Origin of the sequence: Blautia sp. MSJ-9, from assembly GCF_018919065.1 — a bacterium.
Classification (GTDB): domain Bacteria; phylum Bacillota; class Clostridia; order Lachnospirales; family Lachnospiraceae; genus Blautia_A.
In genome coordinates, this window is the sequence record NZ_JAHLQG010000055.1 from 1 (window position 1) to 57,671 (window position 57,671).

Here is a 57,671-nt window from a genome sequence, read left to right on the forward strand (position 1 = left end):
ACGGATGCAATGATCCAAATAGAGCTACGTCAGACCAATTACTCCCCTATATTATAATAAAATAAGTGCAGCTGTCAGAGTTAATTACTCTCCAACAACTACACTTTTATGGTACTAAAAAGAGAATACAAAATTTTTTGTTATTTTGTATTCTCTACATTAGAGTGTGTTTGAAAAAGCTTTCTGCAAAATATACTGCAAAGTGGGGCGTGCAGATTGCGGAAATGTTTTTCAAAACACGTTACATAGTGCAACAGAAATAAATATTCTCATGTAAACTGCATTTTGGATTAAATCCTGCATGGCAGTAAGGGCAGCTGCCTTTTTTGTATTCCTGAAGTGTAAGTTTCCTGCCGCAGTTTCCGCATAAAACAGGATAAACTTCTTCCGGTGTTGTTGCAACAAATGAATGGTCTTCCAGTTCATCGTGGCCGGAATAGCATGCGTAATATTTCCTGCATTGTTGATTCCTTTTCTGATGGGAATTGCGATCAGGACTGCAAGAACTGTGATCACAATATCCTTTGGAATAAATGCTGTTAAGGAGCATACTGCGATTGCCGGGATTTAAATACACACCCATTTCACACACCTGCTTTCCTGACAGATATTTTAATTTACCGTAACTATAAAAGTTCCGGTGCAGTAAAATCTTTTATGTTCTACAGCACATAATAATGCGGAATAATATCTTCATAATGTCCATCCGGCATTCTGAATCCCTGGGGAATTACGCCAAGTCTGTTAAAACCGATTCTTTCATATAAATGTAATGCATGGGTGTTATTTGCAACCACTGCATTGAACTGCATAACACGAAAGCCTTTTTCCTTCGCCTGTGCAAGGCAGTCAAGAACCAGTTTCTCGCCAATGTGTTCACCACGGACTTCTCTTCTTACTGCATAGCTGGCATTACAGATATGGCCGCATCTTCCTACATTGTTCGGGTGTAGAATGTAGAGACCGACAATTTCTTTGTTGTCAGTGTTTACTGCGATTCCTGTATAGGTCTGTTCTTTGAAAAAAGCATCTCCTGTTTCTTCTGTCAGGTTCTCTTCCTGCGGAAATGCTACACCATCCTCTACTACCTGATTCCATATTGTAATGGCTGCTGTTACGTCTTCTGTCTGATATTCTCTGATTACAATATCCATTCTTTCCTCCATTTTCCATATCATACCATGAACGATCCGTTTTCTTTTTCTTTACACACATCCACCCATCCGTTTGCCTCTGATACCTGTTCCGGTTCCGGGATTGTGAGCTTTACTGCACTGTGATCATTGCCGAAGACATTTTTTCATTTCCTCCTGAGTTATATCTTATCTGTGTCCCAGCTCCCAGAATGCCACTGCACTTGCTGCTGCCACATTCAATGAATCTACTCCGTGGGACATTGGTATCTTTACTGTATAATCGCAATCTGCAATGGTCTGTGATGCAAGGCCGTCACCTTCCGTTCCGAGAATGACTGCCAGTTTTTCTTCTGACCGGAGTGCTTTGTCATCAATTCCTACAGAATCGTCACGCAGAGCCATTGCCGCTGTTTTGAATCCCAGATTTTGCAGAATCTTCATTCCATCCTGTGGCCATACAGTTTTTTTATCAAAATATGTCCAGGGAATCTGGAATACGGTTCCCATGCTGACTCTGGCTGCACGTCGGTAAAGCGGATCACTGCATCCGCCGGTCAGAAGTACTGCATCCATATGGAGAGCTGCCGCTGAGCGAAAAATAGCTCCGATATTTGTAGGATTTACAACATTTTCAAGAACTGCTATGCGGTTGACGTTTCTGCAGATTTCCTCTACAGATGGCAGTGGATTTCTGCGCATTGCGCAGAGCATTCCTCGAGTAAGAGCAAATCCGGTCAGTTTGACCAGAATTTCATATTCCGCAGTATAAACCGGCACATCCGGATATTGTTTCAGAATTTCCCTTGCTTCTCCTTCCAGATCTTTATACTCCACCAGAAAAGAAATTGGCTGATATCCTGCATTCAGGGCACGTTCAATCACCTTCGGACTCTCCGCAATGAAAATTCCCGGTTCCGGTTCATAGTATCGTAAAAGCTGCACTTCAGATGTTCTGGCATATACATCCAGTTCCGGCGCAGCGAAATCTTTTATTTCATTCCACATAATAAAACCTCCAAACCGAATATCCTTCACCACTGAATAGCTTCTATACAATTCAGTATTTTTTCTTTATTTTTAGAATGTAAATATGTTTTATTTATAGCAGATTTTCTATACTGCAAATAAGAATTTTTTGTTTTTTCTATAAGTAAGTTTGTAAAAAATCTTTCCCAGCTGAAATATTTTTTGCTATCAATAAATAACTCTGGAGTTTCTAATATCTTACGAATTTCTCTGTCATCAATCAAACCTGATTTTAATACAATCCATTCAAATGATTCCGGTAAATATAAATGAATATTTTTCTTCTTATGTGAAATTTCATATAAACCATTCATCTCAGGTCCGATTGCTGCTCCATCGGCAATCACACATACTTCCCTGTTTTTCACATTTTTTATCTTTGAAAAAATATTCGACTTCCCACCTGCACTTTCACACTCAAGATTCTTTTCATCCGAAATAGCTTTGAAAAACTCATATCCGGAATTGGAATCTTCTACAATAAACAACTCAGGTTTTATGGGAAATTCCTGGATATCTGAATATATCCTATACATTTGTTGATATATTTTCTTTGTATTCTGATATCTCCCAGATGCATATAGTCCATATATTTCCTCGACACTATATGGAAGATTATAAAGATTTTCTCTGGTAATCAATACAAAATAATTGTCTGAGCCACGTACTTCCGATGCAAATTCTTCCGTATTAATAAATGCATTTTCTTCGTCTATAAAAAATATTGTCCCCGCTGTGTTCTGCAAGATTAATTTCCAGCTGACACCCTCCAGAATTCTGCATGGAACATTTGACAGCACATCCACTCCACTGGATTCACCAAGATTTTCTGCCTGTCGTAACATATTGATCAATGTTGTTTTGCCTGTCGCACTGTCCCCTTGAATAATTGTAATGTTACGTTTTATTTCGAATTCATAATGAAGCTTATTGTTACGTACAATTACTTTATATTTTCCTTTCATTACTTTCACCTATACATATTCAACAGCAATATCAATAAATTCTTCCATATTATGAACGATCTGATCTTTGTTTAAAATTTTAATCTCGAATTCGTTATCTCCAAAATCCATGATATGACGCAGATTGACTATCAGTTCTTTTTGTTTTCCAATTTCCAGAATCCATTTTGCACAGTTATTTCCACAAGCAGATGCATTAAATATCCGGCCACTGTCATCAAACGCCATCAAGATTAAAGTTTTTACTCCTCCTGATATTTCTTTTACAGAAATAGGCCCTAATACAGGACTTTGAATCAGCCGTTCACTGACCACATCTGACTTGTCTACATCTTTTATCATTTTTACAGACAAGGGATCTGTGATCCATTCATCTTCGTATCTATTATCAAAGTAAGTTGGCGGATGGTAAATTGCTTCTTTCATTTCTCCCAGATAAATGTTAAGCATTAGTTTTCCCCCTGATTTGGTTTATTTATGGTTTTTATAATACCTTATTCTACCTCTTTTCACAACCCATCAAGACCACATCCCGGCAAATTAATTGTTACTGAATTATAGCAATTCCATAAAAGGCTATAGCAATCCTCGTAAATAATGCATTTAAGACAGTGTGAAAGACAATGAAGATATCTGCAGGCGTGCTGACGCACGGCAAAGATATCTGACGCAGGATTTCACGCTCTCTGCTTTACTTGTTATAAGTTCAGACAACTGCCATTCTTTTTCTTCTGTCTTTATATGCCAGAAACAGAATTGTCAGAAACGTAACTGTCTCCGCTGCAAGAAGAGAGATCCAGATTCCATTTAATCCAAATAATTTCGCAAGTATAACTGCGCAGATAACAATGGCAACAATTCCTCTCAGGAATGAACCGACAATCGCGATTTTCGGTTCATCTACTGCCGAGAAATATGCCACCAATACAACATTGATTCCTGCCACTATAAATCCAAGGAAATACAGACGCAGTCCTGTATGTGCATAATTCAGCAGCTGAACATTGTTTTCACTGTTGAAAATGCCAATCAGCGAGTCAGTTGCTGTCCAGATAATCAATTGGATCAATGCTTCTACTGCAAGACATACAAGCAGGCTCCATTTCAGAAGTTTTTTTACCTGAGTGGGCTGACCTTTTCCGTAGCTTTCACTGATCAGAGGCTGTGCTCCCTGGGCCAGACCGTTGAAAATTGCAAATGCCACGATAGAAAGATTTGCCACAACTCCATATGCTGCTACACCTACATTTCCTGCAATTCCCAGGATCAGGAAGTTAAATACAATGGCGATCACACCGGAAGACAGTTCACCGACAAATGCGGAAACTCCTAGCTGACAGCAGGAAATCAGGTGTCTGAATGACGGTTTTTTCCAATGGAATTCTACATGGTTTCTGCTGCTCCTGTAGTGTGTGGCACAGACGCTCATTGTTACGATCGGACAGATTGCAGTAGCAAGTCCTGCTCCGGAAAATCCCAGACCGACAGGAAACATGAATATATAATCAAATATAATGTTAAAGATACTTCCACTGATGGAACCGATCATTGCAATAGAAGGCGCTCCATCGTTTCTTGCAAATGCAGTAAATGTATAATTTGACATGAAGAATGGTGTTGCAATCAGAATAATTCTCATGTAGTTTCGTCCAAGTCCGATCAGTCCGGCATCTGCACCCAGCAAAGCCAATGCTTTGTCCGGAATGAAGATTCCAATCAGTATAAATGGAACTGCAGCCAGTATACTCCAGGTTACTGACTGTACAAAATAATGATCTGTATTTTCTCCTTTTGCCCTGCTTATGGCATACCTGGTAGCAGAACCAATCCCAATCATAGCCCCAATCGCATAGATCAGTCCATAAACCGGCAGAATCAGGTTCAGAATTGCCAGTCCGTCAGCACCGGAATATACAGATATAAAGAAAGTATCTGCCAGAACATAAACGGAAATCCCGATCATTCCGGCAACACTCTGGGCTACATACCTGGTGAATCTTTTCAGCATAATACTTCGCTCCTTCGTTATATTGTCAGCATTGTCTTTCTTTCATCTGCAGACTTATCTCACCATTATACCCATATAAAACAAAAATGCAACCACAAAACTCCAGACATAAAAATCTCCTTAAGCAGATTTTTTAATGCTGCTCAAGGAGACTCTGTTGATATTCGCAATTCACTTCACGACACTCTTTATTTTATCCTGTTTTTTTTCAGGTCTTCTACGATTTCATTGTAACGTTTTTTGTTCAGACGGTAGAAAAACAGTACAATTGCTGTCACTATCCATAAAATTCCCGGAATTGTAGTAAAGGAATGTCTCATAATACTGAGGACAGCCGGATTCTGTACCTGATTTGCCACATATCCATATTTTCCAAGAAGTGCTGCAAGAAGCGCAGTTCCTATTGCCATGCCAATTTTATTTCCCAGTGACACAAATGCATATTGAAAACCATCATTTCTTAATCCCGTTTTCCACTCTCCGTATTCTACGCAATCGGGAATGATCGCATAGATTGCAGTGTTAAATCCAGAGAAAAAGAACTGTGTAATTCCTGCAAGTGTATAGAACGCTGCCGGTGTTTCTTTTACATTGAAGAAGAACATACAGAGCATGGAAATTCCGGTAAAAAGGGCAAAAATAGATGCAGTTCTTCCTTTATTGTTCAGTTTGCGGAATACAGGCTGGAAACATGCAGCACCGATAATGGATGGAATGATGATGCACATGGAATATGTAGTATAGTAGGATGCATTTCCCTCTACATAAGTGAAATAGTATAAAACATCTGCATTTCTTCCATAAAGTGTAAATCCGAATAACACCTGTCCGATTAATGCCAGAATATATGGGCGGTTCTGCATCACCGCTCTTAACTGCACTTTTATGGATATTTTTTCTTTTTCCGGCATAATCACCTGCTCTTTTGTTTTTGCAAAACAGAAGAAATGACAGGCTGCAAAAATACATCCGTATATGATTGCTACCAGTAGGTATCCGGTTTTAGCACTTTGACTGCCAAGTTTTCCAATCAGTGGAACTGTAATGATATTGATAATTCCAATTGCAACCATTGCAGATACTGAACGTGATGTATTAATCTTTGCACGTTCATCGATATCCTGTGTCATTGCTCCACAAAGGGTGCCATACGGGATATTTACACAGGTATATCCAAGTACCAGCAGACAGTATGTAATTACCATATAAATAACCTTTGATCTGTCCGACCAGTCCGGATGTGCCCAGAATGTCATAATCAGAAGCACGGCCGTGATCGGAGCTGCAATGAGAAGCCATGGACGATAACGTCCCCATTTTGTTTTGGTTTTATCTGTCAGTCCACCCACGATCGGATCATTGATCGCATCCCAAAATCTCGAAAACAGCATCAGGGCAGAGACTGCTGCCATACTGATTCCGAATACGTCTGTGTAAAAAATCATGAGAAAATTACTGACGAACATCCAGCTGAAATTACATCCTACATCGCCAAATCCATATGCGATTTTACTGATCAACGGAACTTTTACATTTTCGTTTTTACTCTCCATAATTCCTCCTGCCTGCTGCCATCCTCCGTCTTTCCGTTTACTCATATCTTCTTTACAGCAGTCTTTTTTATTATATCTTTGTCTTACATAATGCTTATGATCAGCAGGATATTTTATTTTTCCTGCACATTGATAATCACTTTCATTGTAGTCTCACGGTTATCGTCAATGTACTGGTATGCTTTCAGATAATCTTTAAATGCAAATGTCTTAGAGATCAGCGGTCTTAAATGCACTTTTCCTTCATTCACCAGTCTGATTCCATCTACATAATCATCATGTCTGTACATCATTGTGCTCTTGATATCAAGCTCATGATCATTTGCAACTGCCAGATCGATCTCAGCCATTCCTGCAAAAACTGCAACCAGCACAATCACGCTTCCTTTTCTTGCATATTTGATCGCCTGTCCCATTGTAATGTTATTTCCTGCACAGTCATAGATAACATCTGCCTTATCCGGTCCAAAGGCTTCTACCATTGCTTCCCCGAAATTTTTATTCCTTGTGTTGACACATACGTCAATTCCACACTCTTTTGCTTTTTCCAGACGGAGATCACTGACATCTGTGATCATAACTTTAGCTGCTCCCATCCCTTTTGCAGACTGCGCTACCAGATTTCCGATCGGACCGGCTCCTATCACCACAATATTCATTCCCGTTACATCGCCCATCTGTTTAACACCATGAACAGCTACTGCCAGAGGCTCGATCATTGCCCCCTCTTCATAAGACATATCTTCCGGTATCGGTGTTACTTTTGATGCATCAACTGCAAAATACTCGGATGCAGTTCCTGTTGTCTGGAATCCCATTACTTTCAGCTCTTCACAGAGATTATATTTTCCGTGACGGCATGGATAACAATGTCCACAATATACCTGTGGCTCAATTATTACTTTCTGTCCCACATGAAATTCTGTTACTGCATCACCTGTTTTTACCACTTCTCCTGATACTTCATGTCCCTGGGTTACCGGATATTTTGTAAAAGGATGTTTTCCGTGATATACATGGATATCAGAACCACAGATACCGATATTCATAATCTTAACCAAAACCTGGTCGTCTTTAATCTCTGGTACGGGAACCTCTCTGAAAATAATTTCTCCTGGATTTGTCATAACCTGCTGTAACATAATATTTTCCTCCTTATTTGTTGAATGTACTTTGAGCCTCTAGTTATTTATTAACTTTTATTAAATATTTTATTAAAGTAATTACATTATTATTCAAATCGCTAAATTTGTCAATAAACATTTAAAAATATTTCTCATTTCTACCAGTTGCACAAAGTAAAGATTTTATTTTTATGCAGATGTTACTATAACACTCCTCATAATTATCTGCTGAATTCCCGCACAATAACAAAATACCCTGATCACAACCTTTCTTTGTTGTAATCAGGGTATTTTTTATATTCAGATATTTGTTTAATATGGTATATCAGCAGATCATCAGTGATTCAAGAATGCTATCGGCTATATCTTTCCGATAAAATCCTGCAAGAAATGCTTTGCTGCACCTACAGCTGAGGCTTCTTTCTTATAAGAACAGTTTTTCAGATATCTCAGATCATGATCAAATCCATTATACTTCATTACTTTTTCCCCAAGAGGTATCATATAATCTGAGAGATATCCACCCATTTCACCTCCAAGAATGATATCCATATCATATGCCATGCGCAGATTTGAAATCAGAACTGCAAGATAATCAAGATACTCTTCCCATTTTTTCTCTGCCTTTTCATCATTGTTTTGAAGCAGCTGCATAAACTGTTCCACAGAATCCTTTGACTCACCAACAAGTGCGCCTGCAGCGCAATAAGCATCTGCACAACCTGATTTTCCACAATAACACTTGCGGCCCTGAGGTACAAGTATCATATGTCCAAATTCTCCGGCCTTCTGATTTTCTCCGGAAAACAAATTTCCCCCTATGCAAAATGCACCGCCAAGAGTCTGATTCAACGAAAGGTAAATTGCATTCTGATAGATGTTCATATCTTCTGCCATCATTGCCGCATTGGCATCATTTGAAAAATAAACCGGGACAGAAAATGCCTGTTCCAGGAAACTGAGACTATAGTTTTCAAGTTTCAGTGCGTGGGATTTTATCACCAGTTTCTGCTCCTGATTAATGATTCCCGGAATAGAGATTCCAACACCCAGAAGCTTTTCTTTCTGTTCTGCATCATTCATATGATCCAGAAATTTCGCCGCATAATCTGCCACCTGACTGCAATATGACATATCAGATACAAATTTCAGACGGATCCGCTCTGATTTCACAATCTCATACTTCAGATTTACCAGCACCATTCCCAGATGATTTGCAGTGATCACAATTCCCATTGCATAACGATAGGATGGATTGATTCCAATACTTTTAGCCTTTCTTCCTCCTGTGGATTCATATTCTCCAGTTTCTATTATGATACCTTTTTCCAATAAATCTTTTACATTAGACAGAACTGTTGGCATACTCAGATTCAGTTCTTTGGATATTTCCACTTTTGATGTGGATTCTCTATTTATAATATAATTTACGATTTTTGATTTCGTGGCAAATTTCTTTTCCTGTCCGCTCATTCTGTTTCTACTTTCTTTTATTAATGTATTTATAAAAGAATGATACCTGTTATTGTCATATTTGTAAATAGCCATTGTCTCTGCAGAGTATATTGCTTTTTGCAATTGAGGCAGGGGACTTAACTTATTCAGCTGATTCAGTTAATATATCTACAATAACAGAGTTACTGTTCACTCCGTTCTCAGTAACACGCTTCGCGATGCACAGAATTTATGCTAATCGCATAAATTCGCGCTGTATGTCTCGGGATTTTGGCATGTTCATGCCAAAACACCTCGCGGGATAGTGGCGTGTGAACAGTAACATAACAGATAAATTTATATCATTCTGATGAAATATTATATTTCATTTTTCACGTTAATGATATAAAATTATCGTAACTGTTCAGTACCTTCACAGTTACGAGCCAAAATGCATTAAAAATCACCTGCGGTGATGGCATTTTGGCTTGTATGTCTCGGGATTTTGGTACTTACGTGCCAAAACACCTCGCGGGATAGCAGACTACTGAATAGTTACAAATTATTAATGTAAATATCAGGGCATATTCGAATAATCATTTCTAAACTTTTTCAAATATGCTCAGGAAAGGAACTTTTATACTAATGAAAACCAAGATCCAGGATATGACCTCCGGTTCACCGGGACGGTTGATCATTCTTTTTGCAATTCCCCTGATGCTGGGGAATATCTGTCAGCAGCTTTATACAATGGTGGATACTATGGTCGTTGGCCAGATTGCAGGTGTGGAGGCTCTTGCCGCACTGGGTGCTGTTGACTTTCTGATGTGGGTTGTCACAGGAATATCCACAGGACTCACTCAGGGATTTTCTATTCAACTCTCCCAGTATTATGGGGCAAAGGATTTTGAAAATCTGCGTAAATCTTTGGCTCACAGTTACCGGCTGACCGCATTCATCGCAGCCGGAGTATTGATTCTCAGCCAGTCATTTGCTTCGTTGGTATTAACAGGGCTGCATACACCTTCCAATATTATCGGAATGTCTCTGTTATATCTGCGCATCATTTTCTGTGGAATCCCCGCCACAGCAGCCTATAATATGTTCGCCTCTGCTCTAAGGGCCATGGGAAACAGTAAAACACCGCTGACCGCAATGATCATCGCATCTGTGCTGAATGTCTCACTGGACATCCTTTTTGTGGCAGGCTTCAGATGGGGTGTGGCAGGAGCAGCAATCGCAACTGTGATCGCACAGAGCTTCTCCGCTGTTTACTGTTTCCTGATTTTACGCAGAATTGATATCGTTCATCTGACCAGAGCAGATTTTATGCCTGCCTCCGGCATGAATGCCCGCCTGATGAAACTTGGTATTCCTGTTGTATTCCAGAATATCATCATCGGTGTGGGCGGTCTGGTAGTCCAGTATGTGATCAATGGCTACGGTTTCCTTTTTGTGGCAGGATTTACAGCTACAAACAAGCTTTATGGTCTGTTGGAAATGGCAGCTATTTCCTATGGATATGCCATTGTTACCTATGTGGGTCAGAATCTGGGAGCTGGAAAGTTTGACAGGATCAAGAAAGGCGTCCGCAGCAGTATGCTGCTTTCCCTGCTTACCTCACTGATCATTTCTGCTGCCATGTTTTTATTTGGAAAAAATATTCTCTCACTTTTCATCTCAGGTGAACCGCAGCAGACGCAGGAGGTACTGGCAATTGCTTTTAAATACCTTTCTATTATGGCTGCCATGCTTTGGGTTTTGTACTTCCTGTACGTGTACAGATCTGCACTTCAGGGGCTGGGAGATACCTTAATGCCTATGGTAAGTGGTATGGCTGAATTTGTCATGCGTATCAGTGCTGCACTGATCCTTCCCCATTTCATCGGACAGGACGGTATTTTCTTTGCAGAGATTGCAGCATGGAGCGGAGCCACTGTGATCTTATGCATCAGTTATTATGCACGGATGCATAAATATCATTAAAACAAAACAGGCACATAGTCCCGGATATCCGGTATATGTGCCTGTGAAACGTGTAAAATTATGTAAGATTCTTAATCCATTTATATTTCTTATAATGTTTATAAACCACCGGCAGTTTAATAATCTCGTCCAGATTGAGTACAAAGTAGACAACCATAACCGGCAGTTTCAGGATAAATGCGCAGATGCATCCCAGAGGAACGGTGATGCACCACAAAGTTACGGAATCACACAACATTCCAAATTTGGAGTCTCCGCCTGCTGCGAAAATTCCGCCTATTGTCATACAGTTTACTGATTTTCCTGCAATATAATAGGAACAGATCAGCAGCATTTTTTGCAGATATCCGCGGGCTGTCGGGGTGAGATCTACCATTTTTGTGATAAATGGGGACAAGGCGATCAGGACAAGGCCTGATACAATTCCTGCAATAATCGCAGTTCTGGTAAGTGTTCCGCCTGCCTCCTTTGCTTCCTGCAGGCGGTCTGCACCAAGACGGTTTCCCACTATGATACTGCCTGCATTTCCAAGTCCGAGGCAGAAGCATACAACAAGATTTTTGGAAATATTCGCTATTCCATTGGCGGCAACGGCATCCGTTCCCAGATGTCCCATGATCACAGAATACATGGAAAACCCTATTCCCCATGCAAGATTATTGATCAGTAACGGAACGGCTTTCTGCCAGAAACGGCCAAATAACTTTTTTTCACAGCTTCTGAGACTGAATTTTACAGCTCTGATCCTGCACAATACATAACCAACACTCCACAGGAACTGCACAACTGTTGCAAGTACGGTTGCCAGTGCAGCACCTTTAATTCCCATTTTCGGGAAGCCGGACAGTCCAAAAATGAAAACAGCATTCAATACGATATTGAGAATTACCATAACCCCATTGATCAGGGTACTCATATTTACTGCACCACAGTTCTTCATGATTGCCAGAAAAGTCTGTGCAATTCCCGAAAACACATAGGAAATGCCAATCACCCTTAAATACTCACTTCCCAGAACGATCAGAGTTTCCTCATTTGTCAGGATTCTCATGAGCTGTTCCGGAAAGAAAAGGCTTCCTGCCAGAAATACCACTGCAATACATCCGCAAATCTTTGTCACAAGGCTGAACACCTGGGAAATACCTTTGTAATCCCCCTTTCCATAATATTGTGCCACAAACATATTCTCGCCTGCCATAAATGCAAACATAAACAGATTAAATACAAAAGTAACCTGTGTGGCCAGTGATACGGCTGACATGGCATCCTGACTTAACTTTCCCAGCATGATCGCATCACATGCTCCGACCAGGGCTGTCATGAACTGCTGAAGTGCGATCGGAAATGCCAGCCTGACTATTTCTTTTCTTAAACTTCGTTTACGCTCATCCATTATCTTTTTTGCTCCTGTATAAAATATTAGTGATACTCATCAGTCAATTTTCAGAATCATATTCAGGATTCTTCTTGCGCTGCGACAGATTTCTTCTTCAGTAATAAAACCTTTTTCGTAAGCTTCTTTTATGCGTTCCGGATATCCTGCTGCCATCTTGATATCGTTTCCTGCCTTTGTTTCACGGTAATGCTCTCCGAAAGTCCACCAGTCTGTTGTAACCAGTCCGTCGAATCCCCATTCATCCCGGAGAATACCTGTCAGGAGTTCTTTGTTCTCTGAAGCGTGGATGCCGTTGATCAGGTTATAGGAGGACATAATTGTATATGGATGAGCCTCTTTTACAATGATCTCAAACTGTTTCAGATAAATCTCACGGAGTGCTCTCTCTGATACTCTGGAATCAGAATCCTTACGGTTTGTCTCCTTATTATTGGCTGCAAAATGCTTCACACTTGCTCCGATATGCTGAGACTGGATGCCTCTTACCATAGCTGCACCTGTCTTTCCTGCAAGATACGGATCTTCAGAATAATACTCAAAGTTACGACCACAGAGCGGGCTTCTGTGAATGTTGCAGGCAGGAGTAAGCCAGATACTGATATTATTTTCTTTTACTTCTTCTGCTCCTGCTTTACCAACTTTCTCTACCAGTTCTTCATCCCAGGTGCTGGCAAGAAGTGTGGCACATGGCCAGGCAGTTGTGTTCACTCCGCATTTCGGAAGAATACGAAGTCCGGCTGGTCCGTCTGCAGTCATCACATTCGGGACTCCGTATTCCGGAAGATTTCCCATTCCAAATGTATTGGCACATCCTGTGTTTGGCTGTCCGCCAAGGAGATTGATACAGTCATCCAATGTCAGGACATCCATAAACTCATCCAATGTCATTTTACCATCTGCTACATCAGAGAAGCGAACTCCCTTGGAATCAAGAAAATCAAGAAAGTCTATTCCTTTTTGTCCTCTTGTATCAGGGCATGGAAGACCGATGGCATATTTATCCTGTCTCGGAAGTCCTTCTTCTTCCACATATTCACGCTGTGGAAGTTCCTCATAGGAACCGTCCGCAAGCATACGTTTCTGAAGATGATATGGCGCTGCTTTCCGGCTTAACTGCTCAGTTACTGTGTCTTCTTTTACTACATATGTAAAGTCGATCTTCGCTGCATCTCTTACATTTGTACCGATATAGATCGCATATTCTCCTGCCTCCAGAACATAGGCTGATCTGCATACTTTACCCAGATCATCGTAGGATGCCATCTGATTCACAGGAATTTTCAGGGTAAGAATCTGACGTTCACCCGGCTGAAGAAGACTGGTCTTTTTGAATGCCCCCAGTACTTTCGCAGGCTTTCCAAGTTTCCCCTGTGGTGCTCCGTAATAGAGCTGGATAACTTCTTTTCCTGCTGTTTTTCCTGTATTAGTTACTTCAGTAAGAACCGTGATCACACCGTTTTCTTCGGAAGCACCAGTCATCTTCCAGTCGAAATCTGTGTAGGAAAGTCCAAATCCAAACGGATAATTTACTCTCTCCGCTGCACCCGGAATTGTCTCAAAGTAACGGTATCCTACATAAATATCTTCTGTATAATCTACATAGAATGCAGACTCATGGAAGTTTGCTGTGGATGGATAATCTTCCAGATCTTTTGCATAAGTATCGGATAATTTACCGGATGGATTAACATCACCACAGAGTATATCTGCTGTTGCAAGACCACCTTCCATTCCCCCCTGCCATGCCATCAGTACTGACTGGATCTCATCACAGTCTCTGAACCATTTCGTGTCCACGATACCGCCAACATTCATCACTACGATTACATGTGGGAATGCTTTCTTTACTTTCTCTACCATGGCATTCTCTGCATTTGTCAGGCAGAAATCACCGTTTTCAAAAATCTTCGCTGACAACTCAGAGTTTCTTTTTTCCTCTCCGTCAAGAACGTATCCATCCTGTGCTGCTTCACATTTTCTGTCCCATCCTTCGCCTGAAAAACGGCAAATGGTAATTACTGCAGTATCTGTATATTCTCGCGCTTCATTCAGAAGTTCATCCGGAAGTTCCGGCTCAACTGTCATACCTGGTACTGCACCATCTGCGTATTGTTTCTGAATATCTTTTTCATAATATTTCGCAAGTTTATCGAAAACTTCTACTTTTCCCTCATCCTCTTTAATCTTCATGCTCTCATAAAGATTACGGATATATTCTACAGTTACATCGCCACTTCCTCCGCCGCCTTTTACGTAGTCTACAGTACCCTTACCAAAGAGTGCGACTTTCGTCCCTCTCCGAATCGGAAGTGTATTTTTCTCATTTTTCAGAAGGACCATTCCCTCTCCTGCTGCCATTCTGGAAAGTGCAATGTGTTCTTTACTTCCTGTAACTCTCCGTCCATCTTCTCCCAGCGGAAGCACCGGCTGAAAAAAGCTTCTCTGCCATTTTGCCATTATTTTAATCCTCCCTTAATTCTCCTTAATCAAGCAGATAAAATCATCCGCTTCGCTTCTTGCCTGATTTGGTTAAAGTTCTTCCTTCAAAAATGCAAAAGGTTCTTCATCCTGAAGAAAATGCATAAGCTGATATGCACACATGATTGCTACATTTTCTTCACGCAGAATCCTCTTTACTTCTTCTCTGTCAGCAAGTACAACTTCAATTTCCTCGGAATCCTCCTGTGCCGCTTTACTGATCTCGCCTTCTGCGTAACCGTAAACAGTCGCGCAGGATTCATCTGTCATACCAACCGTTGTGAAATATGGTTTTTCATATGCAGGATCTACTTTCAGAGGTGTGAATTTCAGTCCTGTTTCCTCGTACATCTCTCTTACTGCACCCTCATGAAATTCTTCATTCGGTTCTACCAGACCTGCCGGGAATTCGTAGATATATCCGCCGATTGCGTATCTGTACTGACGTACTAATACAACTCTGTCTCTCTTTTCCCCATAAAGACTGTAAATGATCACGCCATCCGGAGTGTTTTTACCTGTTTTTATCTTTAATTCGTTAATACTCTTTGCACGTGATGCCACGAAATATGACACAGGAGTGTTGTGAACACTTGTTGCATTTAAATGATACAAATTCAAAAATTTACAGTCTGTCAGTTTCTCAATATTGTGTATCTGTCCCATAATGGATACTTCCTTTCGCTTTCTATCCCTCTGTTGATTATCACAGCCAGTTTTCTTCTATCTCTGTTTTTAATTCGCAAAACATCTGATAAAACTCTTCTTTTGCATCAGCTATAATTCCTAACGCAATTTTCTGATTGTAAGAATGTGTAACATTATTTCTTGCCTGCAATGCACGAAGCCACTGCTCCTCATCTCTTATCATCCCGGCTTTATAGGCAGTCTTCAGAATGATTTTCGGTGAACCTGTTGCTCCCTCTGCATATCCATGAATCTCCAGTATTTCTTTCATCATTTTCCATGACTGCTCAAAACAAATTTCATACAATCCTACGAGTCCGATAATCACTACATTATCATATGGTTCTTCATAATTATAAATATCTTTCATGTTAGACAGTGAATTGCAGAAATTCTCATATTTTCTCATACAAAATCCTCCCTTCCTTCTCTATAGATTCTCTTAATTCATCCTGCATGTCACGATCAAGATTTACAATATCATACTCCAGAAGAGTACTTGTCTCTTCATCCACATCTAACGCAAACCTTGCAAAATCTCCTCCTGTGACTGCAATATCTATATCACTTGTTCTTCTGAAATCCCCTCTTGCTCTTGAACCAAAAAGAATTACTTGTTCAATATCATATTTTTGCGCAAGGTTTCGGATTTCTTCTATAACTTCCGGTCTGATTCCTGTATCATTCATTTTATAAACCTCACATTCCGATGTTTATATCGTCTGTTTTATCTTACCATATTATCTTATCTTTTTTAAGTCTGTCTGACAATTTCCGTAATTATTTTTTGCGCATCAAAAAAAGAACAGCCGCAGACTTTTCATCATACGGCCGTTCTTCTTTTTTATTTATTGAGAATGTCAGTTTCCTCTGTATCTGTCAAATATAAGATCAATCTCCCTTAAGAACTACACGGATTCTCTTATAGATCAGGAATACGATCAGGGATGTCAGAGCATATTTGAATATGTTGAATGGGAAAATAATCATTGCTGCAAATGTAAGAAGATTATTTACAGAGCTGTGTACTGCACTTCCCATTTCGATAAATGCTTCTACCGGCATTCCAAAAGCCTTTCCGTATGCCGGAAGCAACACGAATGCATTGATAAAGCATGCAACTACTGCTGTAAGTACGGTTCCAGTTGCCATTCCGATCACTGCATGTTTTCTGCTCTTAACAGATTTGTAACGGTAGATCAGACCTGCCGGAACTGCAAATGTACATCCAAAGATGAAGTTTGCCACATCGCCTACACCTGCTGTCATAGATCCCTTTGTTACCAGATGCACAAGAATCTTTACCAGCTCAATCAGTACACCTGCGATCGGTCCCATTGCAAATGAGCCAACCAGTACCGGGATTTCTGAAAAGTCCAGCTGATAAAAACTCGGTGCCAGGAAAGGAAGCGGAAACTCCAGATTCATTAAAATTCCTGCGATAGCGCCAAGCATGGCTATCTGTGTGATAGTCCTCGTCTTACTTCTTGCCATCACATTTCCATTTTTTAATACCTGTTCACTCATACTGTTTCTCTCCTTTGAAATTATTCTTTGTTTAAAAGAAAATTCCACAAGCTTTTTATATAATGAAGATTTTCTTCAACATATAAAAAAACCCCGGATCATATATCCGGGGTAATGAGCACGTATGGTAAATATCGCGTGTTCTTCTCTCATCCAGACTATACTGTCGGTCCTGGAATTCCACCAGATCAGCCGCCGAAGCGGGTCGCGGACTATAACCGCCGGTAGGGAATCTCAGCTGATGCTGATCACCACAACCCCGAAGAATTTTCTTTTATCTGCATCTGATTATACTACATACAGATATCTATTTCAATATCATTTGTGACTTTTTTCTAAGTTTCACCAAACTTTGAACAATATCCAATATTTTTACAATTACAATAACTGGATTATCCTATAGATGTAAATCCTTTAAGAGCAGAAGAAACTTTCTTTTTATATGTTGCATAGCTGACCCTTTTTCCGTTAATCTTATATCCTTGTCTGTACGCCGGATCAAATCTTCCATAACGACCATTAAGATATTCTGCTTCCAATGATTTTGTTGCACTCTGTCCTTTAATCTTATAGATATATAAGGAATTTCCACCTGTATTAGCTGTAGGTAATGCTACCTGATGTTTTTTCTTAGAATACTGTGCCCGCATATTATAACCTTTTCCTACGCCAACACTTTTTAAACATTTCTTTTTACCTGTATTTACATTATATGTATATACTTCGTTAGCCCATTTCGAACTATTATATACTACCAGTTCCGGCACTCCGTTTCCATCGAGATCTACAATCTTGTAGTCTCCTCCAGACTGCCCGATCAACTGCCTGTAACTTGCAACAGCAGCTTTATATTTTGACGAAGCTGCCATTGTTGGTATTGACATACCAAAACACATTATCAAGGATAATAATATACAGCATATCTGTTTCATTTTCTTTCGCATAGTGATCTCCTCCCTGTTTGATCTGCAATTTATTCGCTATACAGAAATTATAACACAAAACGGGCAAAAGAGGCTATTAAACTTTACTCTGCCTGATTAATATTATTAACCTTACAACCCGCTAATACAACAACAAGCGTGTCTCCACCCTCGGTATTCTCAAATGAACTGGTACCAAGCGGCAGACCGGTTACTTCTACTGTATCATCCTCGAAAACATCATCCAATTCTCCATTATAATAAACAGAATACTGCTGTTCTTCTCCATCTATCAGATTTAGCCATGTCAGATAATGTCCTTCTTCCATTTCCTCTTCCTGAACCTGTATTACGTATGCGTCCGAAATTCTCATCAGCTTATCACCATATCTGGATGGATTTTTGTTGATATGGCGAAAATCCAGTTCTGCATCTATCATTTCATCCGGTATTACCAGTTCTGGTGAAGCAGGGAAAAAATCATCATGTTCTTCCAGAAAAGTTTCCGCCTTCTCCGTTAATGTATACTCTGTACTGCATTGATCCTGTATATATGTATACAGATCCAGTGCTGTATAGCTTGCACCTGTATTCTCTGAGGCATATACATTTAAACTGTCCAGAGGTGTTACTCCCTGTAAAATAACCGCTGATAATGCTGCTATTGCGATCCTTTTCATAATTGTTTTTGCTGCCATAGTTATCCCCCTTTTCTTTTGTAGCATTTACTGTTAATTATATCTTTGCTCTTTCTTTAATATCCTCTACAAATGCTGTAGCTATTTTCTTTCTGTTGGAATATACAACCGCTTTGTTTCCGCTTCTCAGACATATCGTTATTTTATAATTTGAGCCTGCCCATATAAACAGAAAAACAAATACAATCATTCCAGGATTGGAAAAACAGGAAATCACTGCCAGACAAATGAAAAATATATAATATCCTGGTATTTTGTAGTTCATAAGTATTGCCGTAATATCTTCATAATAAATCACAGGAATCATATTCTTCTTTACCGGCCTTATATCTATAGTCAGCTTTTCGTGATCAGCAAGAATTGTGCTGTAAATCCTTCCCGTCAGCCACGATAAATAAATTCCTCTTGAAGAACTCATGGTATACTTCATATTCTGCTTTGTCACAGCATTTTCTTTTTCCTGTGTAGCCTGTGCTTGAGTTTCCAGTGCTTCCATATTACTTTCCCCTCTTATTTCAGTTTTTACCGACCAATGTCAGCAGCAGTGCAATGGGTATTGTCACAAATCCTGCAACCATACAGATAATAAAACGTGTCATGTAGAAGTATGTTGCATTGGAATAAACATACACTTTCTTAGACCACCATATCTTATTAGTCGCCCAGTATGCTGCCGCTATGTAAGCGATCATAAGTATTGCTGCCATAGTTTTCACCTCACTTATGTACAATCTTCAGTAATTCATTTAGAGGATTGTTATAATTCACTCATCCTTTATTACACTCATTATACCCTTCTCTTATCAGCTTTTCATTCACTGGCAGTATATGTTTTACGCCAAAGCAACAACAATTTTCTCACTTATAAAATTCACAATCTTCTTTGATAATTGACGAACTCCTGAGAATATGCTTTAATGGATTCAGCATAAACACTTCAAGAGAACAAACATAGTTCTCAACTACGCTTCTACACCAATGATACATGTATCATATCTCACAGAAAGAAATGGGGGAACACAAAATGGGACTTATAGCTATCAGTAGTCTGATGCTCTTGGGCGGTATGTATCTGATGATCGCATTCGCATGGTGGCTTCTGCAGATCATTGCCAACTGGAGAATCTTTACCAAAGCAGGAGAGGACGGATGGAAAAGTATTATTCCAATATATGGCGATTATATTTCTTATAAAATCGCATGGCAGCCTGCATATTTCTGGCTGACTTTCATCCTGGGAATCATATCTTCTTATCTGCAGGGAACTCTGGAAACAGGCGAAAGCTTAACGGTCTACATGCTTGTCATACTGATAAAAATCATACTTGTCGTCATCAGCATTATGTACAGCATTAAGCTTGCAAGAGCCTTCGGCAGAGGCACAGGATTCGCCATTGGACTTATCTTCTTACAGCCAATCTTCATGCTGATCCTTGGCTTCGGCGATGACAGATATTATGGGGCAGATAAATAGACAACCGCTAAATCAAAAAAGGCAGGATTCCCACTTTCAAGAATCCTGCCCGTTTTTTTACTTATTCACTTATTCACATATCCATAAAACTTAATACAGCCCCATAATTGCCAGCAAAGCAGTAATCACTACAAGGCTGCACAGAATGCTCACGCTGTTTGCACAGCTTGCCATTCCTTCATCACCGCCGCACATTCCGGTGTAGGCAGGTGCCACTGCACTCATAGGAGCGAAGCACAGTAAAACGAGTGTCTGTCTGATAACCAGATCAAACGGTAAAACAAAATAGAAGATTACAGCACAGACTGCAGCAAAGATATGACGGATTCCGATTAGTTTAAAAATCTCACCCATGTATTCTTTCTTGAATTCGATATGGAACAGAAGACCTAACATCAGCATGGCAACAAATGTGTTGGCCTTTGCCATTGGCTCGATCAGTGTAAGAATAACCGGTGGTGTGTCAATATTTGCAACAGCCAAAATAAACATAACTACATAGGCTACCAGCGGAGGACTGGTAATCAGACGTTTTGCAAAGGATTTAAGATCCATTCCTTTTTTGGAACCGGAAGCTGCTGTATACTCTGCAACGAATGCATAAGTACCTCCGGTACACATAATACTGTTTCCTACATCGAACATACAGGCAGTAACACTTCCCATAGCCGGAAGGAAGCTCTGCACAAACGGCAGACAGAACGCCCCGATGTTAAATGCCGGAAGACAAAGCATATTTAACGCCTGTTCTCCTTTGGATTTTCTGCGTGTGATCAGTGCACCTACTGCAATCATAATTACATTCAGAAGAATTCCAAGTACTGCTATTATCAGCATATTAAATCCCATATCCTCTATTGCAGAGAAATTGGTGATAATAGATGCAGGAAGTGTTACATAGATCAGGAATTTCTTAACCGATGCACCTGCATCCTTCGGCACAAAGCCTGTAGATTTCATTACAATTCCGATGATAATGATCAGGGTAAATGAAAAAGCCCTCATTAGTACTGAAAACATAAAAACCTCCCTTTCTACACCCGAAGCCGGTTTTTCACATATGAAAGGGAACGGTTCACGATCAGTTCCTCCGGAAAATCTACTTCCTTAAGAATTTTTTCTGTCCTGGTAAAATCACCTACATCCTCTTCTCTGTGTGCATCGCTTCCAAGCATAATCTCTACCCCATATTTTACACACAATTTCAGAATTTGTATATCATTTTCATATGCCTGAATACGAAATCCCCGTAGCTTAAAAGAAAGTGATATTCTGGGCGTCACCTGGGGCAGTACTGTTTACCATATGATCAATTACCTCAATCCTTCCCAGAAGGTAAATGCGAAGTTTGTCACTCTTCATGGCAGTATTGCCTGCTGTGAAAATGAACTGGATGTGCGAACTCTGGTATCCCGCATGGCAAAGGCTTTCTTCGGAGAAAACTATTATCTTCTCACAGATGCTCTTATGAGCAGCAAAGAAGCCTCCCGAATCATGAAGGAAGAAAAAAATAATCAGCGGGTGTTCAAGATGTTTGACCACGTTACAATTTCTGTAAGCGGTATCGGAAGTTTCTATCCAACAGAAGAATCCGTTCTTGCATCTCCGGAGTTTATGCCCACCGAGGATCTGGAGAAACTGAAACAGGAAAATGTTTCCGGTGATATTGCCCTTCGCTTCTTTGACCATGACGGACAGGAATGTAATACTACACTTAAAGAACGCATGATATCAATCAGCATAGAGCAGTTCAAAAAAATCGACCGCAAGATTTCCCTTGTATCAGGTGTTTCCAAAGCAAATGCTGTGTTAAGCGCTTTAAAGGGCGGGCTGGTGGATGTGCTGATCCTGGACTCCAATCTTGCTGAAGCACTGCTGAAACTCAGTGAAGACATGCCTTCACAGGAGTAATATTTTATGCCTGTATCTCTATAAAATAAACAAGAACCCTTCTGCCGACAATTTGTCCACAGAAGGGTTCTCTTATTCTTCATCCGCATGATAAATCCCAACATATCCCTGCGGTTCTACTCTGACGATCTGCTCGACTTCCTCTGTTTTCTCCGGGAAGTCCGCTTCTGTATGAAATCTCACACAGGTTCCGCAGGAGGAGCTTAAATCTCTTGGGACCGGCATGACTTCTGCCCTCAGATTCATTGCCTGGCAGTTTCTTCGAAACTGGATAGCTCCATAATGGGAATAGAAGGTTGCTATATATGTGATCATTTTTTAAGTTTCAGCAGGATATCATCTCCCTGCTCTGTTGCCTGTACCTGATATCCCTGATGTGTCGCAAATCTGGATACATTCTCTTTTGCAACTACATTATCAACCAGAATCTCATATTCTTTGTCTCCGGATTCCATTGCATTCTTTGCACGGATCACTGGTTCCGGACAGGATAAACCTCTTGCATCTACTTTCTTCATTCGTCTCTCTCCTTTTAGAGTGTGTCTAAAAAAATACTTTCCGCAAAATGAGCGTATTAATTGCGGAAATGATGTCTACATTCCGACAATCAGGCTTCTTCTTTTCTCATGGAGTTCACTGCTGCGATTACAGCAACTACCACAATCCCAATAATAACTGCAATCTTTCCGTTTGCTGTAGGACCTTCACCAGAAGATGCCAGTCCGAAGTTATGGGCAAAAGCAGCGCCTGCCATCAGACCGAGAACAGTCACAGCGGAGTCCGTATTTCCCTCGCCTGCAAGAATAAGCTGACGAAGCGGGCATCCACCGAGGAGAATACATCCAAAGCCTGCCAGATACATGCCAAGTGCGTTCCACAGTCCGTCTGTGTGTGCAATCGGCTGTCCCGCAAATCCCGGATTGAAATAGGATGTTCCTGTAACTGCACCGAGAATCAGATTCATTACCAATGCTGTCACAAGAATTGCAACAAAGCCGAACAGTAATTTGTATTCTTTGAAAAGTACCGCATCCCGGATACCGCCGACCATACACAGACGTGTTCTCTGAGCCAGGATACCAACAATGATTCCTGCTACCAGTGCAATAATGATTGCAGCATGTTTTGCTCCAGGTCCGCCTTCCGGCTCTGTGAAATGGATAAATGCAGGTGCAACTACCAGTAAAAGAAGCATCACGATCTGGAATGCAGGATAAATACCGCCTTCCAGCTTCGGCATCTTATAAGAACGTTTCAGTGTGTAACCTTTCTTCAGAAAAACAGTTCCTGTAAGAATACCGGCTACAAATCCAACAAGTCCAAACAGAGCATTTCCGTCTCCGCCTGCCAGACGCAGGATCATACGGAATGGACATCCAAGAAACATCAGACATCCGATCATAACAAATGCGCCAAGTGTAAATCTGGTCACAGGTGCAGAGCCACCTCTTGGACGAAACTCTTTCTTAGCAAGTGAAATGATACATGCTCCAAGCACCAGACCAATGATTTCCGGACGGATATACTGAACTGCTGCCGCTGAATGAAGTCCCAGCGCACCTGTGGTATCTCTCAGGAAGCAGGCAATACAGAAGCCCATATTTGCCGGATTTCCAAAAAACACCAGAATTGCAGCGATCAGACCGATCACGCCTCCTGCCAGAACTATGGTTCCCTTTTCGTTTTTCATTTATTTCTTTCCTCCTTTTACACTGACTTTTTTTGTTGTCAGCACAATTTCTTTGTATCTATTTTATCATTTTTATGCTGAAATCACTAATTCATTATAGCCGTATTTTATAGTTATTTATAGAAATCTTTTATAAGTTGTGCTATACTATAGATAAGATATGATATGATGTTAGGGTCAAAAAGTATTTTTTTCCTAACTTGATATCCACAAATTGCTATATATAAAAATCGGGGGGATTTGTTACTATGAATAAAATATATCTGGATCAGGCAAGTACGTCTTTTCCCAAGGCACCATCTGTTGCACAGGCAGTTTATGATTACCTGTCAGGCTCTGCTGTGAATGTGAATCGGGGAGGATACCGGGCAGCTTATTCTGTGGAGGAGCAGATTTTTGAGACAAGAGAACAGCTTCTGAAGCTCTTTCACTTTACTTCCGGAAAGGGTAAGAATGTTATTTTTACAGAAAATATCACTGCCAGTCTGAATGTTCTTCTGAAAGGACTTCTGAAACCCGGCGATCATGTACTTGTAACTGCTATGGAGCATAATGCAGTGATGCGTCCTCTTGTACAGCTGGAGAAACATGGAATTTCTTTTGACAGGATCCCCTGCGCTTCTGACGGCAGTCTTCTGCTTGATAAAGCGGCTGCACTCCTTCGTCCTGAGACTAAGCTTGTGGTCTGTCTTCATGCTTCCAATGTATGCGGAACTGTCATGCCTGCACAGGAAATCGGGAATTTCTGCAAAGAACATGAACTTCTTTTTATTCTGGACACTGCACAGACGGCAGGAACCATTGACATTGATATGGAGAAATATCACATAGACGCACTGGCATTTACAGGTCACAAGGGACTCAGAGGGCCACAGGGAACAGGTGGCTTTCTAATCCGCAATGAACTGGCAGCGCAGATCGATCCTCTTATCAGCGGCGGAACAGGAAGCGCCTCTCATTCTGAGGAAGTACCGGCATTTCTTCCGGATCGTTTCGAACCCGGAACTCCCAATATCCCGGGGATTCTGGGACTTCATGCCGCACTCTGTGATCTGGAGAAACAGTCCATGGAAGAAATCCGCCAACATGAATTAATGCTGACACAATACTTTATAGATGGTATCCTGAATTTGGATCCTGAAGAAAAATTCCTGCGTATTATCGGCAAAAAAAATATTGAAAACCGTTGTGCAGTTGTATCCGTCCAGACCTTACATATGGACATGGCTCAGGCCGCCTTTGAGCTGGACAGTACTTATGGAATTATGACAAGAGTCGGCCTTCACTGTGCACCAAACGCACATAAAACTCTTGGAACATACCCGGAGGGTACTCTCCGTTTTTCTTTCGGACCTGAGAATACAAAGCAGGAACTGGATATTGCTTTAGATGCATTATCCGCATTACTATAGCAATCCTAGAGCACGTCTGAAAAAGGCTTTCTGCAAGATGTGCGTCACAATTTGTGGGATATTTTGCCCGGATGAGGGCGCCGTAGCGGGCTACGGCAACTGAATTCGGGTGAAATATCCCGCAAAGTGGGGCGTGCAGGTTGCGGGAATGATTTTTCAGACACGCTCTAGTGTACCAACAAGTTGATTTCTTGAACAATCTTACGTCTAAATTTCTTATTTCCGCGTTGTCGTCGGTCGCCGTAGCCACCGCTACGCCTCTCTCCTCCGCCTTGAAATAAGAAAATTTATCCTGCAAGATTGTTTCAAGAATCAACTTGTCGGTACACTCGTACATAAAAGGAGATTTTCACAATGGAATTTAAACAGTTAGAAGCATTCGTCGCTGTCGTGGATTACGGCAGCTTCTCAGAGGCGGCCCGCCGCCTCTATCTGACTCAGCCTACGATCAGTGCTCATATACGTTCTCTGGAAGATGAACTGCATATGAAACTGATCATCCGCACTACAAAGAAAACAACGATTACAGCCAAAGGCTACCAGCTTTATGACAGTGCAGTCCGTATGCTGGAGATCAGAAATAATCTGCTTGAGAATTTTACAGGTGCCCACAAACATATGATAGATCTGGCTGCATCTACCATTCCTTCTTCTTATCTTTTGCCGGAATTGCTTGCTGCTTTCGGAAAAACGCATCCTGATGTTTATTTTCACTCCATACAGTCAGACAGTTCAGAATCCATCAGCCGGGTACTGGACGGAACTGTAGATCTGGCTCTGGTAGGCCAGAATACACGTGATGAGAGCTGCGTGTTTATTCCTTTCTGCCATGATGAGCTGGTCATTGCAACTCCTGTAACAGATCACTATCTTGCACTCAAGGACAGGGAAACACCCGCTATTTTTCATGATTTCCTGAAAGATCCTATTATCCTCAGGGAAAAAGGCTCCGGCACAAAAAAAGAAATGGACCTTTTTCTGGATCGCATAGGCATCACAACAGGCAATCTGAATGTGATCGCCCGCATGAATGACCTGGAAAGCATCAAAAAGTCCATTGTTAATGGTCTGGGAATTTCTATTCTTTCATCACGCTCTGTCACTGACCTGCAGAGGACAAAGCAGATTCTTGTCTTTCCGCTGGAGGAATCTGCTCATAAGCGCAGTTTCTATATTGTCTACAGCAAAAACAGGATTCTGAAACCCTATGTAAAGCAATTTGTGCAGTTTGCGCGAGACTATTATATGTAACTGTTATCTGCCGGCATCCAACAGTTTCACAAACTCTTCCTCCGGCATCGGTTTGTAAAAATAATACCCCTGGATATAATCACAACCGTTATCTCTTAAGAACTCGACCTGCTCTTTAGTTTCAGCACCTTCCGCTATAATCTTTATATCCATAGTATGTGCCATTTCAATGATGAAGCGGATAATACTGCGTGTTTTGGTATTGGTTTCTATCTGCCGCACAAAACTCATATCAATTTTTATAATGTCAAAGTTGTAATTCTGGAGCATTCCAAAGGAAGAATATCCGCTTCCAAAATCATCCAGGAGCAGCAAAATCCCTGCTTCTCTTAATGCCTCCAGAGTTGCATTTCTGTCTGCCTCAATGGCAGCATAGGAAGTTTCTGTAATCTCCATTCTGCACAGACCGGACGGCATGGAAACATCTGCACATTTCTTCTCCAGCCAGTTCATGATTGTCTCATCATAGAAATCCATCCATGACAGATTAGTTGATACCGGAACTGTGATCTTATCGGACTGATAACGTTTCTTCTGAAATTTATTAACCGAATCCAGCACATACAGATCCAGTTCGGAAATATGTCCGCTATCCTCCAGCGCAGGGATGAATACACCCGGTGAGATAAACCCCTTTTTCGGGTGAAACCACCGGATCAGAGATTCTGCTGATGCAATCTTTCCAGTCTTTGCATCCACAACAGGCTGAAAATATACTTTGAACTGTCCCTTCGCAATCCCTTCTTCCAATTCACCTGCCAATGTCGCTTTATCTATATATGTATTCTTCATGGAAGAATCATAAATCTTATATGACTGGACAAACTCATCGGTAATATATCTCTGAGCAATCTTTGCCCTGTCAATCATTCCATTTACAGACATTTTTTTCTTTTCAAGCATAAAAATTCCACATTTGACAGACAAATGAAGTGTTTTTCCTCCCCGGGTAAGTTTCTTCTGACACATTCCGGTAAGCATATCCAGATTGAGATTCTTACGTTCTACCAGACAGATAAAATGATCCGCGTCCTCACGTGCCGACACCAGAGGCTTCAGTTCAGATTTTCGGACATCTTCGTACACTTTGCGCAGCATCATATCTCCGATTTCTGTTCCAAAAAGCTCATTGACAGCCTTGAAATTCTTAATGTCGAAAAATACAACCGCATATCCGGTTCTGTCTTCACTTTCTTTCAGAATCCGTTCCACATGACGGATAAAGCCCTGTCTGTTATATCCGCCCGTCAGAATATCCTGTTCAAATTTTTCCGTAATATCCTCAACTGTAGCTACAATAGTGTCAAAAAATTTATTGAGGTAAAAAAATGTATAGTTCTTTAAACATTTCTCCCCTTCCTTATTAAACTGATGAACAGAGAAAGAATATCTCTCTTTCTTCTGCAATTCTTTCCGAATGGTATCAAGACGCACACATTTGTCATATACAGATTTCTCATCATCCGGAACAAATTTCTTCATAACTTCAGTAACATAACCGGAATAACTGATTTCTTCTGCCAGAACCATCTCCATGGCACAGATACCCGGATGATCCAGTCTTACACAGTCTCTCTGCCCATCAATAATCTCTATTCTGTCAAAATTCTTTCTGTACAGCATATGCGGAATCTGCTCTGAAAAATAGTTCTCTGTAATATCAGAAAAATAGATCAGTGCTTCCAGCCTGTCATAAGAAACGTTCCGGACCATCTCAACTGTGGTTCTGATCATCCTCAGGCTGATCCCTTTTGCGGCATACACAGGACATTCCCATTGGATCATATCTTTTCCCTGTGTCATACATTCCCTCAGATTATCTACACAAAACACCTTTCTGTACTGAGTTCTCACTTCTCTCTGCGGAATAGACTGACTGATCCGCTCAATATAAGAATCCAGTGGTTCATTTACATCTTTCAGCTCCAGTGAAGCAATCCTGCTGTTTGCCATAATACAGCTTCCATCCGAAATATTTACTGTAACTGAGGCAAACGCATCTTTTGCATGGCGTATGATCTTATCCAGCTGTTTCAGATATCCATCATTGATATCCCGGATATACATCATGGCAATCTGAGCATCCGGTTTATATTCTGCACTTCTGATGACTTCCATACATACCCAGCGGTACTCATCTCTTATCAGAGTTCTGTAATTCAGAGAAATGCGTTCTCTGCCTTTCGCAAGTTCTCTTCTCAGATTATCTATACTGCAAAATTTCAGATATTCTTCCCGGTCCTCTTCATAAATATATTTATAATCAGCCATCATTTTAAGGCTTTCAGAAAGACTTGGAAGCATGGAAACAGTACTGTCTTTTCCTCTGATAACTGTATAAGTATCTGTCGAAAGATTAATCTTGAGTATCCGGTGAAAAATAAATGATAACATTTTCATCGCATCCTGCAGATCTCCTGTCATCTTGTCGTGCAGCGCAATCGTACTCTCAACGCGATGAAAAACTGTCATTGCATCAAATGGACGCGTAAAGTAATCACTTGCTCCCAGCCCATAAACCCGACGGATGCTATCTCCGGAAGTCTCTGATGAAATACAGATAACAGGCAGCATATCCAGCCATTGCTTTTCCTTCATAACAGCAAGTACCTGATAACCATCCATTACCGGCATGATCAGGTCAAGGAGCACCAGCTTAAAATCCTTATGGCATCTTTCAAGGATTTCAACTGCCTGCTTTCCATTTTCAGCTTCACAGATATCATAGTTATCTTCCAGCATACAGGCAAGGATTTCTCTGTTTAATTGTGAATCATCAACGATTAATATCTTTGGCTTACTCATATAATGTATGCCCTTTCTTCTGTTATTATGGCTGTGTGAAAATTTAACCGGACAGATGTCAAAAACAGCTGCTCGGTTATGCATAATTTAAGTATATCATTCAAAGAATAAAAGTCAATAATTGGAAATATCGTTTTATCGCTGTTCACCGGTAAAAGTTTTACTGAGAGCAGAGTGAATAGCAACGTTTTCATACACTGTCAGTATATAATTCCCCGTTTTCTCTTTACAAAGATTCACTTTGAGATATATAGTACATATATAATGTCAGGTTAAGAATGTTTTAGCACTGACATCATATCCACGAATTTTAAGGAAGTTATTGCCGGATGCAGTAACTTAAAGGGGAAATTATGACTAAGAAACTAAGCACAAATGATATCTTTGCCAAAATTGAAAAAGGAGAACCGGTAGATGTAAAAGAAGTAGAATTTGTTTCTCCTGATACAATGAGGGATAAACTATATGCCAAGATCACAGAAATGCCTTCCAGCATTAATCATTTTGCAGATCTGTGTGGTATTTATCCTTCCCATCTTCATGAATTTCTGAAAGGAACCAAGAATCTCGGACGGGACAAACTGATCATCGTCTGTATCGTTCTGAAATTAAATCTCAGGGAAACCAGAGAAGTATTAAAATGTACACTGCAATCTGACTTTTATCCAAAAAACCAGAGAGATTTTATTATTATGTCAGGTATTAAAGCACATAGAAGTGTAGATGACATCAATGAACTTCTCATGAACAATGGACTTTCTGTCTTATCCTGATTTATTGCTCATCTTATTCCTGCAGCAACGGGAATTGCTATATATTTTTCACAGAAAATCATTTATATTTTGATCCGGAAGTGATACAATGTATTACAGCTGACACGATCACTTACCGAAAAACGCGCCTGTTTTCTTCTCAGAGAGCAGGCGTTATATGTATTTACAGCAATATGAGGTTTCTATGACTATTTTAGATTATTTCTATCCCAGGCTTAAAAATTATATTGATTTTGATTTTACAGATCAGCTTTCTCCGCCCAGATTAAAAAAAGATGGAAATTACTATGCTACCTATGTTTCTGAAATCAGGCAGGAACACGCTGTCCTTTCGCCTGACAGATGCAGTGTAGTGCTGAAAGAGATTCCTGCTTCCTTAACTGAGATTTACAGAAAAATCAGTTCCAGATGGTCGCCTTATATCGAAACTGTGTATGGTGTTCTCTCAGAAAACGGGCATTCTCTGGCAATCAATGAATTTATACAGAAACCCGCCTGCCTCAGTTATCCCACAAAAGAGCTTTCGGAAATGCGAAGCCTCACTCTGGAGGATTTTATTCTGAAAATGCGCAAACTCTCTGAAAAAGAAGCACTTATTTTCCTTCTTCAGCTTTGCGAAGCTCTTGAAAATATTTCGGAACTTTCTCTGGTACATGGTGATGTTTCTCCTCAGAACATCCTGCTTACGGATGTCCTTCCCCTGAATTTTCAAAAGCATCAGCCCACATCTTCTACCGGAAAAAGTATCACAGAACTGTGCCGGAATGTAGCTGTGAAACTGATAGACTTTGATATTGCCAGAGAAGAAAAGGGAAGCCATCATATGGTCACTACCGTAGCAGGTACCAATCCCTATGCTGCACCGGAGATTCTGGATTACCAGACACCTACAGACAGAGTCGATATCTATTCTCTCGGATGTGTTTTTGCCTTTATGCTCACCGGTAAATCACCTAAACAGATGAGAAGAGAAGAGTTTCAAAGCAGCCTGTCTAAATCTGTCCGCAAAATAATCAATAAATGTACTGCTGATTATTCCAGAAGATATAAGGATGTTACTCATTTGAAAAAAGATGTTTCCGCACTTTTGTCCACTTCCACAATGCCTGTTCCGGAACTTTTCCACATACTGCCAGGTCTGCGAAGTGGAAAGCCATTGGAAATATGTATTTTTTCCCTGATTTACTGTGCACTTTTTCATCTTCTGATATTCCTGATCTGCCCTTCACCTTCACTTGTCTGGATCCTTCCTGCAGTAGCAGTTTCTGTAATCCTGACTACTGATGTTTTTCATCTTGGCAGACACTTTGCCTTTTATCAGCTTTGCCTTGAACAGCAGCCTGAATGGTGTTATCTTTTTAAGTTTCTGATCGGATTTGTGCTGCCGTTTACTGTTTTGAGAATGATATCATAAAAAACTTATAGAATTGCTATAAGCAAAGAGGTTATACATTATGGATTCATCTGTTATAGAAATTTTGAAAAGACAGCAGATACTGGAGACATTTAAATCCTCCGGATATGAAAAAGAAACAGAAATCAACTCCACACAATACGGTCAGAATATTCTCAGAGTCTGCCGGACATCTTCCTTTAAACGAAACAAATACAGGAAAAGGCTTACCGCTGCCTGTGCTTTTGCCATTGCAGCCGCTCTGTTTTCCGCTGCAAATGTGGGATATATATGGATAAGAAACGGAATTGCCACCTCTAATGCAAGTCCTGCTTACCTGGAGCCTGATCCTGACGTAGACAACTCTTCCGATGACTTTTACTCCACTTCTGTTCCACGCGCAGAGGCGGCCATGGAAGCAGGAGACTATACAAATGCCAAAAAGATACTGGACTCCAAAAAGGAAAGAAATGAAAACACCTTCGCCGGTGCCCTGACTTATTCAGAACTTTATAATAAGACAGGAGATTATGATAATGCCGCCCTGGTGATTCTTAATTTTCTGGACAAACATTACCCGCCTGTCAATATCCATTCTCAAAGTCCGCTTTATACAGACCTTCAGGATATTAAGGGGGAACTGTCTCCGGATGTACAGGAACGATACGATGCATGCATGGCAGAATGTAAAGCATCTGCTGCATTTTATGATCACCTGGATTCCCTTGTCAAACAGGAAGATTACCAGACTGCTCTGGATCTGTGCAATTCCCGGAAACAGGAAGGTGCTTTTGATTCCACGCTTTTTACTTATTACGATTACTGTTATATGGGACTTGAAAAATACGAAGAATTCGCAGATTATCTCATGGAAATCATTAAAAACTACCCTTCTGATGTCTATTCCATGATAAAAGTACCGTCAGATGATGCTGTGACTTCAGGTATAAACAAAGTTTATCCTTATCTCTCTGCTGAAAAAAAGAGAGAAATTGATAATCTTCATGTTCTCACAAATACCGCTGATACTTCTGAGTAGCAGTCAGTCGGATATTATAGCACTTGATTTTACGGGTACACAAGAAAGAATCCTGCTTGCAGGATTCTCCGCCTGCGGCGGGTCGCTTCAGTGATATAATTCCTCTCCGCCGCAGTGCAATCCTGGCTCCTCCCTGTCAGTCAGTTACAGGTTTTTCTTCTTATAAATAAACCATGATGCTGCTACAGTAAACACCAGCAGATAAAGAAGCAGAATCCCAATACCGGTGTAATTCACTGCCTCACCTGATGAAATGCTTCTCATCAGATGGCTGGTCTGGGATAATGGCAAGGCTGATACAAACTTACCTACAAATCCCGGAAGTTTCTCTGTTGAGAAAAAGGTGTTACACAAATATGCCATAGGCATAATGATATAATTGGAAAACCTCGGCACGTCTGCGTGGTTTTTTGCCAGAAAGGATACCACCACGCCGATGGCTGAAAATACTGCTCCGTTCAGGAACATCACCAGAAAAGACCATCCGTTGAAGATCAGTCCTGTCTCAATAGGTGCTGTAAGAAGCAGTATAATTCCTCCTGCATACAGACCGCGCAGGCTTCCCCCGATGATCTGTCCGGCGATAAACTGCCATAACGGTGTGGGGGAGATCATCACCTGGTCAAAGGCCTTCTCATACAATCTCTGTACATTCAGATTCTGCGCAATGGCATTGAAGCTTCCGTTCATAGTTGTCAGTGATACCACACCCGGAATCAGAAAGTTCAGGTATGGCTGTCCATGAGAAGTGGTCTGGATTCCCATTCCGAACACGATCAGATACATTAGCGGTGCAATCATTGCCGCCAGTGTGATCTTATAGAAATCCCGGCGGAATTCTACCCACTTCTCCCATAATATTGTTATAATTCCCATACATTTTTCTCCAGATTATTCTAACTTTTTTCGCAATAAATCAGGCGGATAAAATCATTCGCCTCGCAGCTTGCTCATAACCAAATAACTGCTTCGCAGTTTGGTTAATATCTGCTATTTTGAAATCAAATGCTTCCCGGCTCTTTCTACAAAGACGTCTTCCAGTGTCGTCTCGCGAAGAGACGCCTGCCCTGTAAGCTGTTCCAGATACCGGATTGCTTCCTGTCGTGTATGGAAATAGTGATTCTGTGTTCCATCCGCTGTCATCTCGTCCACTGCATAAGCACCAAGACTCTCGATCAGTGCTGACGGAGTACTTACCTCCTCCAGCTTACCATGGTCCATCAATGCCACACGATTGCAGAGACTCTGTGCTTCTTCCATGTAATGCGTGGTCAGCAGAATGGTCAGATTTTTCTCATTCAGTTTTCGCAGAAGATTCCACATCTGTCTTCTGGAAAGAGCATCCATTCCGGCTGTCGGTTCATCCAGAAGCAGGATTTCCGGTTCTGTCAGAAGTGCGCGACAGACCATCAGCTTACGCTTCATTCCACCGGAGAGCTTACGGACTGTACGCTTGCGGAATTTCAGCAGGTCACAGAACTCCAGAAGTTCCTCTGTTCTTTCCTTTATCTGCTTTCTGGGCATAAAATAGAGGCGGCCCTGATATTCCATGATCTCATCCATATTCATATCCTGACGCATGGAATATTCCTGGGTAATCACACTGATCTTTCTTTTCAGATCAGGACGTTGTCTTGTAAGCTGCTGACCGTCTATGAGGATTTCTCCCTTTGTTGGAAGAAGAAGGGTTGAGAGCAGGCTGATGGTCGTTGTCTTGCCTGCTCCGTTTGGTCCGAGAAGACCAAAAAACTCACCTTTTTCAATTTTCAGGTTCAGGGAATCCACTGCTGTAAAATTGTCAAAAGTTTTCGTCAGATTTTTTGTCTCTATCATTTCTCTTCGGCTTTCTCTTTGGCAATGATAAGGGAATAGTATCCGGCGTCATCCGGGATTTCTTCCACACTGTTGTAAATATGCTCATCCGGCATACCACAGTTCTCAACCATGCGGACTTCGCGTTCACTTCTTGCAAGAATCTCTTTTACCTGATTCATCTTCTTGCCAGATTTCATAAGTACATAGGTTCCAGGCTGATCCAGTTCACTGTCAAGGCGGTGTACTGCCGGCTGTACGTGAAGTGGCTGGTTCCACTCTGTCAGCGGGATATTTAAGCGTGCTGCTGTTGCGCAGAAGGAAGTGATACCGCTTACCAGTTTTGTCTGATAGCCGTCTGCTTCTACTCTCTTCTGTACATATGTAAATGTAGAATAGATTGTCGGATCTCCCAGAGTAAGGAATACAACATTCTTGCCTGTATCCAGAGCTGCTTCAAGGGCTTTGGCTCCTTTTTCGTGATTAAGTTTCAGTTCTGCCTTGTCATGTGTCATAGGCATATAGATTGGAAGAAGTTCTTTGTCAGCCAGTTCCGGAACTGCCTGTACTGCGATCTTGTATGCAACAGTCTCGCGGACATCCGCTCCAGGGACTGCAATAATGTCATTTTCCTTAATCAGGCGTACTGCCTTTAACGTCATAAGCTCCGGATCTCCAGGGCCTACTCCTACTCCGTATAAAATTCCACTCATTCTTATATCCTCCTGTATAATGGTTTCTTTTTTAATTTCCTTTTTATTGTCTCAAAGGCCTTACACATCAGCCTCCGTTTGAATGTTTCTATCAGAAATATTCCTTTTTATTGTCTTCTATTTAACTTACGGACAACATCCCTATTATACTAAAGCCCAACCACTTTTTCAACGAAGTATTGACAATTAATTTCAATTGTGGGATGATGAAAATTACTGAAATTTAAGTGAGGAAAAAACAAATGAAAAAGATTTTTGCATTTCTGGCAGCATTGATCTGTTGTCTGTCGATGTGGAGTTTTGTGCCTGCTGCGCAGTCTCTGACTCTTGATAAAGAAGATGGAGAATATTCTATCCAGGTGGACTTAGAGGGAGGAAGCGGAAAGGCAAGTGTTACTACTCCGACTCTTATCACTGTAAAAGATGGCAATGTGACCGCCAGAATTCAGTGGAGCAGTTCCAACTATGATTATATGATCGTGGACGGGGAAAAGTATCTCCCACTCAATGAAGAGGGAGCAAATTCAGAATTTGAAATTCCTGTCACTGCGCTGGATGCAGGCATGCCTGTGATTGCAGATACCACTGCAATGGGCGCACCTCATGAGATTAATTATACGCTTACATTCTACTCAGAATCCATTGGCTCCAAAAGCCAGATGCCACAGGAAGCCGCTAAGAGAGTTGTTGCGGTTGCTCTTGTAATTATTGTGGGCGGCGGGATTTTGAACTACTTTGTTAATAAGAGAAACCGCTGTTAGAATTTAAGGTATCTGTTTTTTAATCCCAAAAACGAGTTACTATATTCCAGAAACAAAGAATATAGCAACTCGTTTTTATATTGTCTGCAAATTATTCCTATTGATACAAAAGGCTTGTCAATCGGATATTCGCAACCTCCGCAAGGGACTTACTTAATTCGGTTAAACTTTTAAGCAAGATAATAGCAAATATAAATTTTTTTAGGGCTTATCACCTGTTTTTATTCTGCCATCTCTACTTCCAGCACATAGTCTACGGAATCCGGCAGTACAGGATCCGGACCAAGGTCAACAAATGCGATATCCGGATAATCGCTGTGCACCCATAAAGTAGAAATCGGCACTTCATGTCCGTCATCCAGGGCACGTACTTTCACAATCTTATTCTTGTCAAAGCCAATCAGCGGCAGTGGTCCTAATGTATTCTCATAAATATGGACATAATACTTATTTCCATTTCTGGTGATACGTCCGTAATCCGGTTTCGGGATATCTGTTGCCGGAGCGCATCCATAGATACTGTCATGGTTCTTATCCATCCAGCGTCCGATTTCCGCCAGAATCGCAGAGGATTCTTTCGGGAATTTACCTTTCGCATCAGGTCCTACGTTCAAAATCATATTTCCACCTTTGGAAACGCACTCTACCAGCTTCTTGATCAGCATGGAAGCAGGTTTGTAATAGTGGTCATTTACGCAGTAGCCCCAGTTATTGTTCATGGTGAAGCATGCTTCCCATACCATCGGATTCCCTTCTTTGTCGCAGATTCCTTCCGGCGGGATGATCTGTTCCGGGCTTATAAAATCGCCATGATACGGTGTCGGATCGCATTCATACAGAGATCCTCTTCCCTCACCACTGACTTCCAGACGGTTATCAATGATGATTCCCGGCTGTAATCTGCGGACCATATCTATCAGTCTGGTTGCTCCCCATTTCTCGCCTCGCATATCGTCATAGGAAAAGTCAAACCACATAATATCGATTTTTCCATAATTTGTGCAGACCTCTTCCACCTGATTGTACATATACTCTATATAACGTGAAAAATCTCTGTTTTCATTACTGCATTCCGGATGGTTTCTCATAGGATGGATACGGTCTCCGTAATGAGGATAGTCCGGATGATGCCAGTCAAGTAAGGTGAAATACAAACCGACTTTCAGACCTTCTTCGCGAAGGGCTTCCACATATTCTTTGATCAGGTCTCTTCCTGCAGGTGTATTGGTAACTTTATAATCTGTGTATTTACTGTCAAATAAACAGAAACCATCATGGTGTTTCGCAGTCAGAACCACATATTTCATACCTGCTGCCTTTGCCTCTTTTGCCCACTGTTTCGGATTATAGTCTCTGGCATCAAATTCTTTCATAAACGGAAGGTATTCTTCCTCAGGCATCTCTTCTGTACTGCGTACCCATTCTCCTCTTGCAGGAATAGAATATAAGCCCCAATGGATAAACATTCCGAAACGGGCATCCTGATACCATTTCATACGTTCTTCATATTCTTTTCTGTTAAACTGATACATGATTTTTTATCTCCTTTATGTAAATGCAAATTCAATATCCAATCCTTTACATCTATACAATAATGTAATCCGGCAATACCAGAAGATGCTCACAGGTGTCATCTCCGGGCATCTTATTTATCGCTCTGTTACATTAATCTAAGCAGCATATCCCCGGTTCCTACATTGTAACCGCTAGTCGCATAAATCCCATTCAGACTTCCGTTCGTCACAATGATCAGCGGAAGTTTGTCCGGGTCTACATACATACGTCTTCCCAGAGTATTGATAATCTCTGAGAAATCATCATAATAAATCTGAATATTTTTTAACTTTGCAAGTGCTTTGGACAGTGTCGGTGTCTCCAGTGCTTCTTTACTTCGCACTACAAAAATAATTTGCTCTGCATATCCTGCGAAAGCCTCTTCCTGCTCCATCATTTCATTTAAGATATGCTCAGTAGGCTCTTTCTCTTCTTCCAGAAACATCAGGATATGTTTTCCGTCTGCTGTAAGGTCAGATGCTTTCACCTCTGTACCATCCTCAGTTTTCAGCATAAATTCCGGCATGGAAATATTCTCCAGCATATCCTCCAGATCTGCTTCCCTGAGTACCAGCTCAATCTCCTTTGTCTCTCCGGGCTGAATTTCAAAATGATATTCATTTGCAAACATATTTCCATTTGGAAGTCTGTTTGAAGTAAGAATCCTGTAGTTTCCGGATTCCAACGGCAGATTCAGAATCTGATCTTCGAAATTCTCTGCTCCCAGTTTCAGTGATGTATATCTTCCATTCTCCAGTTTTGCAATACTCCAGTTCTGGAAATATTTCCACTGTACAGTCTCTCCTGCTTTCAGGATCAGAGTACAGTTCTTCTCTGTTCTGGCAAGCACAGGAACGAATCTTCCGTTTTCCATATATTCCATAGAACGATCATGTGGATTCAGTCTTGCCGCTACTCCAAGGGTTCTCGCTATTGCAACAAACAGGATTTTCTTTGACAGGAAGCTTCCTGTACAGGTCCTTATGCATCCTGCCGGTGTTGTGATCACACTGGAACGCTCTTTCTCCGGTCTGGAAACAATTGCCTTCTCGATCAGATTCCAGATTCTGGAAGGGTCATCTCTCAGCTCCTGTTTCTCAGTTCTGGAAAAATACTTCTTAATCTCTCTTCTGTATTTCTGAAGAACTTCATCATCTACTCTTGGATTTAACACATAAGATACAAAGGTATCCTTTTTCATCATACCATGATATGGAATTGCCAGCTCCAGGTGTTCCTCCAGAACGTCACTGATACAGTCAGTTCTGTCTTTCTCTGTGAGAACCCTCAGGAGATCTTCTCTGTATGAGGCAGCAATGGCTTCTTCTATCCTGTTTACCTTTTTTTCCAGGAAACGTTCACATTCCGGATTTGACCAGTTTCTTACTTTCTGCTCTCTGTGTGCATTGGCTGCTGCCAGACGCTTATTTCCCTTCGCCTTCTGTTCTAAAGTCGGCATGTCTGTGTTTACAGGTGCGTCATGAGGAGCAAATATATCTGCTGCTGTCCACTTTTCTGATTCGCCGTCATTTCTTTTATCCTGCGGTACCAGACAAAGTTCACAGTTATCTTCTTTCTCAGTGTTCATAACTGTTTCCGCATAGAACCACTCACCGTCAGAACACATTCTTGCGGAAATATGCAGACTCCCAAGTCCTGTTGTCAGTCTGGCGGTTCCCTTACTGTCTGTTTTCTTCTCTGCGATCGGTGCATATTCAGAGTAATTCAGTACTTCAAAAGAAACCTCTGTGCCCTCAGCCGGAGCTCCCTGTTCATCCTTTACGGATACTGTAATCTCCTTTGTAACAGCATATCTCTTCAATTCATTCAGCATAGTAACCATGCCGTCTTTGCCGATCACTTCTCCGTTCGGAATTTTTGTGTCAAATACACGGGAGTGAATCATCATCGCTCTGGAAGAAGCATTCGTAAACCATCCTTTATTCAGGATTTCTTCCGGCTCACATGCTCCAAGGAAATACCATTCACCGTCACACCAGATTTCTACCCATGCATGATTGTCATCACAATGAGACCATTTCGGCGCATACACCTGGCGCGCCGGAACGCCCACACTTCGCAGGGCATTCACTGTAAATACAGACTCCTCACCACATCTTCCATTACCTCTCCGATATACGGAAACCGCAGATAAAGTACGGTCATCTGTACAGTGATAGGTTGCTTCTTCGGCGCACCAGTAGTTCACTTCCAGGGCTGCCTCTTTAAAATTCATTCCCTGCGTTCTGGTTCCAATCTCTGTGCGGAAGAAAGTTCTGCAAGGAGCAATTTCTTCTTCATTTACTCTGTGGAACAGCACATAATTCAGGAAAATCTCTTCCGGGAGAGCCGCCACCTGCGGATTCTCTTTCCAAAGCTGCACACCGTTTTCAGCATAATCCAGGAATACTTCAAATGGATAATTTCCTATATCGCTGTATGGCATAAATGCGTATAAATATTTACATGCAAGCGCCACTTCCTCTGTACATTCCTGCATTTTTTTATCTATAGCCGCAAAAACCCGGGGCAGGCTCTTCGCCTGCTCCAGGTAGCTCTTTTCAATTCGATCCCTGTTCTCTTTCAAAAAAATCTTCGGTTCTGCCATTATAATTCCTCCAGAACTTTCTTTGCGGCGCGGATATTGTCTACATCCGTACGCCATATCTCATATTCACTAAGCATCGGGAGTCCCATATTCACTCCGTCTTTTCTGAACTGCATCTCACTGTCGATTACTCTCTTACCAGTCATGTGATATGCTTTTATTCCTGTCAGAGGATAAAGCTGTCGGATCACCGATGCGCCGACACCGCTTCCTGCCTGGATTGTGATACGTCCACGACTCTTTTCCTCGAGTTCCCGCAAAAGATCTGCCCCCTGCAGACATACATTGCGCTGGCCTGAAGTAAGGATCGTATTGATTCCCAGTGAGATTGCCTGTTCCATTGTTTCTATTGGATCCACGCATACATCAAAAGCTCTGTGAAGGGTCACTGACATATCCCCTGCCGCCTCCATCAGTTCTTTCATCTGTTCCATGTTTAATGTGCCATCCGGTTTCAGCACCCCAAATACAACACCTTCAGCACCCATTTTCCTGAAATCTTCTACTGCATGCTTTATCATGGAAAATTCTGCATCTGTATAGCAGAAATCTCCAAAACGCGGACGGATCAGGGCATGGATCCTGATATCCGAACGCTTTCTTATCTCATCAAAAAGCCACGGTCCCGGAGTGGTTCCGCCGATGATCAGGTTGCCGCAGAGTTCCAGCCTGTCTGCGCCTCCCTCAACCGCTGCCATAGCGGATTCTACAGAATCTACACAGGCTTCCAAAATATATTCTTTCACGTACTTGCCTCCATCTTTTTCATTTAAGCCAGACAGATCATCCATTCTGCTGACTGATTTAACCAAATCAGCTAAGTCCCCCGAAGACTTAGCTGTATCAGAACAATTTCACCCCTGCTCTCTCCAGTGTACTCACGATCGTATCATCTGGAAATTCATCCGTAACAATTCCGCTGATATCATCAAAGTATGCATATTTATAAGAATCGTTGAAATAGAATTTATCCCTTTCCATAACAACATATTTATGTCTGCTGCTGTGCACGGCTGCTTTCTTTGTCAATCCGTCCTCTACCCCCAATGTAGTAATTGCACAATCAGTCATATCCACACCGCAGCTTCCTATAAATGCACGGTCAAAGCTATACTGCTTAATCACTTCTATCGTTGCAGCTCCCATAAATCCGTTTACTGTCTGGTACATTGTTCCCCCGGTACCGATTGCAGTAATAGACGGATTTGTGGCAAGGATCTGCAGGATATCTATCATATTACTCACCACTACCACACGCATATTTGACGTGGCAAGAAGCTTTGCCAGTTCGATATTTGTGGTAGAAATATCAAGGAAAATCGTTTCGTTATTCTTAATCAGTTTAAATGCTTTGGCTGCAATTGTTCTCTTTTTGTCAAGGTTAAACTGGCGTCTGTCTACTACGTCTCTCTTCAGCGGATAATCCTGTGAAAGGATAGCACCGCCGTAGGTTCTCTTTAACTTACCGGCGTTTTCAAGAATCTTAAGATCTTTTCGGATACAGTCTTCTGTGACCTGAAAGATTTCACTCAATTCCTTAACCTTGACTTTTCCGTTTTCACGAAGGCATTTCTCTATTGCGCTTTGTCTTTCCTCAGTAAACACTATTCTCATACTCTCCCGTCTCTCATTCGGTTTCCACCATCTACTAATGAACAACTTTTCGTAACTATTCAGCAGTCTGCTATCCCGCGAGGTGTTTTGGCATGAATATGCCAAAATCCCGAGACATACAAGTCAAAATCCCATCGCCAAAGGCGATTTTTAATGGATTTTAACTCGTAACTGTGAGGGTACTGAACAGTTACAACTTTTCAATCTATTCTTATGTTTTATTGTAACTTTAGCAAAACTTAGAGCACGCCACGAAATGTCCTGGTTTGATTTCTTTCAATGGAGGTTGTGCACTCTTACATTGTTCTGAACAGTGCGGACAACGTGAAGCAAATTTGCACTCATTCCCAAGATTGATAGGGCTTGGAAGTGTTCCTTCCAGCATAATTCTCTTTCTGTTTTTCTCAATTTCAGGTTCCGGAATCGGAATCGCCGAAAGTAAGGCTTTAGTATAAGGATGAACCGGATTGTTAAAGAGTTCTTCACTGTCTGCCAGTTCCACCAGATATCCCAGATACATTACGCCAATCCTGTCACTGATATGTTTCACCATAGAAAGGTCATGAGCAATGAACAGATATGTCAGCCCTCTTTTTTCCTGAAGTTCTTCCAAAAGATTTACAACCTGTGCCTGAATCGAAACATCCAGCGCGGAAATCGGTTCATCACATACGATAAAATCCGGATTTACTGCCAGCGCACGGGCAATTCCCACACGCTGCCTCTGTCCACCCGAAAATTCATGAGGAAAACGATCCGCGTGTTCTGCCTGAAGTCCTACTGTTTCCAGCAAACGTATCACCTGTTCTTCTTTATCCTTGCGCTTCTTTGCAAGACCATGCGCATCCAAGCCCTCCCCTACGATATCCATGATTTTTCTTCTTGGATTCAAAGATGCATACGGATCCTGAAAGATCATCTGCATTCGTCCAGTCAGCTCATGTGCCTGTTTCCTGCTCATGCTTTTATCTACTTTCATACCATCAAAGGTAACGGTTCCCGATGTAGGCTCATAAAGATGAATCACTGTTCTTCCAAATGTAGATTTTCCACATCCGGACTCTCCAACAAGCCCGAGAGTCTCTCCTTTGTAAATCTGAAGTGTCACATCATCCACAGCTTTTAATGTCTGATTTTTGCCTACTTCAAAATATTTTTTCAGATGCTGCACATCAAGAAGCACCTGCTTTTCTGTTTTGTTGATTCCCATCAGGCTTTTCCTCCCTTCGCCCGCGGATCAAGAAGCCAACAGGCTGATTTGTGGTCTGAACCACAGTCTGAATATTCAGGCATGAATTGCTGACATACAACCATGGTTTCATTACATCGTGCTGCAAATGGGCATCCTTTCGGCGGATCCATCAGATCCGGAGGTGTTCCCGGAATCGCGCGGAGACGATTACCTTTTTCATGTGCTTTCGGAATAGATGCCAGAAGACCTTTGGTATATTCATGACACGGATTTTTAAAAATTTCATATACATCACCGGTTTCTACCAATTTTCCTCCATACATAACTGCTACACGGTCTGCGATATTCGCCACAACACCCAGATTATGTGTAATGATAATAATAGATGTCTTTGTTTTTTTCTGCAAGTCACGCATCAGGTCGAGTATCTGCGCCTGAATTGTTACATCCAAAGCAGTGGTCGGTTCATCTGCAATCAGCACTTTCGGATCACATGCCAGAGCAATGGCTATGACAACTCTCTGTCTCATACCACCGGATAACTGATGCGGATACTGTTTATAACGCTGCTCGGGATTAGAAATTCCTACCAGGGAAAGCAGTTCGATTGCTCGTGCTTTTCTCTGCTCCGCTGTCATATCCATTTTATGTGCTTTCAGCATTTCTTCAATCTGTTTCCCGATTCTCATAGTTGGATTCAGAGATGTCATCGGATCCTGAAATACCATGGCAATCTCAGAGCCACGAATCGTCTGCATTTCTCTTTCCGTGTATTTGGTCAGATCTTTGCCGTTATACATGACAGTTCCTTCAGTAACTTTTCCGTTTTTCGGAAGAATCCCCATAATTCCTTTCATGGTAATAGACTTTCCGGAGCCGGACTCTCCTACTACTGCCAGTGTTTCCTGTTCATTCAGATAAAAGTTTACGTCACGGACTGCCTGTACGGTTCCTTTATGTGTTTTAATATGTATTGTCAGATTACTGACTTCCAGTATTTTCCCCATGTTTCTACCTACTTTCTCATCTGCGGATCCAGTGCATCTCTTAAACCGTCACCAAGAATACTGAAGCAGACCATGATCAACACGATTACGATTGCCGGACAGATCAGTACGTGAGGATAGTTCTGAAGAACCTGATATCCACCATTGATCAGAACACCCAGCGATGCCTGCGGTTCTGCAAGACCAATACCGATGAAGCTTAAGAATGCCTCTGTAAAGATTGCACTCGGAATTGTAAACATAACCTGAATTACAATAATACCTACAGTATTCGGAATCAGGTCTTTCATTATAATATAAAGGTTATTGCTTCCGAGAACATGGGAAGCCATTACAAACTCCTGATTTTTCAATTTCAGAATCTCCGCACGTACCAGACGTGCCATATTTACCCATCCTGTAATAGAGAGTGCTGCAATGATTGTTCCTACACCCGCCGGAAATGCCATCAGAAACAAAATTACAATGATTAAACTTGGAATACCAACCAGAATTTCAATAATACGCTGCATAATTGCGTCAACTCTGCCGCCAAGCAAAGCAGAAACTGCCCCGTAAAGTACGCCTACTACAAGGTCAAGCACTGCTGCCACCAGCGCGATCATCAGAGAAATTCGAGTTCCCATCCATACACGAGTCCATAAATCACGGCCGAACTGGTCACATCCAAAGATATGTCCTTTGGTCGGCGTGGAATATACATTACTATAATCTGTAAATGCAAAATCATATTTTGAAAAAATCGGTGCCAGAATTGCCAATAAGATAATGGCAATCAGGATAAATAAGGATACGACTGCCGCTTTGTTTTTTCGCAGTCTCGCCCATGCATCTGTGATCATACCGGAAGCCGGTGCAGCGATATGTTCCTTCTCATCTGCCGCAACTTCCGCTTTCACGAACATGGAGTCCTTTATCATTTCGTTATTCATGCTTTAGTTCTCCTTTCCTCTCGCCAGACGGATACGCGGATCGATCAGAGAGTATACAACGTCAACCAGTAAAACAATCAGCATATAGAATGCTGCATAAAAAATAGTGATACCCATGATTACCGGATAGTCATTGGCTTTGATGCAGTCTACAAAAAGACTTCCTATTCCCGGAATACTGAAGATATTCTCTACTGCCAGAGAACCGGTCAGTAAGTTTACCACAATTGGTCCAAGAACTGTAACAACCGGGATAATAGAGTTCTTTACTGCATGCTTCATCAGAACTTTCGCCTGACTGATTCCCTTGGCGCGTGCTGTCACAATATAATCCTGATCCAGAACATCCAGCATTTCTGTACGCATAAATCGCGCCACCTGTGCAGTCGCTGAAAATGAAAGGGCAATAGATGGCAGAATTGAACATGACCAGCTTGTCCAGAATGCGATTGGCAGGACTCCCCATTTCAAACCGATAAAATACTGAAGAAGAGCTGCCGCTACGAAGTTTGGCATCGAAACTCCCAGAACTGCCAGAATCATTGTAAAATAGTCAATTCCGCTGTTATGCTTCCATGCAGCCAGAACTCCCAGAATCAGTCCTAGAGCCAGGCCGATCAGCACCGCCTGAAGTCCGATCAGTGCCGATGGTCCCAGACGGCTTCCGATTACTTTCGCAACGTCCTGATTTACATATGTAAATGAAGTTCCCAGATCCCCACGGAGCATGTTTCCGATATATTTGACATACTGAACCGGTACCGGATCGTTTAACCCGTACATTTCCAGTACTTTCTCCTGCTGTGCAGGAGTCATAATGCTGAAACGCTCCGCATCAAAAGGTGTTCCGGGAAGATTTTTCATCAGGAAAAATGTACATGTGATAATGATCCATAAGGTTACCAGAATATAACCCAGACGCTTTAATACATATTTTACCATGTGTCTGTCTTCCTTTCTTTATTCAGATCTGTTCTTTTCAGACCTGTATCGGTGAATATAAAGGCAGGCAGCAATTCCCGCCGCCTGCCCTGTACATTTCAGGCAGATTCTTTCATCCACCTAATTATTTCTTTGATTTCTTATTCAAAATAAGCGTATTTGAATTCCATCGGAACTCCGATCGGATGTGTAATCAGATTTTTCACATTAGATTTTGTTAATGTAGCAGATCCTTTGTGATAAATCGGAGAAACAACCGCGTCTTCTGCTACCAGTTTCTTCTCAGCCTGAAGCATGTCATCCAGACGTTTTGTATCATCTGTCTGTGTTTTGGCATCAGCAATCAGAGAATTATATTCTTCGTCTACATAATTTCCACGGTATGGTGTTCCGTTTGTCCACAGATCAAGATATGTCATGGCATCATCATAATCTGCACCCCATGCAGTAACACCCATCTGATAGTTATTTGCATCCATCTGCTCTCCACGTCCCTGCATGGTCTTTGTATCAATTTCCACAGTCAGACCAAGGTTTTTGCTCAGCTCGCTCTGAAGGAAAGTTGCTACAGATTTAGATACACTGTCATCACCAACCAGGACAGTCAGAGATTTTACTTCTCCCAGCTCCTTTAACGCTTCGTCATAATATTTCTTTGCTTCATCTACATCGTATACAGCAATATCACCATTGAGTTCACGGAATGTTTTCTCTCCGTCACCTGACATACCATCTGCTACCAGTCCGTTCCCTGGTACAGAACCATCTGCAAGCACAAATTCTGTCAGAGCGTTTCTGTCAATTGCATGGGAGATTGCCTGACGCATATTTACATTTCCAACTACATCATCTGTCAGATTGAACTGAAGATAAGTGGTACGGAAATCAACGGTCTGAGAAAATTCCGGATTGTCTTTATTTGCCGCAACATTTGTGGAATCCAGTTCTACCTGAGAAAGTTCACCGGACTGGTATGCGTTATATGCTGCGGAAGCATCTTTCATAACACGAACTTTAGCGTTCTCGATTTTTACATTGTCTTTGTCCCAGTAATTGTCATTCTTTGCAAGGGTAACACCAACGGCCGGATCATATTCTGTGATCACATATGGTCCACAGTAAACCATGTTGTCCGGTGTCAGACCGTACTGGTCACCTACACTATTGTAAAATTCTTCATTTACAGGGAAGAACATTGCCATTGTACACAGGTTTGTGAAATATGGTGTCGGATTTTTAAGCTGAACTTCCAGAGTCTGATCATCTACTGCCTTTACACCAACCTCGTCTGCTTCTACTGTTCCTTCGCTATATTCCTGACCATTTACAATGTAGTCATTCATAATAAAACTGTAGCCGTTTGTAGCTTCTGCACTCATCTGCTTCAGCCATGAGAATACGAAATCCCCTGCTTTTACCGGATCTCCGTTGCTCCACTGGATACCATCTCTTAAGTGGAATGTATAAGTAAGTTTGTCATCACTGACGTCATAAGTATCGCAAAGTGCCGGCTGTGGCTGGTTGTTCTCATCCATACGAAAAAGACCTTCCTGTGCCTGATTGTTTACCAGTGATGCCTGTTCTTCAGATGCAGCCCACTGTACAAGAGTTTTTACTTCTGCGGTTACTGCTACGCTGAGTGTCTGAGATGCATCTGCTGCATATGCACTTACCGGTGCTGCTGCCATAGCCATTGTGAGCATAAGCGCTGCCATTCTTTTCTTCATATTCCTTTTTCTCCTTTCACTTCTGTGAACCTGTGCAGATCGTCACTGTAACCGTACAGCTCATCCTTTGCCCTGTTATCTGTTTACAACTGAATCACTGCCATATAGTTTCTTAAATAACTTTCTGCTTACTTTAGTTGTATGAAGTATATCAGATAGTATTCTTATTGTCAATTGTTTTGTATTGTTTTATTTGATTTTAATTTGTTTTTTTATTGAAATATACCATTACATTTTTTATGTTCTTTATATAGTTTCAATATTTTGCACAAATTCCAAGGTTTTTCGTTCGGGCAAATATTCGTAATTCGTCATGTTTCGCGGATTTGCAACAAATAACTGCTTTACAGTTTGAACACATAATAAAAATACCCAAGTAACAAAAGCTCTTTGCTTTTATCATTTGAGTATTTTTCACCATAAATATGTTATCGTGTTTGGTATTGTTTACAATAATTCTGTCCGGATTTTTAACTTTTTTTTACATGAACCTGTAACTGATTGTACGGAATTTCAATTCCGTTTGCATCAAACGCTTCTTTGATCAGTTCATTAAGCCGCCACCTGGCAGGCCAGTATTTCTCCGTAGCCACCCAGACTCTTAATCCCATGACCACTGCACTCTCTCCAAGCTCATCTACAAACACCACCATTCCCTGGTCGTCTTTCGTATCTTCATCATTATGAAGGATTTCTTCCAGGATTGCTTTTGCTTTCTTAATGTCTGAATCATAAGAAATTCCTACTTTGATCTCCAGCTTACGAAGATCTCTGGCAGTTACATTTGTAATAATGCTGCCGGACAGCGTTCCATTTGGGATTACAATGTTTTTGTTATCTATGGAAATCAGAGTTGTATAACAGATTTCTATTTTGTATACAGTTCCTTCGCACCCATTCTGCTGTGCGATAATGATATAATCCCCCACCTGAAATGGTTTGAAGATCAGAAGCATGATCCCGCCTGCGATATTTGCAAGGCCGCCCTGCAATGCAAGACCTACCGTTACACCTGCAGTACCAAGCAGTGCCGCAATAGAGGATTCCTTCACACCAAAATGAGTGGCAATACTAAATACCAGCAAAATGTAAAGTACAATTCTCAACAGCGACCCTGTAAACTGGATCACACCTTTGTCTACAGACGCACGCTCCATGGACTTCTTTATGAAAGAAACAAACCATTGGATCACTTTGCGCCCGCCCACAAATACCAACAATGCCATTACTACTTTCAGCCCCAGTTTCGTCAAAGCCGGAAGATAGTCTGAAAAATACTGTTTATAGCTGTAATATAAACTTTTTGCCTCCTGAATTTCCTGTCCCAATATTTTTCACCTGCTCTCTTATATTTTTGTCATGTATTATTTTTCTGCCCTTCTTTCATTTAACAGGCAGCTTTTCATATAATATCAGGGTTAAAAGATGTCTTTCCCCTGACTTGATATCTACGAATTACTCCGCTGCTTTGCAGATCCCGCAATTCTCATATAAGAGTAGCATAACATACCTCATTCTCTGTAACAATCAATTTTATTCGGGCAAAAAAAGAAAGCGGACAATATATCCGCTTTACTGACACAGGATTTCACGCTCTGATGAGCTAAAATCAATATGCATTATTTATAAGGATTGCTATAAGCGCAGAATAATCCCCCCATTTCCCGAAAACAAAAAATAAATAATTAGTTGAATAATCAGTATCGCCGGAACTCCTGTCTTAAATTTCGGCTTTCTTGTTTTATGATGAAATACCTTCATACCGGCCAGAGCTCCCACCGACCCTCCGATCACCGCCAGAAATATCAGCTGCGCTTCCGGTATGCGCCACTGTCCGGCTTTTGCCCTGCTTTTATCCAAGCCATAGATAAAAAATGTGACTACATTGATGATAATCACATAAATATACAAAAAATTTGTAGATGTCATCTGCACCTGCGAATTCCTTTCTTTAATTTAACATGCCAGACCTGCGATCACTGATTCAAAATCCTCATCATAACCATCATATTTAAGTTCCAGAGGTTCTTCCACATCAAGGCTTAATACTCCGAGAATAGATTTGGCATCAATAAAAATTTTTCCTTTAGATACAATGTCAATATCAAATGGACATCTGACTGCCGCACAGACCAGTTTCTTTGCTGCCTCTACGTCATTAATCTTAATTGTCTTATTTGCTGTTGTCATATTCGGTAATCTCCCTTCCCTTTTGGTCTCCGTCCTATTGTCAGGACTTTTATATTGATTTTTTGACCCAGTCGTATTATACTGATTCACACATTGATATACAAACGTTATTTTTCTATATCAGATATTCTATTTTTATATAGCATAAGGAGCCGACTGTATCATGATTCTTGATTATTATCGTATCTTTTATTATGTAGCTCAGTATAAGAGTTTCTCCAAAGCAGCCGACGTTATGGGAAATAATCAGCCTAATATCACACGCTGTATGAACATTCTGGAAAACGATCTGGGATGTAAACTGTTTATCCGTTCTAACCGTGGTGTTCAGCTCACCATCGAGGGCGAACGACTTTATGAGCATGTTTCTATTGCCATTGAACAGCTTGTATCCGGCGAAAACGAACTTCTTAAAGACAAGGGTCTGGAGAGTGGACTGGTCAATATCGGAGCCAGCGAAATTGCTCTGCGTCTTTTTTTATTAAATGAACTGGAAGTATTTCATCATCGTTATCCACATGTAAAGCTTAGAATTTCCAATCATTCCACCCCTCAGGCTGTTCAGGCATTAGAAAACGGACTGGTAGACTTTGCTGTAGTCACCACACCTGTTGCTTTGAAGAAACCACTTCAGAGAATTCCTCTCTATTCATTCCGCGAAATCCTGATCGGCGGACCGGAATATGCAGAAATAGCGTCCAAGAAACATAGTCTGCAGGAACTGCAGGATATTCCACTGATCGGAGTTGCTCCGGGTACCAGTACCAGAGAATTGTATACACAATATTTTTTGCGTCACAATCTGCCATTTTCACCGGATATGGAAGTGGCAACCACAGATCAGATTTTTCCTATGGTCCACCACAATCTGGGAATCGGATTCTTTCCGGAGGAACTGGCCGCGGAACATATTGCTATTGGCAAAGTGGTTCAGATTCCGATTGAAGAACCACTTCCAGAACGAAAAATCTGCCTGATCCGTAATGTAAAAAGGCCACAGAGTATTGCTGCCCGCAGCCTTGAGGAACATCTTACTTCACATCGTGAAACAGAATAATCATATAGCTTTTATTTAAACATAAAATGAGCCGGAAAATGCTGTAAATATGGTATTTTTCGGCTCATTTATATTATACTCCATGTTTGATACTATGCTCTGTTCTGGTAATTTCCAGTTACTGTTCACATGCCACTATCCCGCGAGGTGTTTTGGCATGCATATGCCAAAATCCCGAGACATACGGCGCGAATTTATGCGATTAGCATAAATTCTGTGCATCGCGAAGCGTGTTATTGAGAACGGAGTGAACAGTAACAATTTCCATTTTTTCAGAACGTAAGTTCTAGAAAAGGCTTGCAGTATCGAACATTTGTTTGTATAATAATCTTATGAATACAACAATCACCGACAATAACTATACACTTCAGGAGAAACTGCAGATTCTTGCAGATGCCGCGAAATATGATGTCGCATGTACCTCCAGTGGTTCCAGTCGCCGGGGAAAGAAAGGAGAACTCGGCAATGCTGAGGCATGCGGTATCTGCCACAGTTTTGCAGCAGATGGAAGATGTATTTCCCTGCTTAAGATCCTGATGACCAACCATTGCACTTATGACTGCAAATATTGCATCAACCGTGTCAGCAATGATGTGAAAAGAGCAACTTTTACACCAGAAGAAATCTGTCAACTGACTGTCGAATTTTATAAACGTAATTATATTGAAGGATTATTTCTGAGCTCCGGAGTTTTGAAAAATCCTACCTATACAATGGAACGAATGTGTGAAACTTTGCTGCTCCTCCGCACCAAATATCATTTCAACGGATACATTCATGTGAAAACAATCCCCGGAGTCTCTGACGAACTCCTTGCTGCTGCCGGATATCTGGCAGACCGCATCAGTGTAAATATGGAACTTCCCACTCAGGAAAGTCTGCGCACACTGGCTCCCAACAAAACCATGAAAAACATCCTGAACCCTATGGGAAAAGTACAGAGCACGATTGCCTCTCACAGAATAGCAATTGGAAAATCTGCATACATGGAGCGAAGCCGCGGAAATCAGTTTTTGAGCCATGGAATTTTCTCAGATAATTCTCACCAGGTATTCAGAGAAAAATTAGAAAGCCAAAGCATACCCCCACAATTTAAAAATATTTCCGATAAAAACAGCACAGCAAAGAATATTCAAGATGTATTTTCACAGAAAGAAAATGACATGACCAGCCGCATTCTTACCTGGGAAAATGCCTGTCAGCTGTCACCTCTTGATATGTCTGATCTGAAACGAAGTTTTGCACCAGCAGGCCAGAGTACACAGATGATCATCGGAGCTACCGGCGAGAGCGATTATACTTTACTGCAGACTACTCAGGCATTGTATCAGGGATACGATCTGAAACGAGTTTTCTATTCTGCCTATATTCCGCTGAATGAGGACAAGGTTCTGCCGCAGATTGGTACACCGCCGCCCCTTCTCAGAGAACATCGACTGTATCAGGCAGACTGGCTGTTACGTTTCTATGGATTTCAGGCAGATGAACTGTTATCGGAAGCTCAGCCAGACTTCAATGAACTGCTGGATCCGAAATGTGACTGGGCGCTGCGCCATCTGGAACAATTTCCTGTAGAAGTAGAAACTGCAAGTTATGCACTGCTGCTTCGCATCCCGGGTATCGGTCCAAAATCTGCCAGCCGTATTACCCATGCAAGGAGATATAGAAGATTGAATTTTGAAAGTTTAAAGAAAATGGGTGTTGTATTGAAACGGGCGCATTATTTCATCACATGTGGTGGAAAGCAGATGTTCCATACACCGATTGAGGCAGATTATATTACAAGACAGCTAATTACTGTAGATAAGAAAGGCCTGTGGAACATACAGCATTCCAATGAATCCTATTCGCAGATGACACTTGCAGATTTCGGAATTAGCTGATCAATATATGCATATTTATAATTCAGCTTACTACACACGTACAGTTTTGCACTGAGTATCTGCTACGCAATGCAGCTTAATCCAATCTTCTTTTTAGAAATAAAACAGAAATGAGATAAGATCATGAAAATATTCACCTGTAAAGACCGTCTGGAGGACATTATGACCTGCATCTATGATGCCTGGGCAGAAGCCCTGAAGATTGGCCATAACCAGATACAATTAAAGAAAGAGCCCATATTCCAGCAGACAATGTTCGATGAATACATCCATATAGACGGTAATCCTTCCAAAGCAGAAAAAGTAATCCGCTCTATCCGCAGAAATATTTCAGAGGAAGCATATCTGGATGTCTACTATGCCACATTATCTGCGGAAGAAGATGCTTTGCAGGCAATTTACAATTTTCTGAGAGCAGGGTTTGCTGCCGGAGGAACCATACTTCGTCAATACTCCAACCCTCATGTGATCAAGCTTCTGGAAATCCGCCGCAGAGTGTCTAATGAAGCACACCATTTCCGGGAGTTTGCCCGTTTTCAGAGTCTGGATTCTCAGGTATATGTCTGCCATCTGGAACCGCGAAGTGATGTGATCATGCTGGTGGGCACGCATTTTGCTGACCGGATGCTTTCGGAACACTGGATGATCATCGACGACAACCGCAAAACAGCCTGTGTCCATCCAAAAGATGGCGAGAATTATCTTCGCTATCTCGCAGATGAAGAATTTCAGACACTGCGCAAAACCGAAGAATATGAAGATGAATTCACAGATATGTGGAAGACATTTTTCCATGCCATCAGTATCAAACAGCGTGAGAATTACGTCTGCCAGAGAAATCTGTTTCCGATATGGAAGCGGAAACATGCTGTGGAATTCAAATGATTCAATAAAACAGGGATCACCCTGGCTGAACATATTTCCGTCATGAGTAATCCCTGTGATTGTTTTCAAAGAAAGTCTGACACTTTCTATTATTTATTTAATCCTTTCATGGATAAGCTGATACGTTTCTTCTTCATATCAACTCCAATGACTCTTACATCTACGATATCCCCTACGCTTACAGCTTCCAGAGGATGTTTGATAAATCTCTCTGTCATCTCAGAAACATGTACCAGACCGTCCTGGTGTACTCCGATATCTACGAATGCACCAAAGTCAATGACATTGCGGACAGTTCCCTTGAGAACCATTCCCTCTTTTAAGTCTTTCATTTCAAGAACATCGGAACGAAGAATTGGTTTCGGCATGTCGTCACGAGGGTCACGGGCCGGTTTCTCCAGTTCTTTTACGATATCACGAAGTGTGATCTCACCGATTCCCAGTTCTGCTGCCATCTTCTTGTAGTCTTTTACCTGCAGGGAAAGTCCAAGAAGATTTCCTGCTACAACATCATTTGGCTTATATCCAAGTCTGGAAAGAAGTGCAGATGCTGCCTCATAGCTCTCAGGATGTACACTTGTTGCATCCAGAGGGTTCTTTCCGCCGGAAATACGCATGAAACCTGCACACTGCTCAAATGCTTTCGGTCCTAATTTTGCTACTTTGAGAAGTTCTTTTCTGTCTGTGAACTGACCGTTCTCTTCTCTGTAAGCTACGATATTCTTGGCGATTGCTTTACTGATACCGGAAATGTATTCTAACAGAGATGCAGATGCTGTATTTAAATCTACACCGACTTTATTTACGCTGTCTTCTACAACACCGCTTAATGCTTCATCCAGTTTCTTCTGGTTCATATCGTGCTGATACTGACCTACACCGATAGATTTCGGATCGATCTTAACCAGCTCTGCAAGCGGGTCCTGCACACGTCTTGCGATAGAAGCTGCACTTCTCTGTCCTACATCGAAGTTCGGGAACTCTTCGGTAGCCAGTTTACTTGCGGAGTAAACAGATGCACCTGCCTCATTTGTGATCAGATACTGTACTTTCTTCTCCGGGATCTCTTTGAGCATGTCTACGATAACCTGCTCGGATTCACGGCATGCAGTACCGTTTCCTACAGAGATCAGGGATACGCCGTATTTCTCGATCATTGCTTCTACGGTATCTTTGGCTGCACGGATCTTCTTCTCTGTAGTCGGTGCTGTCGGGTAAACAACTGTAGTATCCAGTACTTTACCTGTAGCATCTACAACTGCAAGCTTACATCCTGTACGGAACGCAGGGTCCCATCCAAGTACAACTTTACCGGCGATTGGAGGCTGCATCAGAAGCTGCTCCAGGTTCTTGCCGAATACACGGATTGCGCCGTCTTCTGCTTTGTCAGTAAGGTCACTGCGGATTTCTCTCTCAATAGCAGGTCCGATGAGACGTTTGTAGCTGTCTTCTACAACTGCCTTTAGGATTGGAGTTGTGTTCGGGTTGTCTTTCTTGATGACTCTCTTATTTAAATAACGGAGGATGTCTTCTTCCGGTGCATTTACTTTAACAGTGATAAATTTCTCTTTCTCACCACGGTTTAATGCAAGGACACGATGTCCAGCCAGTTTCTTGATCGGCTCTTCGAACTCATAGTACATCTCGTATACAGACTGTGTGTCAGCATTCTTTGCTGTGGAAGAAATGCCTCCGTTCTTTGTTGTCAGGTTACGGATGTAGATACGGTAGTCTGCTTCATCGGAAATACGCTCTGCAATGATGTCCTTTGCTCCGCTTAATGCCTCTGTGACATTCTTAACGCCTTTTTCTTCAGAAACGTATGCTTGGGCTTCCTCTTCTACCGACTTCTCTGTCATCTGCAAAAGAATGATATCTGCCAGAGGTTCCAGACCTTTTTCTTTGGCGATTGTCGCACGGGTGCGGCGTTTCGGACGGTATGGTCTGTATAAGTCCTCTACTACTACCAGAGTCTGCGCATCCAGGATCTGTTTCTTCAGTTCCTCTGTCAGCTTGCCCTGGTCTTCGATACTCTTTAATACCTGATTCTTCTTATCTTCCAGATTTCTTAAGTAAGTCAGTCTCTCAAAGAGTGCACGAAGCTGCTCATCATTAAGAGAACCGGTTGCTTCTTTTCTGTATCGGGAAATGAAAGGAATGGTGTTGCCTTCGTCAATTAATTTGACTGCAGCTTCTACCTGCCATTTCTCCACCTTCAATTCCTGTGTGATTACCTGAATAATATCCATTATTTCTTTATCTCCTCTTGTTGCTTGTCAAAATACAGATTGAACTTTCATCACATCTGTATAAAACTTCTGTTCTTGCGTTGGATTCTTTCATTTATCAATAAAACGCTCTTGTGATAGGGTATCAATCCAGAGTTCATTTGTCAAGTGTGTGATTTTCCACTATTGTTTTTCTCTGGCATTATCCATCACTTTTCACCATTGCAGGAAAAAATATAACTGATTTAGCCGAAGTATTCATCCAGCTGAGCAATAAATTCTTCCGGCACTTTCCGTTCAAACGGAAAACTGTCAATATTTCCAAGTCGGTCTGCAATGTATCCTAACAGGATTGCACTTCTCTCCAGAGACCAGTCTGACAGCAGTGCAATGGTATCATGGCGGGTATGCATGCCGAAGCCATCTCTGTTCAGAGTCATCGCAGGAATTCCCTTCCATGCAAATGTATTGGAATCGCTTCCCCAAATCTGGTTCTTGGTTGACATTCCAATGCCAATCTCATGAGCCATGTATGTGATCATGCTGCAGATAGACGCATCACCGGTAACTCCAACTACCGTTCCACCGACAAGCTGTCCTGCAAGGTCTACATTCATATTGAAACGGTGTGCAGCAAGTTCTGCCTCATGAACTTTGATATAACTCTGGCTTCCCAGCAAACCTTTCTCCTCTGCACCAAACCATACGAATTCCATCGTTCTGCGCGGTCTGTGTGTCTGAAAATATCTGCAGAGTTCCATAATGATCGCACCACCGGACATGTTATCATACGCTCCCGGTCCCTCTGGAACAGAATCGTAATGTGCAGTCAGAGTCAGGATTTCCTCTGCCTTATCTGTTCCCTCGATCCGCGCCACTACATTGCGGGATGTACGTGTTACAGTTTCCTGTTCCACAACTAAGCATGCCTGAGATGCACCTTTTGTCACCAGTTCGATGGCATCTTTATAATGAATGCTTACGCCAGGAATTCTGTTATCATAATTCTGTGCCTCTTTTCCTGCCGCTTTCTTCTCTTCTCCCGGAAGATTCTTCGGCAGACCGTACGCACGTGGGATCAGATCCACACCCTCATCTAATGGAGAACCTGCAATACTGATAAATCCCACTGCTCCTGCTTTCACCAGCTTCTGGTACATGTCTTTTCTTACCGGATCGTTTACCATAACGATCTTTCCCTTGACCTGTGCAAGGCTGATATCATCACCGTTCTCCGCATACACAAATGGTACTTTCAATCCATCCTCCGCAGTGTTGGCACATCTGTCATATCCGGTTACTGTGTATTCTTTTGTGTATGGTTCTGTAATTGTCAGCTTTGCTTTCTTGATCTGAAAAGTATCGAAACTAAACTCTTCCAAACGGCTTTCGACCCCAAAGCTGCTTAATGTTTCCTGAATCAGTGCCGCCGCTTTTTCTTCGCCTGCAGTACCAGCCTCTCTGATATAATCAAACCCTGCCAGAAATTCCATCTGGCGTTTTCCGCTAATCTCATTTGTATTCATAATCATCAAAAATCTTCCCTATTTTATGTTCTTTCATAACTATTCAGCAGTCTACTATCCCGAGACATACAAGTCAAAATCCCATCGCCGCAGGCGATTTTCAATGGATTTTGACTCGTAACTGTGAAGGTACTGAACAGTTACGTTCTTTCTTAATCGCAGTGTTTCTATTATAACATCTGTTCCTCTCATTTTGCCATAAATAATTAAAAAAAGACCTTTCCCGACAATAACATTTATCATATCGGATAAAGATCTTTCTTAATATACCCGCTTTATTTCAGACTATTGAAATATTCATCCCATGGTTTCGGTTCATTGTCTTCTTCCTCTTCCTGGGCCGGCGGAGTG

The 57,671-nt window shown here is 41.6% G+C and carries 56 protein-coding genes, 2 pseudogenes and 1 riboswitch (1 of these 59 running past the window's edge); of the genes and pseudogenes, 14 read left to right on the forward strand and 44 right to left on the reverse strand.

The features are described from left to right. Nucleotides 1-164 precede the first annotated feature (164 nt). The gene (locus KQI87_RS17635) at nt 165-263 is read left to right on the forward strand and encodes a DUF6783 domain-containing protein (protein WP_368208493.1); all 99 of its coding nucleotides are present in this window, start codon (nt 165-167) and stop codon (nt 261-263) included. Here the strand turns inward: KQI87_RS17635 and KQI87_RS16725 are convergent. The 10 genes and pseudogenes from KQI87_RS16725 to KQI87_RS15725 all read right to left on the reverse strand — a co-directional run bounded on the left by KQI87_RS16725 (nt 242) and on the right by KQI87_RS15725 (nt 9,285). Further along, nucleotides 242-583, reverse strand: a complete 342-nt coding sequence (locus tag KQI87_RS16725) for a hypothetical protein (RefSeq protein WP_253292563.1) — start codon at nt 581-583, stop codon at nt 242-244. The genes KQI87_RS17635 and KQI87_RS16725 overlap by 22 nt on opposite strands. A gap of 79 nt (nt 584-662) precedes the next feature. After that, the gene (locus KQI87_RS15690) at nt 663-1,154 is read right to left on the reverse strand and encodes a GNAT family N-acetyltransferase (protein WP_216460920.1); all 492 of its coding nucleotides are present in this window, start codon (nt 1,152-1,154) and stop codon (nt 663-665) included. 20 nt (nt 1,155-1,174) lie between these two features. Next, a pseudogene (locus tag KQI87_RS17415) lies at nt 1,175-1,288 on the reverse strand (YbaK/EbsC family protein); the annotation flags it as partial. A 34-nt stretch (nt 1,289-1,322) separates the two neighbouring features. Then, nucleotides 1,323-2,141 (reverse strand): TrmH family RNA methyltransferase, encoded by an 819-nt coding sequence (locus tag KQI87_RS15695; protein ID WP_216460921.1) that lies wholly within the window; start codon nt 2,139-2,141, stop codon nt 1,323-1,325. A gap of 26 nt (nt 2,142-2,167) precedes the next feature. Continuing rightward, complete coding sequence (locus KQI87_RS15700) at nt 2,168-3,127, reverse strand: translation initiation factor 2 (protein ID WP_216460922.1); 960 nt, start codon at nt 3,125-3,127, stop codon at nt 2,168-2,170. Between the two features lie 9 nt (nt 3,128-3,136). After that, nucleotides 3,137-3,577 carry a DUF4869 domain-containing protein gene (locus KQI87_RS15705; protein ID WP_026650114.1) on the reverse strand — a complete coding sequence of 147 codons (441 nt, stop codon included), beginning with the start codon at nt 3,575-3,577 and terminating at the stop codon, nt 3,137-3,139. Nucleotides 3,578-3,833: 256 nt separating this feature from the next. Further along, nucleotides 3,834-5,135: an MATE family efflux transporter gene (locus KQI87_RS15710; protein WP_216460923.1), complete on the reverse strand. Its 1,302-nt coding sequence runs from the start codon at nt 5,133-5,135 to the stop codon at nt 3,834-3,836. Nucleotides 5,136-5,323: 188 nt separating this feature from the next. Beyond that, nucleotides 5,324-6,688: an MFS transporter gene (locus tag KQI87_RS15715; RefSeq protein WP_216460957.1), complete on the reverse strand. Its 1,365-nt coding sequence runs from the start codon at nt 6,686-6,688 to the stop codon at nt 5,324-5,326. A 113-nt stretch (nt 6,689-6,801) separates the two neighbouring features. Continuing rightward, nucleotides 6,802-7,830 carry a zinc-dependent alcohol dehydrogenase gene (locus tag KQI87_RS15720; RefSeq protein ID WP_216460924.1) on the reverse strand — a complete coding sequence of 343 codons (1,029 nt, stop codon included), beginning with the start codon at nt 7,828-7,830 and terminating at the stop codon, nt 6,802-6,804. A gap of 342 nt (nt 7,831-8,172) precedes the next feature. Then, on the reverse strand, nt 8,173-9,285 hold the full coding sequence (locus KQI87_RS15725; protein WP_216460925.1) for an ROK family transcriptional regulator: 1,113 nt from the start codon (nt 9,283-9,285) through the stop codon (nt 8,173-8,175). A gap of 606 nt (nt 9,286-9,891) precedes the next feature. On the opposite strand from KQI87_RS15725, the gene KQI87_RS15730 reads away from it, so the two are divergent. Next, a complete protein-coding gene (locus KQI87_RS15730) occupies nt 9,892-11,232 on the forward strand; it encodes an MATE family efflux transporter (RefSeq protein WP_216460926.1) in 1,341 nt (446 codons plus the stop codon). 58 nt (nt 11,233-11,290) lie between these two features. Here KQI87_RS15730 and KQI87_RS15735 read toward each other — a convergent pair whose 3' ends face one another. The 10 genes from KQI87_RS15735 to KQI87_RS15780 all read right to left on the reverse strand — a co-directional run bounded on the left by KQI87_RS15735 (nt 11,291) and on the right by KQI87_RS15780 (nt 19,648). Next, on the reverse strand, nt 11,291-12,625 hold the full coding sequence (locus KQI87_RS15735) for an MATE family efflux transporter (RefSeq protein ID WP_216460927.1): 1,335 nt from the start codon (nt 12,623-12,625) through the stop codon (nt 11,291-11,293). 39 nt (nt 12,626-12,664) lie between these two features. Continuing rightward, on the reverse strand, nt 12,665-15,085 hold the full coding sequence (locus KQI87_RS15740; protein ID WP_216460928.1) for a glycoside hydrolase family 3 protein: 2,421 nt from the start codon (nt 15,083-15,085) through the stop codon (nt 12,665-12,667). 72 nt (nt 15,086-15,157) lie between these two features. Continuing rightward, nucleotides 15,158-15,772 (reverse strand): NUDIX hydrolase, encoded by a 615-nt coding sequence (locus tag KQI87_RS15745; protein ID WP_173701477.1) that lies wholly within the window; start codon nt 15,770-15,772, stop codon nt 15,158-15,160. Nucleotides 15,773-15,812: 40 nt separating this feature from the next. Then, nucleotides 15,813-16,202, reverse strand: coding sequence for an HI0074 family nucleotidyltransferase substrate-binding subunit (locus tag KQI87_RS15750; protein ID WP_216460929.1), 390 nt, complete (start codon nt 16,200-16,202; stop codon nt 15,813-15,815). Then, nucleotides 16,189-16,482 (reverse strand): nucleotidyltransferase family protein, encoded by a 294-nt coding sequence (locus KQI87_RS15755; RefSeq protein WP_216460930.1) that lies wholly within the window; start codon nt 16,480-16,482, stop codon nt 16,189-16,191. The genes KQI87_RS15750 and KQI87_RS15755 overlap by 14 nt, the downstream gene beginning before the upstream one ends. Nucleotides 16,483-16,684: 202 nt before the next feature. Further along, nucleotides 16,685-17,320: an ECF transporter S component gene (locus KQI87_RS15760; RefSeq protein ID WP_216460931.1), complete on the reverse strand. Its 636-nt coding sequence runs from the start codon at nt 17,318-17,320 to the stop codon at nt 16,685-16,687. A 137-nt stretch (nt 17,321-17,457) separates the two neighbouring features. Beyond that, nucleotides 17,458-17,591, reverse strand: a riboswitch (FMN riboswitch). A 121-nt stretch (nt 17,592-17,712) separates the two neighbouring features. Continuing rightward, nucleotides 17,713-18,264, reverse strand: a complete 552-nt coding sequence (locus KQI87_RS15765; protein ID WP_216460932.1) for a hypothetical protein — start codon at nt 18,262-18,264, stop codon at nt 17,713-17,715. A gap of 83 nt (nt 18,265-18,347) precedes the next feature. Further along, a complete protein-coding gene (locus tag KQI87_RS15770) occupies nt 18,348-18,941 on the reverse strand; it encodes a hypothetical protein (RefSeq protein WP_216460933.1) in 594 nt (197 codons plus the stop codon). Nucleotides 18,942-18,978: 37 nt separating this feature from the next. Beyond that, nucleotides 18,979-19,437 carry a hypothetical protein gene (locus KQI87_RS15775; RefSeq protein WP_216460934.1) on the reverse strand — a complete coding sequence of 153 codons (459 nt, stop codon included), beginning with the start codon at nt 19,435-19,437 and terminating at the stop codon, nt 18,979-18,981. Nucleotides 19,438-19,456: 19 nt separating this feature from the next. Then, the gene (locus tag KQI87_RS15780; RefSeq protein ID WP_055059284.1) at nt 19,457-19,648 is read right to left on the reverse strand and encodes a hypothetical protein; all 192 of its coding nucleotides are present in this window, start codon (nt 19,646-19,648) and stop codon (nt 19,457-19,459) included. 317 nt (nt 19,649-19,965) lie between these two features. Between KQI87_RS15780 and KQI87_RS15785 the strand changes: the two genes are divergently transcribed. Beyond that, on the forward strand, nt 19,966-20,415 hold the full coding sequence (locus KQI87_RS15785; RefSeq protein ID WP_216460935.1) for a DUF5684 domain-containing protein: 450 nt from the start codon (nt 19,966-19,968) through the stop codon (nt 20,413-20,415). 90 nt (nt 20,416-20,505) lie between these two features. On the opposite strand, the gene KQI87_RS15790 is transcribed toward KQI87_RS15785, so the two are convergent. Next, nucleotides 20,506-21,435 carry an AEC family transporter gene (locus KQI87_RS15790; protein WP_216460936.1) on the reverse strand — a complete coding sequence of 310 codons (930 nt, stop codon included), beginning with the start codon at nt 21,433-21,435 and terminating at the stop codon, nt 20,506-20,508. A gap of 14 nt (nt 21,436-21,449) precedes the next feature. Then, complete coding sequence (locus KQI87_RS15795; protein ID WP_156325160.1) at nt 21,450-21,590, reverse strand: hypothetical protein; 141 nt, start codon at nt 21,588-21,590, stop codon at nt 21,450-21,452. 61 nt (nt 21,591-21,651) lie between these two features. Here KQI87_RS15795 and KQI87_RS15800 point away from each other — a divergent pair, with 61 nt between their 5' ends. Next, nucleotides 21,652-22,326, forward strand: coding sequence for a sugar-binding transcriptional regulator (locus KQI87_RS15800; protein WP_216460958.1), 675 nt, complete (start codon nt 21,652-21,654; stop codon nt 22,324-22,326). A 72-nt stretch (nt 22,327-22,398) separates the two neighbouring features. On the opposite strand, the gene KQI87_RS15805 is transcribed toward KQI87_RS15800, so the two are convergent. The 3 genes from KQI87_RS15805 to yedE all read right to left on the reverse strand — a co-directional run bounded on the left by KQI87_RS15805 (nt 22,399) and on the right by yedE (nt 24,016). Then, nucleotides 22,399-22,641: a DUF3343 domain-containing protein gene (locus KQI87_RS15805; RefSeq protein ID WP_118520040.1), complete on the reverse strand. Its 243-nt coding sequence runs from the start codon at nt 22,639-22,641 to the stop codon at nt 22,399-22,401. Then, nucleotides 22,638-22,844 carry a sulfurtransferase TusA family protein gene (locus tag KQI87_RS15810; protein WP_117674275.1) on the reverse strand — a complete coding sequence of 69 codons (207 nt, stop codon included), beginning with the start codon at nt 22,842-22,844 and terminating at the stop codon, nt 22,638-22,640. The genes KQI87_RS15805 and KQI87_RS15810 overlap by 4 nt, the downstream gene beginning before the upstream one ends. Before the next feature lie 89 nt (nt 22,845-22,933). Beyond that, entirely contained in the window at nt 22,934-24,016 is a 1,083-nt protein-coding gene (gene yedE, locus KQI87_RS15815) for a YedE family putative selenium transporter (RefSeq protein WP_216460937.1), read from the reverse strand. A gap of 248 nt (nt 24,017-24,264) precedes the next feature. Here yedE and KQI87_RS15820 point away from each other — a divergent pair, with 248 nt between their 5' ends. The 3 genes and pseudogenes from KQI87_RS15820 (at nt 24,265) to KQI87_RS15825 (ending at nt 26,679) form a co-directional block, all read left to right on the forward strand. Beyond that, entirely contained in the window at nt 24,265-25,428 is a 1,164-nt protein-coding gene (locus KQI87_RS15820) for an aminotransferase class V-fold PLP-dependent enzyme (protein ID WP_118629468.1), read from the forward strand. A gap of 37 nt (nt 25,429-25,465) precedes the next feature. Continuing rightward, nucleotides 25,466-25,615 (forward strand): annotated as a pseudogene (locus KQI87_RS17420) (DUF6783 domain-containing protein). A gap of 167 nt (nt 25,616-25,782) precedes the next feature. Continuing rightward, on the forward strand, nt 25,783-26,679 hold the full coding sequence (locus KQI87_RS15825) for a selenium metabolism-associated LysR family transcriptional regulator (protein WP_216460938.1): 897 nt from the start codon (nt 25,783-25,785) through the stop codon (nt 26,677-26,679). A gap of 3 nt (nt 26,680-26,682) precedes the next feature. Here KQI87_RS15825 and KQI87_RS15830 read toward each other — a convergent pair whose 3' ends face one another. Next, nucleotides 26,683-29,484: a two-component system response regulator gene (locus KQI87_RS15830; RefSeq protein ID WP_216460939.1), complete on the reverse strand. Its 2,802-nt coding sequence runs from the start codon at nt 29,482-29,484 to the stop codon at nt 26,683-26,685. Between the two features lie 353 nt (nt 29,485-29,837). On the opposite strand from KQI87_RS15830, the gene KQI87_RS15835 reads away from it, so the two are divergent. The 3 genes from KQI87_RS15835 to KQI87_RS15845 all read left to right on the forward strand — a co-directional run bounded on the left by KQI87_RS15835 (nt 29,838) and on the right by KQI87_RS15845 (nt 32,689). Then, a complete protein-coding gene (locus KQI87_RS15835) occupies nt 29,838-30,257 on the forward strand; it encodes a hypothetical protein (RefSeq protein ID WP_216460940.1) in 420 nt (139 codons plus the stop codon). A 184-nt stretch (nt 30,258-30,441) separates the two neighbouring features. After that, entirely contained in the window at nt 30,442-31,671 is a 1,230-nt protein-coding gene (locus tag KQI87_RS15840; RefSeq protein ID WP_216460941.1) for a protein kinase domain-containing protein, read from the forward strand. A gap of 40 nt (nt 31,672-31,711) precedes the next feature. Beyond that, nucleotides 31,712-32,689 carry a tetratricopeptide repeat protein gene (locus KQI87_RS15845; protein WP_216460942.1) on the forward strand — a complete coding sequence of 326 codons (978 nt, stop codon included), beginning with the start codon at nt 31,712-31,714 and terminating at the stop codon, nt 32,687-32,689. Between the two features lie 144 nt (nt 32,690-32,833). Here KQI87_RS15845 and KQI87_RS15850 read toward each other — a convergent pair whose 3' ends face one another. The 3 genes from KQI87_RS15850 to cobI all read right to left on the reverse strand — a co-directional run bounded on the left by KQI87_RS15850 (nt 32,834) and on the right by cobI (nt 35,214). Next, nucleotides 32,834-33,565, reverse strand: a complete 732-nt coding sequence (locus KQI87_RS15850) for an ABC transporter permease (protein WP_008706312.1) — start codon at nt 33,563-33,565, stop codon at nt 32,834-32,836. A gap of 114 nt (nt 33,566-33,679) precedes the next feature. Then, nucleotides 33,680-34,522: an ABC transporter ATP-binding protein gene (locus KQI87_RS15855; protein ID WP_216460943.1), complete on the reverse strand. Its 843-nt coding sequence runs from the start codon at nt 34,520-34,522 to the stop codon at nt 33,680-33,682. Continuing rightward, the gene (gene cobI, locus KQI87_RS15860) at nt 34,519-35,214 is read right to left on the reverse strand and encodes a precorrin-2 C(20)-methyltransferase (protein ID WP_216460944.1); all 696 of its coding nucleotides are present in this window, start codon (nt 35,212-35,214) and stop codon (nt 34,519-34,521) included. Before cobI ends, KQI87_RS15855 begins: the two co-directional genes overlap by 4 nt. Nucleotides 35,215-35,456: 242 nt before the next feature. Here cobI and KQI87_RS15865 point away from each other — a divergent pair, with 242 nt between their 5' ends. Beyond that, the gene (locus KQI87_RS15865; protein ID WP_216460945.1) at nt 35,457-35,975 is read left to right on the forward strand and encodes a hypothetical protein; all 519 of its coding nucleotides are present in this window, start codon (nt 35,457-35,459) and stop codon (nt 35,973-35,975) included. Nucleotides 35,976-36,196: 221 nt separating this feature from the next. Here the strand turns inward: KQI87_RS15865 and KQI87_RS15870 are convergent, their stop codons facing one another. From KQI87_RS15870 to KQI87_RS15925, 12 genes are all read right to left on the reverse strand, one after another. Beyond that, entirely contained in the window at nt 36,197-37,507 is a 1,311-nt protein-coding gene (locus tag KQI87_RS15870) for an alpha-L-fucosidase (protein ID WP_216460946.1), read from the reverse strand. A 128-nt stretch (nt 37,508-37,635) separates the two neighbouring features. After that, a complete protein-coding gene (locus tag KQI87_RS15875) occupies nt 37,636-40,137 on the reverse strand; it encodes a transglutaminase domain-containing protein (protein WP_216460947.1) in 2,502 nt (833 codons plus the stop codon). After that, on the reverse strand, nt 40,137-40,883 hold the full coding sequence (locus KQI87_RS15880; protein ID WP_117674469.1) for a copper homeostasis protein CutC: 747 nt from the start codon (nt 40,881-40,883) through the stop codon (nt 40,137-40,139). The genes KQI87_RS15875 and KQI87_RS15880 overlap by 1 nt, the downstream gene beginning before the upstream one ends. A gap of 97 nt (nt 40,884-40,980) precedes the next feature. After that, nucleotides 40,981-41,751 (reverse strand): DeoR/GlpR family DNA-binding transcription regulator, encoded by a 771-nt coding sequence (locus KQI87_RS15885; protein ID WP_253292567.1) that lies wholly within the window; start codon nt 41,749-41,751, stop codon nt 40,981-40,983. Between the two features lie 229 nt (nt 41,752-41,980). Continuing rightward, on the reverse strand, nt 41,981-42,961 hold the full coding sequence (locus tag KQI87_RS15890) for an ABC transporter ATP-binding protein (protein ID WP_118609946.1): 981 nt from the start codon (nt 42,959-42,961) through the stop codon (nt 41,981-41,983). Further along, nucleotides 42,961-43,950, reverse strand: coding sequence for an ABC transporter ATP-binding protein (locus KQI87_RS15895; protein ID WP_118609947.1), 990 nt, complete (start codon nt 43,948-43,950; stop codon nt 42,961-42,963). The genes KQI87_RS15890 and KQI87_RS15895 overlap by 1 nt, the downstream gene beginning before the upstream one ends. Before the next feature lie 8 nt (nt 43,951-43,958). Continuing rightward, a complete protein-coding gene (locus KQI87_RS15900; protein WP_118609948.1) occupies nt 43,959-44,882 on the reverse strand; it encodes an ABC transporter permease in 924 nt (307 codons plus the stop codon). 3 nt (nt 44,883-44,885) lie between these two features. After that, complete coding sequence (locus KQI87_RS15905; RefSeq protein ID WP_216460948.1) at nt 44,886-45,824, reverse strand: ABC transporter permease; 939 nt, start codon at nt 45,822-45,824, stop codon at nt 44,886-44,888. Nucleotides 45,825-45,964: 140 nt separating this feature from the next. Further along, a complete protein-coding gene (locus tag KQI87_RS15910) occupies nt 45,965-47,551 on the reverse strand; it encodes a peptide ABC transporter substrate-binding protein (RefSeq protein ID WP_118609950.1) in 1,587 nt (528 codons plus the stop codon). 470 nt (nt 47,552-48,021) lie between these two features. Then, the gene (locus KQI87_RS15915; protein ID WP_216460949.1) at nt 48,022-48,879 is read right to left on the reverse strand and encodes a mechanosensitive ion channel family protein; all 858 of its coding nucleotides are present in this window, start codon (nt 48,877-48,879) and stop codon (nt 48,022-48,024) included. A 307-nt stretch (nt 48,880-49,186) separates the two neighbouring features. Next, nucleotides 49,187-49,480, reverse strand: a complete 294-nt coding sequence (locus tag KQI87_RS15920) for a DUF1294 domain-containing protein (protein ID WP_216460950.1) — start codon at nt 49,478-49,480, stop codon at nt 49,187-49,189. 27 nt (nt 49,481-49,507) lie between these two features. Then, nucleotides 49,508-49,741 (reverse strand): HPr family phosphocarrier protein, encoded by a 234-nt coding sequence (locus KQI87_RS15925; RefSeq protein WP_020993651.1) that lies wholly within the window; start codon nt 49,739-49,741, stop codon nt 49,508-49,510. Between the two features lie 163 nt (nt 49,742-49,904). Between KQI87_RS15925 and KQI87_RS15930 the strand changes: the two genes are divergently transcribed. The 3 genes from KQI87_RS15930 to KQI87_RS15940 all read left to right on the forward strand — a co-directional run bounded on the left by KQI87_RS15930 (nt 49,905) and on the right by KQI87_RS15940 (nt 53,566). Next, complete coding sequence (locus KQI87_RS15930) at nt 49,905-50,798, forward strand: LysR family transcriptional regulator (RefSeq protein ID WP_216460951.1); 894 nt, start codon at nt 49,905-49,907, stop codon at nt 50,796-50,798. 332 nt (nt 50,799-51,130) lie between these two features. Continuing rightward, entirely contained in the window at nt 51,131-52,681 is a 1,551-nt protein-coding gene (locus tag KQI87_RS15935) for a putative DNA modification/repair radical SAM protein (protein WP_216460952.1), read from the forward strand. A 123-nt stretch (nt 52,682-52,804) separates the two neighbouring features. Further along, nucleotides 52,805-53,566 carry a TIGR03915 family putative DNA repair protein gene (locus KQI87_RS15940; protein WP_216460953.1) on the forward strand — a complete coding sequence of 254 codons (762 nt, stop codon included), beginning with the start codon at nt 52,805-52,807 and terminating at the stop codon, nt 53,564-53,566. A gap of 89 nt (nt 53,567-53,655) precedes the next feature. On the opposite strand, the gene KQI87_RS15945 is transcribed toward KQI87_RS15940, so the two are convergent. The 3 genes from KQI87_RS15945 to KQI87_RS15955 all read right to left on the reverse strand — a co-directional run. Continuing rightward, nucleotides 53,656-55,815 carry a Tex family protein gene (locus KQI87_RS15945; protein ID WP_216460954.1) on the reverse strand — a complete coding sequence of 720 codons (2,160 nt, stop codon included), beginning with the start codon at nt 55,813-55,815 and terminating at the stop codon, nt 53,656-53,658. A gap of 224 nt (nt 55,816-56,039) precedes the next feature. Further along, nucleotides 56,040-57,326 (reverse strand): M28 family metallopeptidase, encoded by a 1,287-nt coding sequence (locus KQI87_RS15950; RefSeq protein ID WP_253292569.1) that lies wholly within the window; start codon nt 57,324-57,326, stop codon nt 56,040-56,042. 269 nt (nt 57,327-57,595) lie between these two features. Beyond that, nucleotides 57,596-57,671, reverse strand: partial view of a DUF975 family protein gene (locus KQI87_RS15955; protein ID WP_216460955.1) — the end only. It continues 1,037 nt past the right edge of the window; only the last 76 of its 1,113 coding nucleotides appear in the window; its start codon lies beyond the right edge, outside the window; it ends in the stop codon at nt 57,596-57,598.

What these genes read in the sequence shown, in the direction of transcription:
- KQI87_RS16725 (WP_253292563.1), bottom strand. Translation starts at nt 583, where the DNA reads ATGGGTGTGTATTTAAATCCCGGCAATCGCAGTATGCTCCTTAACAGC.
- KQI87_RS15690 (WP_216460920.1), bottom strand. Translation starts at nt 1,154, where the DNA reads ATGGATATTGTAATCAGAGAATATCAGACAGAAGACGTAACAGCAGCC.
- KQI87_RS15695 (WP_216460921.1), bottom strand. Translation starts at nt 2,141, where the DNA reads ATGTGGAATGAAATAAAAGATTTCGCTGCGCCGGAACTGGATGTATAT.
- KQI87_RS15700 (WP_216460922.1), bottom strand. Translation starts at nt 3,127, where the DNA reads ATGAAAGGAAAATATAAAGTAATTGTACGTAACAATAAGCTTCATTAT.
- KQI87_RS15705 (WP_026650114.1), bottom strand. Translation starts at nt 3,577, where the DNA reads ATGCTTAACATTTATCTGGGAGAAATGAAAGAAGCAATTTACCATCCG.
- KQI87_RS15710 (WP_216460923.1), bottom strand. Translation starts at nt 5,135, where the DNA reads ATGCTGAAAAGATTCACCAGGTATGTAGCCCAGAGTGTTGCCGGAATG.
- KQI87_RS15715 (WP_216460957.1), bottom strand. Translation starts at nt 6,688, where the DNA reads ATGGAGAGTAAAAACGAAAATGTAAAAGTTCCGTTGATCAGTAAAATC.
- KQI87_RS15720 (WP_216460924.1), bottom strand. Translation starts at nt 7,830, where the DNA reads ATGTTACAGCAGGTTATGACAAATCCAGGAGAAATTATTTTCAGAGAG.
- KQI87_RS15725 (WP_216460925.1), bottom strand. Translation starts at nt 9,285, where the DNA reads ATGAGCGGACAGGAAAAGAAATTTGCCACGAAATCAAAAATCGTAAAT.
- KQI87_RS15730 (WP_216460926.1), top strand. Translation starts at nt 9,892, where the DNA reads ATGAAAACCAAGATCCAGGATATGACCTCCGGTTCACCGGGACGGTTG.
- KQI87_RS15735 (WP_216460927.1), bottom strand. Translation starts at nt 12,625, where the DNA reads ATGGATGAGCGTAAACGAAGTTTAAGAAAAGAAATAGTCAGGCTGGCA.
- KQI87_RS15740 (WP_216460928.1), bottom strand. Translation starts at nt 15,085, where the DNA reads ATGGCAAAATGGCAGAGAAGCTTTTTTCAGCCGGTGCTTCCGCTGGGA.
- KQI87_RS15745 (WP_173701477.1), bottom strand. Translation starts at nt 15,772, where the DNA reads ATGGGACAGATACACAATATTGAGAAACTGACAGACTGTAAATTTTTG.
- KQI87_RS15750 (WP_216460929.1), bottom strand. Translation starts at nt 16,202, where the DNA reads ATGAGAAAATATGAGAATTTCTGCAATTCACTGTCTAACATGAAAGAT.
- KQI87_RS15755 (WP_216460930.1), bottom strand. Translation starts at nt 16,482, where the DNA reads ATGAATGATACAGGAATCAGACCGGAAGTTATAGAAGAAATCCGAAAC.
- KQI87_RS15760 (WP_216460931.1), bottom strand. Translation starts at nt 17,320, where the DNA reads ATGAGTGAACAGGTATTAAAAAATGGAAATGTGATGGCAAGAAGTAAG.
- KQI87_RS15765 (WP_216460932.1), bottom strand. Translation starts at nt 18,264, where the DNA reads ATGCGAAAGAAAATGAAACAGATATGCTGTATATTATTATCCTTGATA.
- KQI87_RS15770 (WP_216460933.1), bottom strand. Translation starts at nt 18,941, where the DNA reads ATGGCAGCAAAAACAATTATGAAAAGGATCGCAATAGCAGCATTATCA.
- KQI87_RS15775 (WP_216460934.1), bottom strand. Translation starts at nt 19,437, where the DNA reads ATGGAAGCACTGGAAACTCAAGCACAGGCTACACAGGAAAAAGAAAAT.
- KQI87_RS15780 (WP_055059284.1), bottom strand. Translation starts at nt 19,648, where the DNA reads ATGGCAGCAATACTTATGATCGCTTACATAGCGGCAGCATACTGGGCG.
- KQI87_RS15785 (WP_216460935.1), top strand. Translation starts at nt 19,966, where the DNA reads ATGGGACTTATAGCTATCAGTAGTCTGATGCTCTTGGGCGGTATGTAT.
- KQI87_RS15790 (WP_216460936.1), bottom strand. Translation starts at nt 21,435, where the DNA reads ATGTTTTCAGTACTAATGAGGGCTTTTTCATTTACCCTGATCATTATC.
- KQI87_RS15795 (WP_156325160.1), bottom strand. Translation starts at nt 21,590, where the DNA reads ATGCTTGGAAGCGATGCACACAGAGAAGAGGATGTAGGTGATTTTACC.
- KQI87_RS15805 (WP_118520040.1), bottom strand. Translation starts at nt 22,641, where the DNA reads ATGATCACATATATAGCAACCTTCTATTCCCATTATGGAGCTATCCAG.
- KQI87_RS15810 (WP_117674275.1), bottom strand. Translation starts at nt 22,844, where the DNA reads ATGAAGAAAGTAGATGCAAGAGGTTTATCCTGTCCGGAACCAGTGATC.
- yedE (WP_216460937.1), bottom strand. Translation starts at nt 24,016, where the DNA reads ATGAAAAACGAAAAGGGAACCATAGTTCTGGCAGGAGGCGTGATCGGT.
- KQI87_RS15820 (WP_118629468.1), top strand. Translation starts at nt 24,265, where the DNA reads ATGAATAAAATATATCTGGATCAGGCAAGTACGTCTTTTCCCAAGGCA.
- KQI87_RS15825 (WP_216460938.1), top strand. Translation starts at nt 25,783, where the DNA reads ATGGAATTTAAACAGTTAGAAGCATTCGTCGCTGTCGTGGATTACGGC.
- KQI87_RS15830 (WP_216460939.1), bottom strand. Translation starts at nt 29,484, where the DNA reads ATGAGTAAGCCAAAGATATTAATCGTTGATGATTCACAATTAAACAGA.
- KQI87_RS15835 (WP_216460940.1), top strand. Translation starts at nt 29,838, where the DNA reads ATGACTAAGAAACTAAGCACAAATGATATCTTTGCCAAAATTGAAAAA.
- KQI87_RS15840 (WP_216460941.1), top strand. Translation starts at nt 30,442, where the DNA reads ATGACTATTTTAGATTATTTCTATCCCAGGCTTAAAAATTATATTGAT.
- KQI87_RS15845 (WP_216460942.1), top strand. Translation starts at nt 31,712, where the DNA reads ATGGATTCATCTGTTATAGAAATTTTGAAAAGACAGCAGATACTGGAG.
- KQI87_RS15850 (WP_008706312.1), bottom strand. Translation starts at nt 33,565, where the DNA reads ATGGGAATTATAACAATATTATGGGAGAAGTGGGTAGAATTCCGCCGG.
- KQI87_RS15855 (WP_216460943.1), bottom strand. Translation starts at nt 34,522, where the DNA reads ATGATAGAGACAAAAAATCTGACGAAAACTTTTGACAATTTTACAGCA.
- cobI (WP_216460944.1), bottom strand. Translation starts at nt 35,214, where the DNA reads ATGAGTGGAATTTTATACGGAGTAGGAGTAGGCCCTGGAGATCCGGAG.
- KQI87_RS15865 (WP_216460945.1), top strand. Translation starts at nt 35,457, where the DNA reads ATGAAAAAGATTTTTGCATTTCTGGCAGCATTGATCTGTTGTCTGTCG.
- KQI87_RS15870 (WP_216460946.1), bottom strand. Translation starts at nt 37,507, where the DNA reads ATGTATCAGTTTAACAGAAAAGAATATGAAGAACGTATGAAATGGTAT.
- KQI87_RS15875 (WP_216460947.1), bottom strand. Translation starts at nt 40,137, where the DNA reads ATGGCAGAACCGAAGATTTTTTTGAAAGAGAACAGGGATCGAATTGAA.
- KQI87_RS15885 (WP_253292567.1), bottom strand. Translation starts at nt 41,751, where the DNA reads ATGAGAATAGTGTTTACTGAGGAAAGACAAAGCGCAATAGAGAAATGC.
- KQI87_RS15890 (WP_118609946.1), bottom strand. Translation starts at nt 42,961, where the DNA reads ATGGGAATCAACAAAACAGAAAAGCAGGTGCTTCTTGATGTGCAGCAT.
- KQI87_RS15895 (WP_118609947.1), bottom strand. Translation starts at nt 43,950, where the DNA reads ATGGGGAAAATACTGGAAGTCAGTAATCTGACAATACATATTAAAACA.
- KQI87_RS15900 (WP_118609948.1), bottom strand. Translation starts at nt 44,882, where the DNA reads ATGAATAACGAAATGATAAAGGACTCCATGTTCGTGAAAGCGGAAGTT.
- KQI87_RS15905 (WP_216460948.1), bottom strand. Translation starts at nt 45,824, where the DNA reads ATGGTAAAATATGTATTAAAGCGTCTGGGTTATATTCTGGTAACCTTA.
- KQI87_RS15910 (WP_118609950.1), bottom strand. Translation starts at nt 47,551, where the DNA reads ATGAAGAAAAGAATGGCAGCGCTTATGCTCACAATGGCTATGGCAGCA.
- KQI87_RS15920 (WP_216460950.1), bottom strand. Translation starts at nt 49,480, where the DNA reads ATGACATCTACAAATTTTTTGTATATTTATGTGATTATCATCAATGTA.
- KQI87_RS15925 (WP_020993651.1), bottom strand. Translation starts at nt 49,741, where the DNA reads ATGACAACAGCAAATAAGACAATTAAGATTAATGACGTAGAGGCAGCA.
- KQI87_RS15930 (WP_216460951.1), top strand. Translation starts at nt 49,905, where the DNA reads ATGATTCTTGATTATTATCGTATCTTTTATTATGTAGCTCAGTATAAG.
- KQI87_RS15935 (WP_216460952.1), top strand. Translation starts at nt 51,131, where the DNA reads ATGAATACAACAATCACCGACAATAACTATACACTTCAGGAGAAACTG.
- KQI87_RS15940 (WP_216460953.1), top strand. Translation starts at nt 52,805, where the DNA reads ATGAAAATATTCACCTGTAAAGACCGTCTGGAGGACATTATGACCTGC.
- KQI87_RS15945 (WP_216460954.1), bottom strand. Translation starts at nt 55,815, where the DNA reads ATGGATATTATTCAGGTAATCACACAGGAATTGAAGGTGGAGAAATGG.
- KQI87_RS15950 (WP_253292569.1), bottom strand. Translation starts at nt 57,326, where the DNA reads ATGATTATGAATACAAATGAGATTAGCGGAAAACGCCAGATGGAATTT.